Genomic DNA, 57671 nt, shown 5'->3' with positions numbered 1-57671 from the left:
CGGATCAGCACCTTCGCCTGTTCGACGCGCCGGTGCAGCAGGTACTGGTGTGGCGACCGCCCCGTCGCAGTGCGAAAGGCGCGCGAGAAGTGGCGGATGCCCAGGCCGGCCGCATCGGCCAGTTCCTGCAGCGAGAGGGGTTCGGCGAAACGGGCCTCGATGCAGTCGATCGCACGGTCGCGCGCCTGCGCGGACAGGCCGTTGGAGCGCCGGACCGCCGGCGCCGACAGGTGCGCCACCAGCGCGGCGATCAGCGAATCGCCCACCAGCGACCCGGCCGGGCTGCCCTGCGCCAGATCGGCCAGCAGCGCGTCGAAGATCAACTCGAGAACGGGCGAGTGCGACGGCGTCTCGTGCCCGAGGCCGGCCAGCGGACGATCGTGGCCGAGCACCGTCGCCGCACGATCGGGGGCGATGAAGAGGAACTGCGAGCGACCGCCGGTGCGCCAATGGAAACGCTGCTCATCGCCTGGGCGCCATACCGAGAAACCGACCGGCATCTCCTGCCACGCGCGCCGTCCCAGCGTGCGACGTGCCTCGCGATGCAGGCTGCGCTGCAGGCAGTAGCGCTCGTGCCCGTGGTCGACGATGCCTTCCGGCGCCCCGAGGATGTCGGTGAAGTAGGCGCCTTGCCAGCCCACCCGCGCGCTGTCGAGCAGGAAGCTCGGCATGACGGAGACCGAATACAGGCCTTGCGGACCGGGAAGCGGAGCGATGGACATGGTGTCACCTGCGGTGCCCCGATGGTAGGAACGGGCGTGGCCCGCCGCATCGGTGGAAGCCCCGCTTTGGCCTGCGTCCGGATTCGACAAGGACGGCCGGTTTCGCCAAGACCCGTCGCGGGGCGGCCCCTAGATTCGCCAACTGCGTCCTCCGACGCGATCCGGCCGACGACAAGAGCCCCGAGGAGCAGTTCCATGACCACCGAAGCCCGCCCTGCGCAACGTCTGCGCCTGTTGATGATCGGCCTGCTGATCGTCGTGTGCGGCACGCTGCTCGCACACTTCGTGCAGACGGCCGGCGGCGTCCGCATCCAGGACGTGCGCTTCACCGGCAGCAACGGCACGCCGATGAGCGCCCACCTCTACGTGCCGCCGGGCGCGAGTGCGAAGACACCCGCACCGGGCGTGCTTGCGGTGCACGGCTACTTCAATTCGCGCGAGGCGCAAAGCGGGTTCGCGATCGAGTTCGCGCGGCGCGGCTACGTCGTGCTCGCCCTCGACCAGACCGGCCATGGCTACAGCGCGCCGCCCGCGTTCGCGAATGCGTTCGGCGGCATCGACGGGCTGAAGTACCTGCGCAGCCTGGACATCGTCGACAAGGACAACATCGGTCTCGAAGGCCACAGCATGGGCGGCTGGACGGTCGTGAACGCCGCCCAGGCGATGCCCGACGCCTACAAGGCGCTCGTGCTCCAAGGCTCGAGCACCGGCAAGCCCTTCGCGCCCGAGGGCTCGCCCGACTTCCCGCGCAACCTGGCGGTGGTGTTCAGCCGGTACGACGAGTTCCCCGGGATCATGTGGCAGGTCCCGACGGCAGCCGCGGTCAGCGGCAGCAGGAAACTGCAGGCGGTGTTCGGAACCGACGCGCCGATCGAACCCGGCCGGGTGTACGGCGCGATCGAGGCCGGCACGGCACGTGTGCTCCACACGCCCGCCATCACGCACCCGATGGACCACATCTCGCCGACCGCGATCGGCCACAGCATCGACTGGTTCCAGCGCACGCTGCGCGGCGGCACGCCGCGGCCGGCCGACGACCAGACCTGGTACTGGAAGGAAACGGGCACCTTCGTCGCGCTGATCGGTCTGGTCGTGTTCGTGCTCGGTGTGGTCGATGCGCTGCTGCGCGTGCCGGCCTTTGCCGGACTGCGGAGCGATGCACCCGCGGCCGGCGCGGCAGTGCGCAATGCGCGCTGGTGGGGCACGCTGGTCTTCGGGGCGCTGGTGCCGGCGCTGACCTACCTGCCGCTGTGCCGCCTGGGCGGCACGCTGCTGCCGGCATCCCCGTGGCTGCCGCAGCTGTTCTCCAACGAGATCGCGTTCTGGGCCTTGTGCAACGCGCTGATCGTTTTCGCCGTCACGCGGCTCGGCGGATCGGCGGCCGGCACGCTGCTGCGCCAGCCGCTGCGCGCGCTGGGCCTCGCGGCAGCGACCTTCGCACTCGCCTACGCGCTGGTGGCGACGGTCCAGTTCCTCTTCAACCTCGACTTCCGGATCTGGTTCATGGCGCTCAAGCCGATGAGCCGCTGGCAGGCGACGGCATTCCCGGTCTACCTGCTGGTCTTCGCCGTGTTCTTCACGGTCGCGCTCCGGTCGCTGCACACCGCGCTCACGCCGGCAGTCGCGGGCGCCGGGGCGCAGTACCTCGTGTCCATCGGCGCGCTGGCGGGCGGCTTTGTCGCCTTCGTCTGCGTTCAGTACGGTCTGATGCTGGCGATGAACCGCATGGTCGAGTTCCACATGTTCGACCCGCTGCGCACCATCATCGCGATCAACTTCCTGCCGCTGATGAGCTTCGTGGCGATCGTCTCCACGTTCGTGTGGCGGCGCACCGGCCACCACCTGCCCGGCGCGCTGATCAGCGCGGCGTTCGTCGCCTGGTACATGGTGGTCGGGCAGGCGACGCAGGCGGCCTGATCTCGCTCGCACCGAGGTTCGACCCGACGGATCCACCCACACAACACACAGGAGACAGACATGAACAAGAGCACGAGCCTCACGCTCGTGGTGGTGAGCAGCCTGGTCGCCGCATGCGGCGGCGACAGCGATACGCCGGCCACCCTCGCGTGCACCGACCTCACGACAGCCAAGCTCAACATCGCGAACCTGCAGGTCGCCAGCGCGGTCGAGATTGCGGCCTCGGGCGCATTGCCGGCGCACTGCAAGGTGAACGGCGCGCTGAACTCGCGCACCGGCATCGACGGCAAGCCCTACGCGATCGGCTTCGAGCTGCGCACGCCGCTGCCGGCGGCCTGGAACGGCAAGTTCTTCTTCCAGGGCGGCGGCGGCACCAACGGCTTCATCGTCCCGGCCACCGGCAACTTGCTCAACGCGCCATCGGGTACCGCGCTGGAGCGCGGCTACGCGGTCGCCAGCACCGACGGCGGCCACGACACGGGCCAATCGGACGTCTCGTTCGGCATCGACCCGCAGGCGCGCAGCGACTACGGCTACAACGCCGTCGGCCAGGTGACCACGGTGGCCAAGAGGATCGTGCAGGCGCGCTACGGCCGGTTGCCTGCGCGCTCTTACCTGCTCGGCTGCTCGAACGGCGGACGTGACGCGATGGTCGCGAGCGCACGGTTCGCCGACCAGTTCGACGGCTACGTCGCCGCCAATCCCGGCTTCAACCTGCCGAAGGCCGCCATCGCCGAGCAATGGGACACGCAGCAGTTCATGTCGGCCGCGACGGCGGGCCAGCTGCCCAAGGATGCGTTCCCCGTCACTGCGATCAACCTCGTCGCGCAGAGAGTCCTCGCGAAGTGCGATGCGCTGGACGGCGTGGCCGATGGCATGGTCAACGACCGGGCCGCGTGCCAGGCCGCGTTCAGCATCGCGAACGACGTGCCGACCTGCAGCGGCACGCCCGATGCGAGCTGCCTGAGCGCCGCCCAGAAGACCGCGCTGCAGAACGTCTTCGGCGGCGCGCGCGACAGCGCGAACCGCAGCCTGTATGCGAGCTGGCCGCTGGATCCGGGCGTGTCGGGCCAGAACTGGCGCTTCTGGAAACTCGACGCGGGCTTCGCACCGCTGCCGTTCAACACGCTGATCGGCGCAGGGGCGATGGGCTACATCTTCTCCACGCCGCCCGACGCGCCCAGCCTTGCGGACGGCGGCCTCGGCTACCAGCTCGGTTTCAGCATGGACACCGCGGCGGCGAAGATCAGCGCGACCACGGCGACCTACAAGGAGTCGGCGCTCGAGTTCATGACACCCCCGAACCCGACCCAGCTGACGACGCTGAAAGCGCGCGGCAAGCTGATCGTCGTGCACGGCACCGCGGACCCTGTGTTCTCGCCGAACGACACGATCGCCTGGTACGACGCGCTGAAGGCCGCGGACGCCGGTGCATCCGACTATGCGCGGCTGTTCCTCGTGCCTGGCATGAACCACTGCGCCGGCGGGCCGGCCACGGATCGCTTCGACATGCTGGCCGCGCTGGAGAACTGGGTCGAGAAGGGCACCGCCCCCGATGCCGTGCGCGCCACCGTGAACGCAGCCGACCCGGACGTCGTCGCCGCCGGCTGGCCGGCCACGCGCAGCCGGCCGCTGTGCGCCTACCCGAAGCAGGCCATGCTCAAGAACGGTGGGACCGACACCGAAGAGGCTGCCAGCTTCGAATGTCGCTGACGCGGAAGCGATCGGTCAGCTGCCCGACACCCGGTAGTCGTCGTGGCAGGCCTTGCAGGTGCGCGTGAGCTTGCCGTACTGCGCACGCACCGCCGCCGCGTCACCCGCGGCGGCCAGGCGGGCCAGCTCGTTCGCTTCGGTGCTGAAGGCCGCGGCGTATTCGCGCACCTTCGAGCCGTCGGCAAACAGCGCCGGCTTCACCGTGGTGTCTCGCCAGCCCTTGCCGGTTTCGGTGCCGGGCACGAACAGCGAGCCGAGGCCCGAGTTGGCCAGCGCCGCGATGGTGTTGGCGGCCTTCACCACCTCCTCCTTGTTGTAGCTGCCGTCGAGCGAGGCCTTGATGCGGCCGGAGTTCCAGCCGATCACCTGGTAGGCGGACTGGCGCCACTTGATCAGCTGCTCCGGTTTGGGAGCCTGTTGGGCCCAGGTGAGCATGGAGGTGGCCATGGAGGCAGCCAGCACCGTGAATGCAAGCGCAGGTGCGGCGAGCTTCTTCTTCAGCATGGGTTTCATCATGGGTGGGTGGGGAATCTCGGTGTGCTTCATTTCGCGCGGCCGCCGAAGCCGGATGTCAACGCGGTGATGCGCCAGGCAGAGCCGCGGCCCACGGCATAGAGCGTGCGCTTGTCGGTGCCGGCGAAGGCGATGTTCTGCGGCGCCTTGGGCAGCGGCACGATGCCGAGCGCGGCGCCCTTCTCGTCGAACACCTGGATGCCTGCGGTGGAGGCCACGTACAGGCGGCCCAGAGCATCCACCGCCAGGCCGTCGGCGCCGCTGCTCGGGCCGTTGCCGGTCTGTCGCAGGCCTTCGAGCCTGGCGAAGTTGCGGCGCGGACCCACGGTGCCATCGGCGGCGATGTCGAAGGCCAGCACGTGTTCGCCGGCGGTGTTGGCCACGTAGAGCACCTTCTCGTCCGGGCTGAGGGTGACGCCGTTGGGCCGCTCGATGTCGGCGGCCAGGCGTTGCAACGCGCCGGCGGGCGTGATGCGGTAGACCGCCGGCCTGGCCACGTTGGCTGGCGCGGGCTGATCGGGGCGGCGTTGAGTACCCGAGTCGGTGAAGTACACCGTGCCGTCCTTCGCCACCACCAGGTCGTTGGGGCGCCCGAACGGCAGGCCTTCGAACTGGTCGGCCAGCACACGGGCGCGCGAGGCCGGATAGACGATGCCCACGCGCGGCTGCAGCACCTGCACTGCGTAGAGGTCGCCGTTGGCGGTGAAGCCCAGGCCGTTGGAGCCGTTGCTGTCGTCCAGGAAGGTGGAGGTGCTGCCGTCGGCCGCGATGCGCGTGATGCGGTTGGCCGGCGTCTCGGTGAAGATGAGGCTGCCGTCGGCCAGGGCCACCGGGCCCTCGGTGCCGCTGAAGCCTTCCTTGACGAGCTCGATCGGTGTGCCGGCCGAGAACACGCCGGGGATGCCAGGCGTGAACGTGGCGGCCGGCTTGTCCTGTGCGAAGGCCGCCGCGGCTGTGAGGGCGAGGGCGAGGGCGGGCGCGCAGGCGCCGAAGCTGCTTTTCTTGGGAGTTTTCATAGGGGTGGTGAGTCGATTCAGGGTTTGCGGGTGGCGGCCAGCTTGCGCACGGCCTCGAGGGCCTGCTGCACGTTGAGTTCGGGGGCCACGCCGCCGATGGTCTGCGCGATGCGGCCATCGGGCGTGACGATGAAGGTGGTGCGTTCCGCGCGGCCGTGGTCGATGTCTCGCCCGCGCGTGTCCTTGCGGCCGGCAGGCGCCTCGGTGACCTGGAGGTCGTAGGCCTTCGCGATGGCACCGCCTGCGTCGGAGGCCACGGGCAGCTTGCCGGCGCAGTACAGCGGGTCGGCCGAGAACTCGTTGAGCCGCGCGATGCTGTCGAGCGATACGCCGACGATGGAGGCACCCGCGGCCGCGAACCTGTCGGCGTTTTCGGCAAAGCTGTGCGCCTGGATGTTGCAGCCGCCGGTGAAGGCCGAAGGGTAGAAGTACACGACCACCGGGCCCTTGCGCAGGGCGTCCTTCAGCGTGTAGGTGAATGCCTTGCCGGCCAACGAGGCCTGGGCCTTGAAGTCGGGGGCGGCGTCGCCTTCCTTCAGTGCGGCGGCCGCAGGCCAGGCAGCGGCTGCGGCAAGCAGCGTGGCGAGGGTCAGGTGTCTTGTGTTTCTCGGCATGTCGGCCATGTCGTGTTGCCTCTTCGGAATGATCAGAGCCTGCCGGTGAGCACCACGCTCACCGTGCGCGGGATCGCGGGTGTGTAGCTGTTCCAGGTCCGGCCGCGCGGCGTGTCGTCGTCGAACAGGTTGGTGACGACCAGGCTCACGTCGAAGCCCTTGTTGCGCCGGCCCAGCCCGACGGCCCAGTCCACCAGCACGTTCTTCCCGATCCACGAGTAGCTCGACAGCGAGTTGTCGGAATGGAAGCCGCTGGTGGCCGCCACGTTGGCGCTGGTGTGGAACTCCTTGTCGTCGAACACCGGGTAGCGGTAGTCGGCGCCGACGTTGAAGGTGTATTTCGGCGCGCCGGCCAGCGGCTGGCCCGAGATGTCGCGGTACGGCGAGGCGCCGGCATAGCCGTTCTCCACCGGCTGCGCGGCGTTGGGAAATTTCTTGTAGACCGCGCGGTTGTAGGCCCCCGAAAAGCGCAGCGTGAGGTTGCGGATGCCCGCGTACACGCCGTCGATCTCCAGCCCTGAGGCCTGCACCTTCGGCACGTTGCCGGTGGCCGAGGTGTAGGTGAGCACGCCGCTTTGTTCGGTGGTGTATTCGTCGAGGATGCGTACCGACTGCTGGTAGTCCTTGATGCGGGTGAGGAACACGTCCGCGTTGAGGATCAGCGACTTGTCGAGCAGCGCCGACTTGAAGCCGACTTCGAACGACGTGGTCTTTTCAGCCTTCACCGGCGTGGAGCGGCCGTTGACGAACTGCGAGATGCCGGCCTTCTCGCCGTATTGCAGCGAGGCGTAGGCGGTGAGGTCCGGGGTGATCTTGTAGCTCGGACTCAGCACGAAGGCCGGCTGCGTTTCCTGGTAGGGCTGCGCCTCGGTCTGGTTGAACAGCACGCCGATCTGTGCCGCGCGAATCGCCTTCGCATCGGCCACCTGCCGCCGCTGTGCGTCGCTGAGGCTGTTGTAGGCCTCGCCCGGTGTCGCGGTGGGGGCCACGCCGAAGTAGCGCTGCGCCACCTGGTCGGCCAGGCTCAGCTGTGCGGCGGTGTTGCCGGCCGCCAGGGCTCCCACGGCGTCGGAAGCAAAGCCGCCGAGGCTCACGTTGCCGACGACCACCGGGTTCAACTCGGGCGCGTTGCCTTGGCTGCGGATGGCGGAGCGGCCCGAATTGCGGCGGTCTTCGCGGGTGAGGCGCAGGCCGGTGGTCAGCGTGAGCGGCTCGCTCAGGTGCCAGTTGGCCTGCCCGAAGCCGGCCAGACTGTCGTTGCGGATGTCCTGCACGCCGGCCGGCGAGTTGAAGGACATGCTCAGGTTGGCCAGCGAGTTGAGCATCAGCAGGCGGCCAGCCGCGTCGGCGTCGAGCCGACCGTATTGCGCGTTGCTGGCGAACCATGCACCGGCGTCGTTGCCCCAGACGCGCTGGTACTCGGCCTTGTTGTGGACGCGAATGAAATACAGCCCGCCCTGGTAGTCGACGAAGCCGCCCAGCGGCGAGGTGATGCGCAGCTCCTGGCTGAACTGCTTGTAGTCGTTCCAGAAGCCGCCGGAGTTGCGGCTCACGTCGAACGGCGTGCCTTCGTCGTTGACTGCGTTGAAGTGGTAGTCCTTGTAGGCGGTGATGGAGGTCAGCGTGTGGCCGTCGGCGAGCTTCCAGTTCAGCTCGGCGGCCGCGCCACGGCTGCCGGTGACCAGCGGGCGGGCGCCGTCGTTGTTCACCGAGCGGCCGTCGGCGCCGCCGTAGAGGTAGTCGCCCACGGTGAAGCCTGTGTTCTGAGTGAACCAGCGGCGTGCGAGGCGGACCTCGTTGGTGACCGACGTGTTCGGCGTGCCGTTGGAGTAGGTGCTCGGCGTGGGCGTGTTGATGGTGCGGCCGTTGGTGGCCTCGCCTGCCCGCGGCTGCAGGTCCACCGCGATGCGCGCATTGAAGTCCGGCGTCGGCGTGAGGAGGAACTGCACGCGGCCCGACACCCGGTCGGTGTTGGTGTAGGTGACGTCCCGGTTGTAGCTGTTGACCACGTCGCCGCGCTGCTTGCTCACCGAGAACGTGCCTCGCCAGGCCAGCAGGTCGTCGATCACCGGGCCGCCGGCGGCCAGCGTGCCGGTGAAGCCGTCGCGGTCGCGAAAGGCCAGCGAATAGTCGGCCGACGGCGTGAACGACGGCCGGCGCGTGGTGATGTTCACGACGCCCATGCTGGTGTTCTTGCCCAGCAGCGTGCCCTGCGGACCACGGGTCACTTCCACCGCCTCGATGTCGGTGAAGTCGAAGCTGGAGGTGAGCGCGTTGTAGGCGAAGTTCACGCCGTCGACGATGGTGCCCACGCTGGGGTCCTGCGCCTCGGTCTGGCCGATCTTGCCGATGCCGCGGATCGAGAGGCTGCTGGTGCGCTGGTTGCCCTGGTTCCACGACACGTTGCCCAGCCGCCTGGTGATGGAGCCGATGTCGTAGGCATCGAGCCGCGACAGCTCGTTGCCGGTGACCACCGAGATCGACAGCGGCACGTCCTGCAGCTTCTCGATGCGGTTGCGGCTGCGCACGACCACGGCATCCAGCGCAGGGGCCGCCTGTTCCAGCGGGGCCTCGGCCTGCCCGGCCGGTGCCGAGGCCGGTGCCTCGGGCTGCACCTGGGCCCGGGCGGCCGCAGCGCAGAGCAGGGCGATGCCGGCCACGATGGCGGATGCGGCAGGCGGCTGGAATTGCGGGCGGGGGCGGCGTTGCACCTTTCGTCGAAGGCCTCGGGTGTGGGTCACAGGGTCTCTCACTCTCTCTGTCTGGGTTGTCGTGCGGATGGAACGAACGCATGAATGGCGAGCCGTTCGCAATGCAGAGCCCATGCCCGCGGCTAGCAGCAATGCTTCTAAGCACATGCGTCGCGCGCAGCGCAAGGGCGCACGAGAGATGAAGGGCTTGCTGGAGCGATGTGAAGAAGGCACGAGAGGACATGCGCGATGTGCTGCGCTGCTGCTGGAGTTGCAGCAGGCAGTCGACGCACCGCTGTCGCAGCGGCAGCAGCGGTGCTGCTTGTGCGCCTGCTGCTGCGTTTCGCCGCGCGATCGGGACTGGCACGGATGCTGCACCTGCAGGCCTGGCAAGAACCAGACGACTCATCCATGAACCGACGACTCCTTCATCGCATCTCGCTGCTCGCAGCACTGGCCGCGCTCGGCGCGGGCGCCACGCATGCATGGGCGCAGCAGGCACCCGCCGCGGCCGCAACCCAGCCCTGGAAGTACAAGACCCAGCGTCTCGGTCGTGCCGAGGTCGATGCGCTGCTTGCGCAGCCGGACAAGCTGCTCGTGCTCGACGTGCGCCGCCCCGACGAACTCGTCAGGTACGGCAGCTTCCCGGTCTTCCTGAGCGTGCAGAACCGCGACCTCGAGAAGCACCTGGCCTACCTGCCGAAGGACCGCACCATCCTCACCGTGTCGAACCATGCCAACCGCGCCGGCGCGGCCGGCGACCTGCTGGCCGCCAGGGGCTTCAAGGTGGCGGGCGCCACCGGTTCGGAAGACTACGAACAGGAGGGTGGCAAGGCGGTGGTCCACATCCAGCCGCCCGCGCCCCGCGCGGCAGCCTCCGCGGCGCCGTGACGATGCGTTGCCTTCGCGGCGGTCGTGGCGGCGCAGCGATGCAGTCGGTCAGCGCTGTGTCGCCAGGTGACCCGCCAACGACTTGATGTCGGCGTCGCTCAGGTGACGTGCCGCTTCCTTCATCGCAGCATCGTTCCTGCGCCAGCCGCTTCGCCATTGCAGCAGCTGCTGCTCGAGGTAGTGCGAGCCCTGGCCGCCGATGATGGGCACCAGCGGGCCGGCAGCGGTGGCGCTGCCGCCATCGTCGCCATGGCAGCTCACGCAGGCCGGGATGCCGCGCGCGGCATCGCCTTGCGCGTACAGCATGCGGCCGGCTGCGAAGTCGGTCCTTGCGTCTGGCCCCTGCATTCGCGGCAGCGACGCGAACCAGGCCACGATGTCGCGCAGATCCGTCTCCTCGACGTTGCGCACTGCCACGAGCATGAGGTCGTCCTTGCGTGCGCCGCTCTTGAAGTCGCGCAGCTGCTTGAGCAGGTACTCGGGGCGCTGCCCGGCCAGCTTGGGAACACGCGCTTCGGTGGCGCTGGCGCCGGCATGGGTCACGCCCTGGCCCTCGGCGCCGTGGCATTCGACACATCGTTCGGCGTCGGCCTTCTGCCGGCCGGCCTCCGCATCGCCGCGGGGCGTGGACGTTGCGGCCGCCGGGTGCGAGATAGCGCGCTGCCTGTTCGCCTGCGCGAGGGCACTCTCGGACGCGAAGGCCAGCAGCACTGCGGCGCCGGCCATCGCCCTTGCCAGGCCATGGAGTCGCCTCACGCTCACTCCTTCTTGTAGAAGGTGTGGCAGGTGCGGCAGGTGCGCGACAGGTCGGTCGCCGCGTCGGTCGCGGCACTGAAGTCGCCGGACGACACCGCGCTGACGATCCGTGTGGCGAGGCTGCGGCTCTTCTTCGAGAGCTCCACCGCGTTGGCGGCATCGCCGCGTTGGGTGAAATGGGTCTCGACCTCGGCAAACAGGCCGTCGAGGTCCTTGGCGTCGGCGATGGCCGCCTTGCCGTCGTGCAGCGCGATGTTGGAGGCGAGGCTCCTGTTGCTGTCCTCGATGTTCTGCATGAGTTCCATGCCGAGTTCGGCGGCACCCCGCGCGGCACCGGCCGCAACCATGAGAGTGGCTATCGTGATGACCTTGCGCATCGATTGAAGCGAGTGCCTGCTGTGTTGGTACTGGAATGCATTCACCGCGGAAACGCGGTGAAGCGTTTCGAATCAGGTGGCCAGCAGTTCCTTGACCACCTTGCCGTACACCACCGTCGGCCGCTCGGAGCGGCCGTTGTTGAGGTAGGTCGTCTTCAGGTGGTCCAGCCCCAGCAGGTGCAGCACGGTGGCATGCAGGTCGTAGGTGTCGACCGCGGTGTCCTTGTCGGCCACCTGCAGGCCGATCTCGTCGGTGCCGCCATGGGTGTAGCCCGCCTTGATGCCGCCGCCGGCCACCCATTGGGTGTAGCCCCAGGGGTTGTGGTCGCGGCCGGAGCCGCTTTCGCCCCACGGCGTGCGGCTGAACTCCGAAGTCCACACCACCAGCGTGCTTTCGAGCAGGCCGCGCGACTTCAGGTCTGCCAGCAGCCCGGCGATGGGCTGGTCGACCATCCTGGCCATGAGGCCGTGGTTGTCGTCGAGCTCGTTGTGCGCGTCCCAGCTGCGGCGGTCGTTGTCGGACACGCCTTCGGGGTGGCCGGACACCACCTGCACGAAACGCACGCCGCGTTCCACCAGGCGGCGCGCGCGCAGCAGCACGCGGCCGTAGCTTTCGCTGGTCTTGTCGTCCAGCCCGTAAAGCTTCTTGGTGGCGTCGGTCTCTTTGCTCAGATCCACCGCGTCGGGCGCGGAGGCCTGCATCTGCTCGGCCAGTTCATAGGCCTTCACGCGGGCGCGCAGCTCGGTGTCGCTGGGGTACTTGGCGGCACCCAGCTGGTTGAGGTGCTTCAGCAGGTCGAGCTGGGCGCGCTGCTGGCCTTCGGTGCGCAGCTCGGGCCGCTCGAGGTAGAGGATGGGCGACTCGCCCGGGCGGAACGCCGTGCCCTGGTACACCGCGGGCAGGAAGCCCGAGTTCCAGTTCTGCGAGCCGGCGCTGGGCTCGCGGTCGCTGTTGTAGAGCACCACGTAGGGCGGCAGCTTCGGGTTGGCCGAGCCGAGCGCATAGCTCACCCAGGCGCCCAGCGACGGCCGGCCCGGGTTCAGGTCGCCGGTGTTGAGCTTGAGGATCGAGATGTCGTGGGTGGCGCCCACCGTGACGCTGGACTTGATGAAGGCCAGCTTGTCGGCATGCTGGGCGAGGTTGGGCAGCAGGTTCGAGAACCAGGCGCCGCTTTCGCCGTGCTGCTTCCAGGTGCGGGTGTTCGACACCCACAGCTTGTTGACACCGCCCTGCGTGCTGGTCTTGATGCCCTTCATGAAGGACGCCGGAACGCCCTGGCCGGCGAGCCTCACCAGCTCGGGCTTGTAGTCGTAGAGGTCGAGCGTGCTGGGGGCGCCGTTCTGATGCAGCCAGATGACTGATTTGATCCTGGCCGGAAAGTGCGGCCGCCTGGGCGCGAGCGGGTCCACCAGGTCGGCGGCAGTGGCGACCGAGAACATGCCCAGGCCGGGCACCAGCCCCGACAGCGCGACGCCGACGCCGCCTTGTGCCGCAGCGTTGAGGAAGGCGCGGCGCGAATGATGGTGATGATCGTGATGGCTCATGAGGTTGTCCTTGGGTGTTCGTCAGAAGCGGTAGGCGAAGTCGTTGGAGTTGGCGACCGTGTGAACCAGGTCCACGAAGGCCGCCGCGCGCAGCGGGTTGGCTGGCGCGGCGCCGGCCTTCACGCCGGTGGGCACGGCCACCTCGAACTTGCCGTTCGAGGCCGGGTTCACCACCTTGGCGGCGATGGTCTTCTCCTGCTGGTTGAGGAAGCCCTTCAGCGCCGTCTTCTCGGCGGCCGTGGGCTTGCGTGCGAACAGCACTTCGTACAGGCGGTCGAGCTGGGCCGATTCATCCTTGCCCGCTTCGTTGATCACGCGGCCGGCCAGGGCCTGCGACCAGGCGAAGGTGATGTCGCTGTTGAACAGCGTGAGGGCCTGCAGCGGCGTGGTGGTCACGTCGCGCCTGTGGTGCGGCTGCGCCGGATTGGCGGGGTCGAAGTTCACCGTGAGCGGGTAGGGGACGCTGCGGCGCACGAAGGTGTAGAGGCTGCGGCGGCGCGTTTCCTCCTCGTTGCGTGGGGCCTGCCACAGGTTGCCGGCGTTGAGCTGCGCCGGCACCGGCGGAAAGACCGCCGGGCCGCCCACCTTGTCGACCAGCTGGCCCGAGGCGTAGAGCAGCGAGTCGCGGAGCTCTTCGGCCTCCAGGCGCTTGCGCGGGTACACGGCGAGCAGCTTGTTGTCGGGGTCCACCTTCAGCACGTCGGCACGTTCGGCCGACGACTGGCGGTAGGTGCTGGACAGCAGGATCTCGCGGTGCAGCTTCTTCACGCTCCAGCCGTTGCCGGTGAAGCTGGCGGCCAGGTGGTCGAGCAGCTCGGGGTGCGTGGGCCTGGTGCCGGCGCGGCCGAAGTCCTGCACGGTGCTCACGATGCCTTTGTCGAAGTACTGGCTCCACACGCGGTTGACGTACACGCGCGCGGTCAGCGGGTTCTGGTTGCTGGTGAGCCAATGGGCGAGCGCAGTGCGGCGGCCAGAGGTCCTGGCGCCGGGCTCGACCTTGGGCTGCGTGCCGCCCGCCAGCCACAACGCCGGGATGCCGGGCTGCACTTCTTCAGTGGGCTTTTCGTGGATGCCGCCAAAGCGCACGAAGGTCGGCGGCACTTCACGCCCCAGCTCGGTGGCGGCGGTGAAGTTGCTGGTCGCGCCGCTGGCCTTGGGCCGCTGGCTGTCGAACTTGTTCAGCTCGGCCGTGAGCTTCTGGTATTCCTTCCACTTCTCGACGAGCTCGGGGCTGTGCGCCGGGAAGGTCGGGTCTTCGGCCGCGAGGCGCAGGTAGGCCTGGGCCGCCTGCTGGTCGGTGCTCACATGCTTGTGGCGCCAGTTGACCCAGCGGTCGAGCGCGGTCCATTCGGCCTCGGGCTTGAACAGCGATTCGCGCGTGTCGGTGAGGTAGCGCTCCTTCTGGTACTTGATGCCCGCTTCCGTCACCGTGGCGAGGATCGCGCGCTGCTGGTCGCGGATCGACTTGGTGGCCGCCTGGTAGGCGGCCTGCGCCTTCTCGTAATCGGGGTCGATCGCTTCCTTCACCGCCAGCGGCACGCGCTCGTCGAACGCGGTGTTGGCAAAAAAGGCCTGCAGCTGGAAGTATTCCTTCTGGCTCACGCGGTCGGCCTTGTGGTTGTGGCAGCGCGCGCAGCCGATGGTGGAGGCCAGCAGCGCTTCACCCACCAGGTCGGTCATGTCGGTTTCGATCTGGTACTTGCGCTGCACCATGTCGCGCGAGTTGCTGTTGTCCGGGTAGCCGGCCAGGAAGCCGGTGGCGATGCGCGCCTCCTGGCTGTCGGGCCAGAGCTCGTCGCCGGCGATCTGTTCCTTGATGAAGCGGTCGAACGGCTTGTCCCGGTTGAACGCGTCGATCACGTAGTCGCGGTAGCGGTAGTTGTTGGGCCGCGTGTTGTCGTTCTGGAAGCCCGAGCTGTCGGCATAGCGCGCAAGGTCGAGCCAGCGGCGCGCCTGGCGCTCGCCGAAGCGGTGGGACGCCAGCAGCCGGTCCACCAGCTTCTCGTGCGCGTTGGGCGACTTGTCGTTGACGAAGGCATGCACTTCCTCGGGCGTGGGCAGCAGGCCCCAGGCGTCGAGCGTGGCGCGGCGGATGTAGGCCGCACGGTCGGCATCGGGCGAGGGCTTCAGGCCCTTGGCTTCGAGCTGCGCGAGCACGAAGCTGTCGATGGGCGAGCGCACCCATTGCTTCTGCTTCACGGCAGGTGCTGCGGGCGCCTTCACCGGCTGGTAGGGCGACCAGGCCCGGGCAGCGGCCGGCTGGGCAACAGCGCCCTGGCCCTCGGCCGCGGCTGCGGCTGCGGCCGCAGCCGCCAGGCCGAGCCAGATGGCGAGATGGAAGTTCTTCTTCATGGACGGACCCCTGTCAGGTGAGGTTGCTGTCACGCCTTGTCTGTTGCGTGCACGCCCGTCCTTTCGCAAGCCCTGCGCCAGCGCCCCGGGTCGCCTTGCGCCAGGTGCAGCGCGGCCAAGCCCTTGATGCGCCGACTTATTTCCTGGGCGCGCTTGCTCATTCGGAATTCGAGTTGCTGCATTGCGAGCAAACGCGGCGCGGCATGTTGCGAAGCGCGCATCGCGGCTCGGCAACAGCGGAGGCCGCAGCTTCACCCTCGTGCGGCATCAGCAGCTGCCGCAGGAGGCGGTGCGTCTCAGGAGGTGGTGAGCCCCAGCGGCCTGCTGGTGCTGAAGACGGATTCCCCGTCTTCCTGGATGCCGGCCACGGCGCGGCTGCGGCCCTGGCGCTTGGCTTCGTAGAGCGCCTCGTCGGCACGCCGCAGCGCCTGCGAGAGCGACTCGCCCGGCAGTGCCTGCACCGCGCCGAAGCTCAGGCTCAGGGCCGGGTAGGGCTGGTGGCGGCATTCGTCTTCGATCTGCGCGACCATGCGGTCGGCCACGTGCAGCGCCGCGTTCACGTCGGTCTCGGGCAGCAGCACCACGAACTCGTCGCCACCCAGGCGGCCCACCACGTCACCGGTGCGCAGCAGCTGCCGCGCACAGCGGGCCACCAGCCGCAGGGCGTCGTCCCCGGCGGCATGGCCGTGGGAGTCGTTGACCTGCTTGAAGTGGTCGATGTCGAACAGCATCAGCGAGGCGGAGCCGGGCGCGCTCATCGCGAGGGCCTGCGAAGCGAGTTCCTCGAAGTGGCGGCGGTTGGGTACCTCGGTGAGCATGTCCATGTCGGCCAGCACGCGCAGCTGGCGCTGCGATTCGCGCAGGTTGTCGCCGGTGCGTTCGTAGGTGAGCACGAGCGCGAGGTACAGCAGGCACAGCGTGGTGAGCACCATGGGCAGCACCATGCCGGGCGTGGCGGGCTGGGGCGTGATGGCGCCGGACCACACCAGCGCCAGGTGCACTGCCTGCACCGAGGCGTTCACCAGCAGCAGAAGCCGCAGCGCCTGCAGCGTCGGACGCCGCGAGCGCGCCGGCAGCCGGCCCAGCACCCAGGCCGCATAGCCGAAGGCGAGCGCCATGCCGAACGAAAACGCGGTGACGCGCGGCAGCAGCGTGCCAGGGCCCGCCCAGGCGATCAGCCAGGCGGCCGTGACGACGGCCAGCAGCAGCAGGTCGGTGCGGGCCGAGCCGGGCAGGGCGCTGCGGGCGTGGAAGCGCCGCAAGCCGACCAGCAGCGTGATCGGCCATTGCAGCAGCAGCGCGATCGACAGCGGCAGCACCGCGGGCCAGGCGTCGCGCGCCAGCTGCAGGCCGACACCGACGCTGCCCATCCACTGGGCGGCGGTCCACCACCAGAAGCCGCGGTAGATGTGCTGCGTGCAGCCGAACAGGGTCATGATGCCCGCGACCACCAGCATCACGACCGCGCTCACGCCCATCAGCGTGGGCAGGTGCAGGTCGGCAAGCGGGGGCATGGCAGCAGGCGGAATGAATGGAAGGGGTGGCTCGGCGAAGTGAGGCGCATTCTCCCCAGTGCACCTGCCGGCTTCACTCCCCCAAAAGGCGGCCTCGGCCACGCATCCTGGGGGGGGCCGGGAGGCTGCGCCGATTCGTTACCATCGGCGCCCTCTGGATCAATGCTCCCGCAGGAGAGACGACATGGCGATGGATGTAGTGGACTTCGAGATCAAGGGCTCCGAGATGCAGTTCGTGGAGGTCGAGCTCGACCCGGGCGAGGCGGCCATCGGCGAAGCCGGCAGCATGATGTTCATGGACGCCGGCATCGACATGGACTCGGTGTTCGGCGACGGCTCCAAGAACCAGGGCGGCTTCTTCGGCAAGCTGCTGGGCGCCGGCAAGCGCCTGATCACCGGCGAGTCGCTGTTCACCACCGTCTACACCAACGCCGGCCAGGGCAAGAAGCGGGTGGCCTTCGCGGCGCCCTACCCCGGCAAGATCCTGCCGATGGACCTCCGGCAACTGGGCGGCATGCTGCTGTGCCAGAAGGACGCCTTCCTGTGCGCGGCGCGCGGCGTGAGCCTGGGCATCGCCTTCCAGCAGAAGCTGTCGGTCGGCTTCTTCGGCGGCGAGGGCTTCATCATGCAGAAGCTCGAGGGCGACGGCCTGGCCTTCGTGCATGCGGGCGGCACCGTGGTCAAGCGCGAGCTGCAGCCCGGCCAGACGCTGCTGGTGGACACCGGCTGCGTGGTGGCCTACACGCCCAACGTCAATTTCGAGATCCAGTACGTCGGCAAGATCAAGACCGCGCTGTTCGGCGGCGAGGGCCTGTTCTTCGCCAAGTTGACCGGCCCGGGCACGGTATGGCTGCAAAGCTTGCCGTTCTCGCGGCTGGCTTCGCGCGTGTTTGCCGCGGCGCCCCAGATGGGCGGCTCGCGTGAGGAAGGCTCGGTGCTCGGCGGCTTCGGCGCCGGTGGCCTGCTGGGCGGCGTGCTCGGCGGCGACGACGAGTGATGCTGCTGCGGCGGCATTGATGCCCATGCTGACCCCCTGAGGCTCGCTTGCCGCAGCGCGGCAAGCGGCATGCCTGTCAGGGGAGCGGCCCGGCCGTCGCCGACGGCCGAGGGGCTGATCTGCCTAGCCGGTGTTGCGCAGGCCTGCGGCCACGCCGTTGATCGAGATGTGGATGCCGCGCTGGACCCGCTCGTTCACCGTGCCGTGCTCCTTCTGCTCACGGTAGCGCCGCATCAGCTCGACCTGCAGGTGGTTCAGCGGGTCGAGGTAGGGAAAGCGGTGCTCGATCGAGCGAGCCAGCGTCGGGTTCGACGCCAGGCGCTGCTTTTCGCCGGTGATGAGCGACAGCGCCGCGTTCGTGCGCTGCCATTCGTCCTGGATGGCGTTGAAGATCTTCTTCGCGGTGCGCTTGTCTTCCACCAGCTCGACATAGCGGGTGGCCAGGGCCAGGTCGCTCTTGGCCAGCACCATGTCCATGTTCGACAGCAGCGTGCGGAAGAACGGCCACTGCCGGTGCATGCGCTGCAGCAGCGCGAGCCGCTCCTTCCTGTCCTTCTGCTGGGCGCCCAGGTAGCGCTCGATGGCCGAGCCGAAGCCGTACCAGCCCGGCAGCGCCACGCGGCACTGGCCCCATGAGAAGCCCCAGGGGATGGCCCGCAGGTCCTCGATGGCCCGGGTGGCCTTGCGCGAGGCCGGCCGCGAGCCGATGTTCAGCTCGGCGATCTCGCGGATCGGGGTGGCAGCGAAGAAGTAGTCGGTGAAGCCCGGGGTTTCGTAGACCAGCCGGCGGTAGGCCGACATGCTGGCGTTCGAGATCTCGTTGGCCGCCTCAAGGAACGCCTTCGGCGCGCTCTTGGTGGGGTGCAGCAGCGTGGCCTCCAGCGTGGCTGCCACCAGCGTCTCGAGGTTGCGCCGGCCGATCTCGGGGTTGGCGTACTTGGAGGCGATGACCTCGCCCTGCTCGGTGAGGCGGATCTGGCCGTTCACCGTGCCCGGCGGCTGGGCCAGGATGGCCTGGTAGCTCGGGCCGCCGCCGCGGCCCACCGTGCCGCCGCGACCGTGGAACAGGCGCAAGGTGACGTCGTGGCCGTTCTTCAGCTCGCCGAACAGCTCCACCAGCGCGATCTCGGCGCGATAGAGCTCCCAGTTGCTGGTGAAGAAGCCGCCGTCCTTGTTGCTGTCGCTGTAGCCGAGCATGATGTCCTGCTCGCCGCCGGAACGCTTCACGAGGTCGAGCACGCCCGGCACCGCATAGAACTCGCGCATGATGGGCGCGGCATTGCGCAGGTCGCCGATCGTCTCGAACAGCGGCACCACGATCAGGTCGGCGGTGGCGCCTTCGGCGAGCGTGCCGCGCACAAGGCCGGCTTCCTTCTGCAGCAGCAGCACCTCGAGCAGGTCGCTCACGGTTTCGGTGTGGCTGATGATGTAGTGGCGGATCGCCTGCCGGCCGTAGCGCGCGCGCATCTCGCGCGCCGCCTCGAAGATCGCCAGCTCGCCCTCGGCATGCTCGCTGTAGGCGGCGCCGCGCACCTTGAGCGGCCGTGCATCGTTGAGCAGCTTCACCAGCAGTTCGACCTTGGCCGCCTCGTCGAGCGCCGCATAGTCGGGCTGCAGCTTGGCCGTGGCCAGCAGCTCGGCGATCACGGCCTCGTGCTTGTCGGAGCTCTGGCGCAGGTCCACCGTGGCCAGGTGGAAGCCGAACACCTGCACCGCGCGGATCAGCGGGCGCAGGCGCACGTCGGCCAGCGCCGCGCCGAAGTGCGACAGCAGCGAAGACTCGATCACCCGCAGGTCGGCCAGCAGCTCGTCGGGCGAGGCGTAGGGCGTCGACGGCGCCACCGCATGGCGCAGCGCCTCGGTGCCGGTGAGTGCCTGCAGCGTGCCGGCCAGGCGGGCGTACATGCCGATCAGCGCGCGGCGGTAGGGCTCGTCCTTGCGGTGCTCGTTGGTGTCGGGCGAGCGCTCGGCCAGTGCCTTCATCTCGGGCGTCACTTCCACAAGCATGGCCGAGATCGACAGTTCCGCGCCCAGCTCGTGCACTTCGGTGAGGTAGAAGCGCAGCGCGGTTTCGCTCTGCTGCTGCAGCGCGAAGGCGAGCGTCTGCGCAGTGACGTTCGGGTTGCCGTCGCGGTCGCCGCCGATCCAGTTGCCCATGCGGAAGAACGGCGCCACCTCGAAGCCCGGCAGCGAACGTTCGATCTCGCGGTACATGCGCGGGATCTGCCGCAGGAAGGTGGCGTGGTAGTACGACAGCGCGTTCTCGATCTCGTTGGCCACCGTCAGCTTGGTGTAGCGCAGCATGCGGGTCTGCCACAGCTGCGTGACGCGTGCGCGCAGCAGCGCCTCGTTGTCCTCGCGCTCGCGGTCGGTGACCAGGCCGTCGCGCTGGTGGATCAGCTCGGCGATGGCGCGCTCGGCATCGAGGATGGACTTGCGCTGCACTTCGGTGGGGTGCGCGGTCAGCACCGGCGAGATGTAGGCGTTGGCTAGCGTCCTGGCGATGTCGGCGGCGCGGATGTCCTTTTCGGCCAGGCGCTCGAAGCACATCGGCAGCGAACCTTCCTGCATGTGGCCCTGGTGCTCGTGGTGCTCGCGGCGCCGCACGTGGTGGCGATCCTCGGCGATGTTGGCCAGGTGCGAGAAGTAGCTGAAGGCGCGGATCACCGACACCGTCTGGTCGCCCGAGAGGTTCTTCAGCAGGCGGTCGAGCGTCTTGCCGGCGCTGGCGTCGCGCTTGAGCCGATAGGCCACCGACAGCTGGCGGATGCGCTCGATGAGGTCGAAGGCCTCGCGGCCTTCCTGCTCGCGGATCACATCGCCCAGGATGCGGCCGAGCAGCCGGATGTCCTCGATCAAGGGGCGGTTCTTCTCGGCGGCGTCGTTGCCGGCGCGCGATGCGCGAGCGGACTTGACGGCAGGGGAGGAGGCGGCGGAGGAGCGAGCGGCACGCGGCATGGATCCCTCAGGCGATGTAACTTTGTTTCACCGGCAATGGTAACAGCGGTGCTTCGCACGGCTGTGCGCTGCCGGTTCGCGAGGCTGCGCGCGGAGGGCCTGCTGCTAGCATCGCCGCATGCCTGAAACCCTTGCCCCCTGGATCATTGCCACGCGCGAGAGCCGGCTCGCCCTGTGGCAGGCCGAGCATGTGCGCGCGCTATTGCGCGAGCGGCATGCGCGCCCGGTCGAACTGCTGGGCATGACCACCCGCGGCGACCAGATCCTCGACCGCACCTTGTCCAAGGTCGGCGGCAAGGGGCTGTTCGTGAAGGAGCTCGAGGTGGCGCTCGAGGAGCGCCGCGCCCACCTCGCGGTGCATTCGCTGAAGGACGTGCCGATGGAGCTGCCGCAGGGTTTCGTGCTCGCGGCGGTGCTGGAGCGCGAGGACCCGCGCGATGCCTTCGTGTCGAACCACCATGCCCGGCTCGACGAGCTGCCGCAGGGGGCGAAGGTGGGCACCTCCAGCCTGCGCCGCGTGGTGCAGCTGCGGGCGCTGCGCCCTGACCTGCAGATCGAGCCGCTGCGCGGCAACCTCGATACGCGCCTGCGCAAGCTCGACGAAGGCCGGTACGACGCCATCGTGCTGGCGGCTGCAGGGCTCAAGCGGCTGGGCCTGGCGCCGCGCATCCGCGACCTGTTCGACCCGGCCGAGATGATTCCGGCGGCGGGCCAGGGCGCGCTGGGCATCGAGACCCGCACCGAAGAGAACGAGCTGCGCGAGGCGCTCGCTCCGTTGACCGACATGCCCACCTGGCTCGCAGCGCATGCCGAGCGGGCCGTGTCGCGTGCCCTGGGAGGCAGCTGCAGCATGCCGCTGGCCGCCTATGCCTCGTGGGACGGCGACCAGCTGGTGCTGCATGCCGCGCTGGGCCATCCGGAAGACGCGCGGCAGCCGCTCATCAAGGCGCAGGCCAGGGCCGCCGTCGGCGACGACACGAAGGCCGCCGAGGCGCTGGGCCTGCAGGCGGCACAGCTGCTGCGCGACGCGGGAGGCGCGGCCCTGCTCGCGAGCCTGTGAGCGAGCCGATGCGTGTGCTGGTGACCCGCCCGCAGGCCCAGGCGGCCTCGTGGGTGCAGCGCCTGCGCGAGCGAGGCATCGATGCGCATGCGCTGCCATTGATCGGCATTGCGCCGGCTGCCGATGCCGCCGCGGTGCAGTCGGCCTGGCAGGCGCTGCCGGGCTATCGGCTGGTCATGTTCGTGAGCCCGAATGCCGCGCAGCAGTTTCTGGCCTCGCAGCCACCGGGCGCGGCCTGGCCGGCCGGCGTGCGCGCCGCCTCGCCGGGCCCCGGCACCACCGAGGCGCTGCTGGAGGGCGGCATGCCGGCCGACGCGGTGGTGGCGCCGCCGGCCGATGCGCCGCAGTTCGACTCCGAGGCCCTGTGGCAGGTGCTGGAGCACGAGGACTGGCACGGCGCGCACGTGCTCATCGTGCGGGGCGGCGACGGTGCCGCGGGCAGCGGCCGCGAATGGCTGGCCGACACGCTGCGCGTGCGCGGCGCGCTGGTCGACTTCGTGGCGGCCTACTCGCGCACTGCGCCGGCGTGGGACGCCGCGGCGGATGCCCTGCTGCGCCGCGCGGTGCTGTCGCCGGCCGAACACCTGTGGCTGTTCAGCAGTTCCGAGGCCATCGGCCACCTGCAGGCCCGCCTGGCCGAGCTGCAGCTGGGGCCGCCCGGGACCGCGTGGTCGGCCTGCTGCACGCATGAGCGGATCGCGCAGAGCGCGCGGGCGGCGGGGTTCGGCCGGGTGCTCTCGTCTGCGCCGCCGTTCGACGACGTGCTGGCCTGCGTAGCCTCGGCGGCGAAGGACCCGTCGATACAATCGATCGACGCTGCCCCCTCCGTGTTGCTGCCCGCTTCCCCCGTGACCGACATCGACCCTCCTGCCGTCGCCGCTGCTGCCGTTGCCGATCCATCGCCGTCGGGCGTGCGCCCTGCCGCCGCGCGCAAGGCCGCCTGGGTATTGCCGGCGGCCGCTCTGGCGCTGCTGGCGGTGGCGGCCAGCTTGTGGATGGCCTGGTCGGCGCAGCAGCGCGTGCACAGCCTCGAGCAGGAGCTCGTGCGCCGCCAGCAGGACAGCCAGGGCGAGGCCACCGAGGCGCGGGTGCTCGCCAAGCAGGCGCAGGACGTCTCTCGCGAGACCGCCGCGAAGGCCGCGCTGCTCGAGGCGCGTGTGGCCGAAGTGGCGTTGCAGCGCGGCCAGCTCGAAGAACTGATCCAGTCGCTGTCACGCTCGCGCGACGAGAACCTGGTGGTCGACATCGAGGCCGGCTTGCGCGTGGCCTTGCAGCAGACCGCCATCACCGGCAGCGCCGAGCCGCTGGTCGCGGCGCTCAAGTCCGCCGACGAGCGCCTCGTGCGGGTCAACCAGCCGCGCCTGGAAGGCGTGCGCCGTGCCATTGCCCGCGACCTCGATCGCGTCAAGGCGGTGGGCGTGGCCGACATCTCCACGCTGGTCATCAAGCTCGACGAGGTGGTGCGCCTCGTCGACGAGCTGCCGCTGCTGAGCAGCGCGAGCGAGGTCGACACGAAGTCCGCGAATCCGGCGCTGGCGAGGGCGCAGCGCGCCGCCGGCGTGCGCGGTGGCGCGTCGGCACCGGCCGCGCCGGCCTCGTCTGCCGCCGGCTGGCGCGAGCAGCTGCAGCAATGGTGGTTGCCTGCCTGGAACGAGCTGCGCTCGCTGGTGCGCGTGACGCGCATCGACGCGCCCGACGCCATGCTCATGGCGCCCGAGCAGGGCTTCTTCCTGCGCGAGAACCTCAAGCTCAAGCTGCTGAACGCGCGGCTGGCGCTGCTCAGCCGCCAGTTCGACACCACGCAGTCCGACGTTCAGGCAGCGCTTGCGGCGCTGAACCGCTACTTCGACGGCAGTTCCCGCAAGACCACCGTGGCCGCCGAGCTGCTGCGCCAGGTGTCCGCGCAGAGCCGCCAGGGCGGCGTGCCGCGCCCCGACGACACGCTGGCGGCGCTGGCCGCCGCCGCGGCAGGCCGCTGATGCGTACCGTCGTCTGGCTGCTGCTGCTGGCCGCCGTGGCCGTGGTCGCCGCCGCCACGCTCGGCACCAACGACGGCCTCGTCTCGGTGTACTGGACGCCATGGCGCATCGACTTCTCGCTCAACCTGTTCCTGGTCGGACTGGTGGCCGCGTGCTTCGCCGTGTATTCGGTGGTGCGCACCCTCAACGCGCTGATCGGGCTGCCGCAGCGTGCGCGCGAATGGCGCGTGGCCCGGCGCGATCGCACGGCCCAGGCCGCGCTGCGCGAGGCGCTGGCGCTGTACTTCGGCGGCCGCTACACGCGGGCACACAAGGCGGCACAGCGTGCGGTGGCCATCCAGGCCGACACGCCGGAGCTGTCGCAGGACCATGACTTCGCCGCGCTCGGCCACCTGCTGTCGGCCGGCAGCCTGCACAGGCTGCAGGACCGCACCCGTCGCGACGAACACCTCGACCGCGCGCTCGAGCTGTCACGCCGCCTGGCCGTCGGCGTGCGGCCGACCGAGGAAGGCGCGCGCCTGCTGGCGGCCGAGTGGGCCCTCGACGACCGCGACGCGGGCCGGGCCCTCGAAGGCCTGAGCGAGCTGCCGCCCGGCGTGGCGCGCCGCACCCATGCACTGCGGCTCAAGCTGCAGGCCGCCCGTGTGGCCGACCAGCCGCTCGAAGCCCTGAAGACCGCCCGCCTGCTGGCCAAGCACCAGGGCTTTTCGCCGGTGGCGGCGCAGGGGCTGCTGCGATCGCTCGCCTGTCAGGCCCTCGAATCGGCCCGCGACGCCGACCAGCTGCGGCGCACCTGGATGCAGTTCGACGCGGTGGATCGCCGCGACCCGCACGTGGCCGCGCGTGCCGCCACCCATGCCAGCAAGCTCGGCGCTCCCGAGACCGGCCGCGCCTGGCTGCGCCCGTTCTGGGAACGCCTCAGCGCCGCGAGCGCCGACGACCGCGCCGTGCTGGCGGCTGCGCTGGTCGCATCGATCCGAGGCCTCACCGCCGACTGGCTGCCGGTGCTCGAAGCTGCGGTGCAGGCCTTTCCGCGCGAACCGGCAATCGCCCACGCCGTAGGCCGTGCGCTGGCCGAGCGCGAACTGTGGGGCAAGGCCCGGCGCCTGCTCGAATTTGCGGCCGAAGCGCCCACGCTCGACGGAGCGCAGCGCCGCCACGCCTGGCGGGTGCTGGCCGGGATGGCCGAGAAGGAAGACGACGCCGAACGCGCAGCGGCCTGCTACCGCGCGGCCGCCTTGATCGACTAATTCTTGGCGGCGCGCCAAACCGTGTTATAGTCTCGGGCTCAACGCGGCTGTAGCTCAGTTGGATAGAGTACTTGGCTACGAACCAAGGGGTCGTGGGTTCGAATCCTGCCAGCCGCGCCATAAAACGCTAGTCAGATCAACGGGTTAGATGCTTCGGCACCTAACCCGCTTTTCTTTTCTGCGCGACTTTTGCGCGACTCCTGCCTGACCTACGTTTTTATCCGTTGACCACGCGCAGGAGCGTGGTGCGGTCGCGCGTCTCGTTCGCCTTGTTGGCTACCTCCACCAGGCGCGCGATGGTGGCGGTGGCGTAATGCTGCGGCATGCCGGCGATGGCATGCCCCAACAACAAGGCGCGGTCTTCTTCTGCCACGCCGGCGTCCCGCAGTCGCTGGCCGAAGGTGTGACGCAGGTCGTGCACGCGGACGCGTTCGAGTCCGGCGGCTCGCCTGGCCTTCTGGAACCCGTTGTTGTTGATCGTCTCGATCGGCCGGTACGGCATGGCCGGCTCCTCGTCGACGTTCTTCACGCGTTCCCGACGCCAGACGAACACGAACTCATCGTGCTGCCCGCGGCACTCTTCGACGATCCGCCACGCGACATCATTCAGGACCAGGACGTGAGGACGACCTGACTTGAAATCCGCCGCAGGGACGACGAAGACACTGCGCTTCAACTCCGGCACCTTGCGCTCCCACGCCCACTGCAGCTTGCACACGTTCTCGTCGCGCGCGCCGCAGTTGACTGCGAAGAGCACCATGCGCTGCAGATGCGCTGGCAGGTGCTTCAACAACGCTGCCTGCTCCGACCAGGTGATCGGATAGGGCAGCCTTCTCTGCGCGCGCTCGTCGAGCATTTCGATCAGCGGCGGAGTCGATAGCCATGGCTTTCCGTCGGTCCGCCAGACACGCGCCGCACGGTTCAGCACAGTGCGCACGACCTCCAGGCTGTGGTTGATCGTGGACGCCTTCACCCCGTCAGCCACGCGCTTCTTCTTGAAGCCCTCCAGGGCGTCGTTGCAGACATCCCGAAGCGGCAGCCTGCCGATGTGCGGCAGCAGCAGGTTCACGTGGCCGGCGACGAGATCCAGCGTCCGGATCTCTCGCTGCTTGCACTCCGTCAGGTACTTCTGTGCAGCAGCTGCGAACAGCTGCTCATCGCCCTTTCGAAGTTCGTCTTCGCGCCTGGCATCGACTTCGGCCTGCCGCGCCCTGAGCCACGTCTCGGCGTCGTCCTGGCTGACGCGTCCGAGGCGGGCAAAGATGCGCTCGCCCTTGTACTCCTTGTTGACCGTTCGCTTGTTCGATCGATCGCAGAGGATGCCTGGTGTCCGAGTTCGCATGGAACTGCTCCTTTCGTCGTGTTGCGACTCGGGCGCCCTCGCGCACGAATATACGCGTCGACCCATTCGTCGAGTTCAAGGCGGTCGAAGGCGATGCAGCGGCCGCCGATCGGGATCTCGGTCAGCGCCGGCCGGATCTCGGCGTCGAAGCGGTTGCGGTCGACGCCGAGGTAGCCGGGTGCGTCACGGTGGCGGATCAGGCGGGGCTGCATGGCGCGCCGCCTTCATCGTTGCCGCCGTCTTCGCCACCGTTCTTCTTGCCGGCCAGCACGCTGTGGCGCGAGCCGATGTAGAACGCCGCCGCACGCTCACGGGCATGACCTAACAGGCGAGCGACGCGGTAGCGCGCATCCGCCATCACCTCCGCCGGAACGTCGCCGCCACGAACCGGCGAAGGCACGCCGGCGTCCTCTTCGAACTTGTCGTTCGCCACCTGGTGGCGCAGACCGTGCGCGACAACGCCGAGATCCTTCCGGCTGATGCCATGCCGCCGGATCACGTAGTAGAAGCGGTGCTGGTTCTGCTTGGCTGTCCTGTCGGGCCGGCCGACGTAGCCGCCTGGCGGCACGAGGGATTTGAGCCGTGCGAGCAGCTCGCGTTGCGCGTCCGTCGTCACGGGCACATCCCGCGGCCGCCCACCCTTCGTGCCCTGCTGGAACCGAACGAAGGTGTCGCACTCGGGGTGCGCCGCAGCGTCGGCGGGCATGGCTTGCTCCCGCGTCCTTTCTGCGTCATGCGGACGGAAATGCCGAGCCTCTTTCGGGCGCATGCCGAAGCGGTGGCACAGCTCCAGTTGCAGCCCAACCCACTTGTCTAACTCCGCCACCTTCTGGATCGTCGCCTCGATGTCAACGCCCTTCGCGGACCAGCTCTTGTCCTCCGTGGCAACCTGGTGCCGGTTGGCATGCGGTGAGTCCGGGCCGACGTAGAACGCCGGCTCGCGCACCATGCCGTTCTTGCCGAGCCATTCGGCGAAGGTGCGGATGAAGCTGAGGTAGTTGTGGATCGTGGCGGTGGCCAGGCCACGCTCGACCCAACGCTCGACCATGACCTCGACATGCCGGCCTCGCAACTGACGCGGCTCGACCTTGAAGCGCGTCTCGCGGCGCAGTTCGATGAAGAAGCTGAAGTAGAAGCGGCGGCGATCCTCCATGGTCTTGATCGAGACGCCCTTGTCCTTGGTGCTGTGCTTCGCGTTGTGAAGTTTGATCAGCGACATGAGCACGGCCTTCCAGTTCTTGGTGCCGTAGGGCAGGGACGCCAGGATCTCCTCCGGCGTCGCTGGGGTTCGCCGTCCTGCCAAACCGGCGGCTGCGTTGAATCGGTCGGGCTCGGGACGGTCATTGACTCTCGAAGACATGCGGTTCTCCGTGTTGCAGTTGGGCCGCTTGAGTCAGGGCGGCTCGGTGTTGGCGCGGTGGCGGCAGCCGCGTCGTGCGCCATGGACGCGGCCGGTGGAGATCGAGCATTCACACGGCGACGGATCTCCGGCGTCGTCGCGTGCTTCCAGGTGACGGCGCACTGAGGCCGTCTCGCGGTCGTAAAAAATCAGTCCCCTGGATCCGTGCAGTGCGTTTCCGCGTTGCATGGCCAGGCGCACTTCGGGAGTGCGCCGCGCGACCTCGATGGGTCGCGCTCGATGAGTGGGGCGCATCAGGAATCCCGCTGCCACCACCGGAAGGCCTCCCTGCGAACGGGAGGGGCGGGAGTCACGTCCTCGGTCGACGCTGCGTGCTCGATGACGAGCACACCATGCGCGACGGCCTCATGGGCGATCGACGTGACGCGGGAGTTGTTCTCGGGGCCGTACTCGGAGAGCACGGCCGAACGCTTCAAGGCCTCTCGAAGAAGCCCCTGAAGCAGTGCGCCGATCGGGTCGACGCTTGCGTATGGGTCATCTGCCGCTCTTTGGCGGGCAGCTCGACTGGCGTCGAGCGATGCTTGTGCAGGTCACGACTGCGAACGCCGGCTCATGGTTGCCGGAACACCAGCCTGCAGTGGATTCGACATCCGGCGGCAGGCGCGCACGACTCGGAGCGAAGTTGACAGCGAGCTGTGGGGCCTCGTCAAGAGGGGCCGTCGAACTGTCGCATGTGCATTTGGCAGACGTCTGCCAGATGTGCTGGGCCTGAAGGCAAGAAAGTCCGTGGTCGAGCCGTCGATGCGGCCCGCGCCGCCGGAATCGCCCTTCCTGGATGCCGCCGCGGAGGGCAACGCGGTCACGTCTTGCACGTTCCAAGTCTTGTGCTAGCAAGCGATAGCAGTCCGTGCCTTCCCGATCAGCGAGACGGCCCTCGCAGTTGACAGGCCAGCTTCATGCCTCCAGTTTTTCGGACGCTGGTCACCCGCCGACGATGAGGCCCTTGAGAGGACCTGATACCGCTGCCGGGCGCAGGACCAGGCGGCGACAGGTCCTCCTGGGAGGACCGCAGGAGGACCTTGCGAGCCCCCGGCGGGGCGGCGGGCGGCGAATCGAGGCAGTACATCCCCGGGGTAAGGCACTGGCTGGATGGGTTACCCTTGCAAACCGCTAGCGTTTTTCACACAGGAGTTCCGCCGTGGCTGTCACGAAGACCGAGGTGGTCAGCGCCCGAGTGCCCCCCGATGTCAAGGCCGCGCTGTCCGCCGCCGCGGAGGTCGAGAGGCGCAGTGTTGCGTCCATGCTGGAGGTCATGGTCCTCAGCTACTGCCGTGATCACGGCATCGCCCCCGCGCCGGTCAAGGCGACCGGCCGACGCCATGCCGCAGCATCTCGCAAGTAACGCTTGCCTCCGCCCCCCAAACTGCCAATGCTCGGCGACAAGCCATCGAACTTCGAACACCTCAAGGTGCACGACCAGCAGCTCGTGCGCCTCGGGATGCTCGCCGAGCGCTACTTTGCTGATGATCCGAACACTTGTCTTCTAAAGCTTCGCCAGCTGGCGGAGCTGCTCGCGCAGCTCGCAGCGTCCAACGTGGGCGTGTTTGCGTCGCCTGACGAAAAGCAAGTCGATCTCGTCCGGCGACTGCAGGACCAGGGCATCGTTCCACGCGAAGTTGGGACCTTGTTCACCGAGGTGCGCAAGGCAGGCAACGACGCGAACCATCGCCTGGGCGGCGACCATCGCACAGCGTTGCTGGGCCTGCGGCTCACCTGGCAACTCGGCGTGTGGTTCCATCGGACCTTCAAGGATCCGGCGTTCAAGTCAGGCCCGTTCCAACCACCGGCCCCTCCGGCCAACGAAAGTGCGGAACTCAAGGCTGAGCTTGACGCACTCCGCGCCGAGTTGGCTCAGCATCGCGCCGCGCATCACGATGCGGCGCAGGTGCTCGATCAGGCTCAGGCACAGATCAAGCGTGCCGAGGATGACCGGGCCTTCTGGGAAACCATGGCCGCCGAGGCCGAATCGGCAAAGGCCGAATTGCTACAGCGGCTGGAGGTACTCCAGGCCCAGGCTGCATCCGAGCCGCCGCAAGTCATCGCCAAGTTCGTGGCAGCGGCGAATTCGGCGGCCGCTGTCATCCAGATCAGCGAAGGCGACACACGCAAGCTCATCGACGAACAGCTTGCCGCCGCGGGCTGGACGGTCGATTCGGCTCAGCTCACGTTCGCCAAGGAGGCCCGACCACAACGCGGTCAGAACCTCGCCATCGCTGAATGGCCCACCGAGACGGGGCCTGCCGACTATGCGTTGTTCATCGGCCTCACGCCGGTGGCCATCGTGGAGGCCAAGCGCAAGAACATCGACGTGTCGGCCGCATTGCAGCAGGCCAAGCGCTACAGCCGCGGCTTCCGGGCATCACCCGAGGTCGAGTTGCCCGCCGGCAACTTCGGCACGAACGCAGAGTTTCGAGTCCCCTTCGTCTTCTCGTCGAACGGTCGCCCGTACCTGCGACAGCTGGCCGAGAAAAGCGGGGTGTGGTTCTGCGATCTGCGTCGCCCCGAGAACCTGGGCCACGCGCTCGACGGCTGGTACACGCCGGAAGGGCTGAACGCCCTGCTGCAGCGTGACGACGACCGCGCGCACGCCGAACTCGCCAATGCGCCGTTCGACTACGGCTTCCCGCTGCGGCCTTACCAGCAGAAGGCCATCCTTGCCACCGAAGCCAGCATCCAAGAGGGTCAGCGCGCCATCCTGCTCGCCATGGCCACCGGCACCGGCAAGACCAAGACCTGCATTGCCCTCATCTACCGCTCGCTCAAGGCCAAGCGCTTCCGCCGCATCCTGTTCCTGGTGGATCGCTCGGCCCTGGGCGAACAGGCCGCGAATGCGTTCAAGGACACGCGGATGGAACGGCTGCAGACCTTCGCCGACATCTTCGGCATCAAGGAACTGGACGACCAGCTGCCCGACGCCGACACCGCCGTCCACCTGGCCACAGTGCAAGGGATGGTGCAACGGGTGCTGTACTCCGCCGAAGGCGAGGCGCCACCGCCCATCGACCAGTACGACTGCATCGTCGTCGACGAATGCCACCGCGGCTACCTGTTGGACCGCGAGTTGTCGGACACCGAACTCAGCTTCCGCGGCTACGACGACTACGTCTCCAAGTACCGGCGCGTGTTGGACTACTTCGACGCGGTGAAGATTGGGCTCACCGCGACACCAGCTCTGCACACCACTCAGATCTTCGGCGCACCTGTATTCACGTATGGGTACCGCGAGGCTGTCGTCGATGGCTACTTGGTGGACTATGAGCCGCCGATTCAGGTGCACACCCAGTTGTCCACTCAGGGCATCGCCTGGAAAGCCGGCGAAGAAGTCAAGGTTTACAACACCGGCCGCCAGCAGATCGACCTGTTCAAGGCGCCGGACGAGATCAAGCTCAAGGTCGACGACTTCAACCGCAAGGTCATCACTCGACCCTTCAACGAGGTGGTATGCAACTACCTGTCCCAGGAGCTGGATCCGGCATCGCGCCGCAAGACTTTGATCTTCTGCGTCAGTGACAGCCATGCCGACATGGTGGTGGACCTGCTCAAGCGGTCCTTCACCGACCAGTACGGCTCTGTGGAAGACGACGCAGTCATCAAGATCACAGGCGCAGCCGATAAGCCGCTGCAGCTCATTCGCCGGTTCAAGAACGAACGTTTGCCCAACGTGGCCGTGACCGTGGACCTCCTGACCACGGGGGTGGACGTGCCCGAAATCTGCAACCTGGTTTTCCTGCGCCAGGTGAACAGCCGCATTCTGTTCGACCAGATGTTGGGCCGCGCCACGCGCCTGTGCGACTTTGGCGGCACGGACGTGAAGGACTCGTTCCGCGTGTTCGACGCCGTGCGCATCTTCGAAGCCATCGGCGACATGACGGCCATGAAGCCCGTGGTCGTGAATCCGAAGATCAGCTTCACCCAACTGGCCCGCGAACTGGCGACGCTGAAGGACGAATCCGCCACCGAGCTGGCGCGTGACCAGTTCCTCGCCAAGCTGCAGCGCAAGAAGCGCCACCTGTCTGACCAGCACCGGCAAGACCTCGAAGCCAAGGCCGGCATGCCCGTGCAGGCCTTCGTCCAGAAGCTGAAGGCCATGTCCCTGGCTGAAGTGGCCGCATGGTTCGTGCAAAACCCGGAACTCGGCGAGCTACTGGACCGCCGCAGCGACGGCCCTGAGCGCGAGATGTACGTGTCGGAACATGCCGACAGCTTCGAACGCGCCGAGCGCGGCTACGGCAAGGCCGAGAAGCCCGACGACTACCTCCGCGCGTTCAGTGAATTCATCAAGGCCCAAGGCAACCAGATTCCGGCCCTGGTGACCGTGCTGACCCGACCGCGCGAGCTGACCCGCGCCCAGCTGCGCGAGCTGGTGCTGGCCCTGGACCGTGCCGGCTTCACCGAAACCAACCTGGCCTCGGCCTGGCGCGAGCTGACCAACCAGGACATCGCCGCGCGCATCGTGGGCTACATCCGCCAGGCCGCCATCGGCGACGCGCTGGTGCCCTATGCCGAGAGGGTGGACCGCGCGCTGCAACACCTTCTGGCGCATCCACCTGGCGGCAAACCTTGGAGCACGCCGCAGCGTGACTGGCTCAAGCGCATCGCTGCCCAGACCAAGGCCAACGTACTGGTGGACCGCGCCGCGCTCGACGACCCCGATCTCATCTTCAAGCGCGAAGGCGGCGGCTTCAACCGCCTCGACAAGGTCTTCAACGGCCAGCTCCAGCCCGTGTTGGAGGCCTTCAATGACGCGCTGTGGGCACCGCCGCCCGAATCTGCCAACCGCTGACTTTTCCTGACTCTGCTACCCATGAACCACACTGCCGCACTCGACATCGGCGCCAAGCTCTGGTCGCTGTGCCATGTACTGCGCGATGACGGCGTCACCTACCACCAGTACCTGAGCGAACTCACCTACCTGTTGTTCCTGAAGATGATGAAGGAGACCGGTCAGGAAGACCGACTGAAGGTGTGGAAGCGGCCCAAGAAGTCCGAGCCGCCGGTCGAGCAACCTGGCACCCGCTGGGACGACCTGCTCAACGCCTCGGCACCCGAGCGGCTGGACCTCTACAAGGAGATGCTGCTCGACTACGGCCTGCACGGCCGCGGCGCGGTGCAGGAGATCTACGCCAACGCCAACACCTTCATCACCAAGCCCGCCACGCTGAGCAAGCTGGTCACCGACATCGACGGGCTGGACTGGTACAGCGTCGATCGCGACGACCTGGGCAACCTGTACGAAGACCTGCTGGAACGCAACGCTGGCGAAAAGAAGAGTGGCGCCGGCCAGTACTTCACCCCGCGTGCGCTGATCGACAGCATCGTCGCGGTGATGAAGCCGCAGCTGGGCGACGTGATTCAGGATCCGGCTGCCGGCACCTGTGGTTTCCTGATCGCGGCCAACAACTACCTGCGCCGGCACAACGACTTCGACAGCCTCAAGGACGCCGATCAGCGCCGCTACGCCAAGGAGACTTTCTTCGGCATGGAGCTGGTGCAGGACACGCACCGCCTGGCGCTGATGAACATGCTGCTGCACGGCATCGAAGGCGGCGTGATCTATGGCGACACGCTCAGCGATGACCACAACAAGCTGCCGAATGCCACGCTGATCCTCTCGAACCCACCCTTTGGCACGAAGAAAGGCGGCGGCTTGCCTACGCGCGGCGACCTGACCTTCGAGACAGCCAACAAGCAGTTCGCCTTCCTGCAGCACATCTACCGTGCGCTGAAGCCTGGCGGCCGGGCCGCCGTGGTGCTGCCCGACAATGTGCTGTTCGAGAGCAACATCGGCACCGAGATTCGGCGCGACCTGATGGACAAGTGCAACCTGCACACCATCCTGCGCCTGCCCACCGGCATCTTCTACGCCCAGGGCGTGAAGACCAACGTGCTGTTCTTCACCCGCGGCGATACGGACAAGGCCAACACCAAGGAAGTGTGGGTGTACGACATGCGGGCCAACATGCCCGCCTTCGGCAAGCGCACGCCCTTCACGCGCGACTACTTCCGCACCGCGCCTGACGCACCGGCGAGCCAGTCGCGCGACAAGTTCGAAGACGTGTTCGGAAGCGACCCCTGCGGCGGGCCCGCCGCAATGGCTGCACGCCAGGACACCGGCACCACGGGCCGCTGGCGCCGCTTCACCCGCGAGCAGATCGCGCAACGCGGCGACAACCTGGACATCAGCTGGCTCAAGGACGACACCGCGGAAACTGCCGACGCCCAGCGCGACGACCCCGCCGTGGTGGCCCGGCTGCTGCAGCGCGAGCTGGGCGACGCCATGGCCGAGCTGCGGGCCTTGCTGGAAGAGCTGGGCGAAGACCCCGACGCAGCGCTGGACGACCTGCCGTTGGAAGAGCCCCAGCCCGACGAGGCCAAGGCATGAAGGAATTGATGGCCACCCCGGCCGGCACCCCGCCGGAGAGCCTGCACGCCGAGCTGCGCGCGCTGATCGCCGCCAGCCGCCAGCGGCTGGCCGGCGCGGTGAACGCTGAGCTGACCCGGCTGTACTGGACGGTCGGCCAGCGCCTGGCGTCCGAAGTGCTGGGTGGTGAGCGCGCGCAGTATGGCGGCCAGATCATGGCCAGGCTCGGGCAACGCCTGGCTGAAGAATTCGGGCGCGGGTTCGAGGCCAAGAACCTGCGCCGCATGGTGCAGTTCGCCCAGGCCTTCCCCGACCCGGAGAAAGTCGCATCACTGATGCGCCAATTGAGCTGGACGCACTTCCTGCAGCTCATCCCCCTCAAGACCGAGGCCGCACGCTGGTTCTACGCGCAGCAATGCGTGGAAGCACGCTGGAGCGTGCGCGAGTTGCACCGCCAGATCGAACGCAAGGCCTACGAGCGCAGCGAGATTGCCAATGCCCAGGCCCCGGGGCTGCCGTCATCCGCCGACACGACGCCTGCCCAGGTCTTCAAAGACCCGTACTTCCTGGACTTCCTGGGCTTGCGCCAAGGCCATGACGAGGCCGACCTCGAAGCCGCCATCCTGCGCCAGCTGGAAGCCTTCATCCTGGAACTGGGGCGCGGGTTTGCCTTCGTCGAGCGGCAGAAGCGCCTGGTGATCGACGGCGAGGACTTCTACCTCGACCTGCTGTTCTTCCACCGCCGGCTGCGCCGCCTGGTGGCCATCGAACTCAAGCTCGGCCGCTTCAAGGCCGCGCACAAGGGCCAGATGGAGCTGTACCTCAAATGGCTGGACAAGCACGAACGCCAGGCCGGCGAAGAAGCGCCCATCGGCCTGATCCTGTGTGCCGAATCCAGCCGCGAGCAGGTGGAGCTGCTGCAGATGCACAAGGACGGTATCACCGTTGCGGAGTATTGGACGGAGCTGCCGCCGAAGGCGGAACTGGAGCGGCAGTTGCATGCGGCGTTGGTGGAGGCGCGGGAGCGGTTGGCGCGGCGGGGGGTGTTGTTGGAGGGACGGGAAGATGAGTGACTGGCCCTCGACCTGGGAGACGACCACCATTGGCGCTGTGATCGAACTCAATCCAAAGACTACCGACCTGGCTGATACAACGCTTGTCGGATTTGTCCCCATGGCGTTGCTCGGGAAATCGTATTTGGATGGCTTTGCGTTTCAGCCAAGGCCTTGGGCAGAGGTCAAGCGAGGCTACAGCCACTTCTGCGACGGTGATGTGCTGCTGGCGAAGATCACACCGTGTTTCGAGAACGGTAAGGCTGGTCTGGCGCGCGGGTTGCCGAACCGAATGGGCGCCGGTAGCACCGAATACTTTGTCTGTCGGCCTCGAACTGGCGTGATCGATGCGCGCTACCTACTCGCGTTCCTGAAGACTGAAGAATTCGTGCGCGAGGGCGCGACGCACATGACGGGGTCAGTGGGGCATAAGCGAGTGCCCAAGGAATATTTGAGCGAGCGCGTTCTGCCGCTGCCGCCATTGAAAGAGCAAACCCGCATCGCCGACCAACTCAACACCCTGCTGGCCCGCATCCAAGCCTGCAATGACCGCCTGGATGCCATTCCGGCGTTGCTCAAGCGGTTTCGGCAGGCTGTCTTGGATGCTGCTACTTTTGGAGTACTTACAGAAGAATGGCGAGACCGACAAGTTGGCCTGCCTCCCGCAGTGGAGTTGCGTCACGCAATCGAAGCGGATCACGTGACCGCTGGCGGTCACGAGCGAGGTAATGCGTCAGATCCTACAGAGGAGGCGCATGATCTATCGATCGACCAACTTCCAGAGGGATGGACGATCAGCAGGTTGCGCGACTGCTGCCGTCCAGGTCGCCCGATTACCTATGGAATTCTGAAACCCGGGCCTGAGCTTTCCGAAGGCGTTCCGTATATCCGCGTCGCAGATTTCCCTGGCAATAGGTTGAACTTGGATTCCATAAAGAGGACTGCTTCAGAAATCGACCTCCAGTACAAACGTGCTCGGTTGATGAGCGGAGATCTCTTGCTATCAATTCGAGGCAGTGTAGGCCGGCTGATTGTGATCCCGCCCGAACTCGAAGGGGCAAACATCACACAGGACACGGCGCGACTTTCAATTACCAGTCGGTTGAACGCGCGGTATGTGTACTACGCGTTGTTGTCTCCAGACGCACAGAGACGTATGACGAAGGCTGTCCGTGGTGTCGCCGTCCGCGGCATCAACATCGGCGACGTGCGCGCGCTCCAGATACCTTTGCCTTCCCTGCCAGAGCAAGAGGAGATCGTGCGGCAAGTGGACCGCTTGTTCTTGCTGGCAGGTCAAATCGAAGCCCACTGGAACGCGATGCGTCGTCATGCTCAGCGATTGGCCCCGCAGTTGCTGTCGAAGGCCTTTCGCGGTGAGCTGGTGCAGCAAGACCCGAATGACGAACCCGCCAGCGTTCTACTCCAGCGCCTCGCCAAGACACCGACCGCTGCAGTAAAGGCGCCACGTGGCCGGCCTCGAAGCAAGCAAGCGAACCCGTCCGCCCCGCTGCCAACCACGCAGCCCGATTGGGCCGCGCTGCCCTCAGGCGCATGGGCCGCAAGCGCGCAGCCCGACGAGCACGCGACGACCGCGCTGCTCATCGCCGTGCTGAAAGCCTGGAGCGAACCCATGCCTCAGGACCAAGCGCGCCTGGCAGCCATGCTGTGCCTTCAGCCACGCCTCTTCACCGCTGTGCTGCCTACCAACGAATCGGCATCTTGGCGCCGTCTGGTGGGTGCCGAAGCGGAGCCATTGCCGGCGTCTGTGGCCACCTTGCAGCCCTCGGTCAACACCCATTGGCGCCGAGCCCTTTCCGGCCTGCGGGCCCGTGGCGACCTGGTGGCGTCCGGTTCCGGCCCGCAGGACACCTGGGCCCTGGGCCCCGGAGCGGATCGCGTGGACACCGCCGGCTGGCCCGGTGGCCGCGCCGGCTGGGTGGTGGCGTATCTGCGAGCCCATGGCGCCGAGGCGGTCTTGCCCTTGCTGCCCGCGGCGGCCGGGGACTTTGTCCATGCCCGCGCAGCCTGATCTGTTCGGCCCCGCACCGCTGGCCATCACGCTGCCGCCTGGCGGCGAAATGCCGGCGCTGTGGGTGCGCCGGCTCACCCTTTGGAAGGAGCCCAGCGAGGCCGTGCGCAACATCGAACTGCGGCCGGGCCTGAACTTCATCTGGTCGCCTGACCCAGCCGACATGGGTAGCCGGAACGAGTCGGGCGAGTTGGGGCACGGTGCCGGCAAGACGCTGTTCTGCCGCCTGCTGCGCTATTGCCTGGGGGAGGATCGTTTTGCCCCGGATCCGCAGCGGCTCAGCATCAGCGCCGCCTTCTTGAACGGCTGGGTGTCGGCCGAGGTGATGTTGAAAGGCACGCCCTGGGCGGTGCTGCGGCCCCTAGGGGTGGGGCGGGGGCACTTCGCGGTCGAAGGGGTTTCGCCAGAGCAGCTGTTTGACCGCCTGACTGAGCCCACTGGCATGGCGCCCTTGCTCGACGCCATCGAGCGGCAGGTGCTCACGGCCCGGGTCGCGGGCCTGATGCCGGTGGATCACCGGCATGACGCGTGGCGGGTGGCGCTGGCTTGGTTGACGCGGGACCAGGAGTGCCGCTTCGATCACGTGCTCGATTGGCGTGCGGCAGAGTCCGATTCGGATTCGCCGACCCGGTCCATGTCCCGCAGCCGCCTGCAAGACGCGATGCGGGTGCTGATCGCCGCCATTTCGCCGGAAGAGATCGAACTGCAAGCTGCTGCCAATGCGCAATCAGAGGCGCACAAGGCCAAGCTCGGCGAGGTGGGGCGTTGGCAATGGGCCTGCGGACAATTGCATGCCGACGTGTTGCGCGCCGTGGGGTTGTCGGCAACGTCGGTTCCCGACGGGCGCCTGGGCCTTGAAGTGCTACGCCAGGCGGCCCGTCAGAAGCTGGCGCAGGCCGCGAAGGTCGACCCGGCCGTGGACGTGTCGAACTTGGACGATCTGCGCCAGCGTACTCGCGAGGCGGCACAACAAGTGGCCGAACTCGAGAAGCAGTGGGCCGTGCTGAACAGCAGCCTGCCCTTGCATGAATTGCTGTTGCGGCAACTCCGCGCCGAGTTGCCCGGCGCTTCGGCGCGCGTGCGGGATGCCGAAGTGCCGGCCTGTCCCGTGTGTGAAGTGCCAATCGATCGAGCACTGGCGCAAGGGTGCCAGCTGTCGCGCGAATTGCCGGACCTGGCCGCCCTGCGTGAACGACACGAGGCGCTGAAACGGCAGATCGACGACAAGCAGGCAGTGATCGACGAGGTGCGGCAGCAGGTCGATGCGGTGGGTCGGCAATTGCCATCGGCGCGCTCCGAGCGCGACGCCCTGCGGCAAGCCTTGTCGCGGGCGGAAAGCGTGAGCGACACCCGATCGTCGGCCTGGCGCCGAGGCAGAAAGAACCTGGACGACATCGAACGCCTGGAACGCGATTGGGCCGCCTGGGAACTGGCACAGACCCAGGCCGCGCAGCTGCAGGAACAGATCGATGCCAAGCGTGAAAGCTTGGTGGCCTTCCGCGATCAGCAAGCCACGGTCTTTGCGCGCCTGTCCACCTGCTTCGATGCGGTGATCCGGGCGGCCGTCGGACCGACCGCTTCGGGCCGGGTCAGCTTGGACGGCAACGGCTTGAAGCTGGTCATCCAGTGGGGCGGCGAGCGGTCCACCGCTGCAATCGAATCATTGAAAGTGATCGCCTTCGACCTGGCCGTGATGTGCATGAGCATGGAAGGCGCGACCCGCCTGCCCGCGTTCCTGTTGCACGACAGCCCTCGCGAAGCCGATTTGGGACTCAGCGTTTATCACCGCTTGTTTGACGTGGTGCGCGGACTGGAAGGGGCATCCTCGTCGGCCTTCCAATACATCGTGACCACCACAACTCCGCCGCCACCGGAGTTGCAGAAGTCACCCTGGCTACGCCTGGAACTGCGCGGCGCACCGCACGATGAACGGCTTCTGCGCTGCGACCTGCCATGAGCGACATCAAACTCTTCCGCCTCCAATCCGGCCGGGCCGTCGAACTGCAAGGCGACGCCTCCGACCTAGAGAAGCCGTTGCAGACGCTGATCGAGGCCAATCTCGACACGCTGCTTGGCATCCGCTTCTTGGCCACCGAGTACTCCACCGGCAAGACCCACGCGGGACGCATCGACTCGTTGGGTCTCGACGAGAACAACTGCCCGGTGATCCTGGAATACAAGCGCTCGGTCGGCGAGAACGTCATCAACCAGGGCCTGTTCTACCTGGACTGGTTGATGGACCACCAAGCCGAGTTCAAGCTGCTGGTGATGGACAAGCTGGGCAAGCCGGCGGCCGATGCCATCGACTGGACAGCACCGCGACTGGTGTGCATCGCGGCCGACTTCACCAAGTACGACGGCCATGCGGTGCAGCAGATCAACCGAAACATCGAGCTGATCCGATATCGACGGTTTGGCGAGGAACTGCTACTGCTGGAGTTGGCCAACGCAACCAGCGCGAATAGTGGCCGCGCTTCGGTAACCAAGCCGGCGAAGTTGCCGAAGTCGCCACTTACCGAGCCCGTTGCGACAAAGGCCGGCGCTGGGGATCGGTCGTTTGCCGAATGGCTTCCCTTGCTGCCGCCCCACTTGGGCGAGTTGATGTCATCCCTTGAGGGCCACGTTCTGTCGCTGGGCGACGACGTGCAACGCAAGGAGCTGAAGCTGTACGTGGCCTTCAAGCGCTTGAAGAACTTTGCCACGGTCGTTCCGCAGAAGGCCCGGCTGCTTCTGTACCTGCATGTCGATCCCGACCAACTGCTCCCGCTGCCGCCAAACGGACGGGATGTCAGGCAACAAGGGCATTGGGGTACCGGCAACTTGGAGCTGGCCTTGGCCTCTCAGGCAGACCTGGACGCGGCGAAACCGTTGATCCTAATGGCGTATGAGGGCCGGTCGGCGCTTGGGCCGTAGCCAACACGCAACCAACGTCGCCGCAGGAGCGGGACAGACCTCCAATGAAAGCCCGAGACACCAAACCAACCTGGACGGACCTCAAAGCCAAGCTCGCCGGTTTCGACAGAGACGGCTTGATCAACCTCGTGCACGATCTGTACGCCACCAGCAAGGACAACCAAGCTTTCCTGCACGCCCGTTTTGCGCTCGGCGACGACGTGCTCAAGCCGTACAAGGCGACCATCGATCGCTGGCTGTGGCCGGATGTATTCAAGAACCAGGACACGTCCGTAGCGAAGGCCAAGAAAGCCCTCGCGGACTACAAGAAGGCCGTCGGTCAGCCAGAAGGGTTGGCCGAGTTGATGGTCTTCTACTGCGAACGCGCCTCGGGCTTCAGCAACGATGTTGGCCTTCAGGATGAAGGGTACTTCGACGCCCTGGTGCGGATGTTCGAGCAGGCGCTGAAGGCCTGCGGTGCGCTGCCGGAGGATCGCGGGCAGGAGCTGCTGGTGCGCCTGGATGCCGTGCGTCGGCTCAGCCACAACTTCGGGTACGGCGTCGGCGATGAGATGGACGATATGCTCGCTGGGGTCGGATTCGATGCCGGGTCGAGATGATCTCGCCGCGTTGCAGGGCGAGAACGCCCGGCTGATTGCGCTGCTCGAATCGCACGGCATCGATTGGCGTTTGCCGCGGCCAGAGCCGATGCCGACGCCCGAGCCGTCGAGGCTGTCCACCGACGAAAAGGTCGCGTTGTTCCGTCGGCTGTTTCGCGGGCGGACTGATGTCTACCCTATACGCTGGGAGAGCAAGTCGACCAGCAAATCAGGCTACACGCCCGCCTGTGCCAACGAGTGGCGGGCAGGCGTATGCGAGAAGCCGCGCATCAAGTGCAGCGATTGCGGCAACCGATTGTTGGTGCCCCTGTCCGACGCGGTGATTTACGACCATCTGGCCGGCGAGCACACGGTCGGCGTTTATCCCTTGCTGGAGGACGACAGCTGCTTCTTCCTGGCCGTCGACTTCGACGAGGCGCAGTGGCGCGACGATGCGCGGGCGTTCATGCAGTCGTGCGAGGAACTGGGCGTGCCTGCGGCGCTGGAAGTCTCGCGTTCCGGGAACGGTGCTCATGCCTGGCTGTTCTTCGCCCATCGCATTTCGGCTCGCGATGCCCGCCGCCTTGGCACGGCCATCATCAGTCACACCTGCGCACGCACGCGGCAGCTCAAGCTGACCTCGTACGACCGGCTGTTCCCGAACCAGGACACGATGCCGAAGGGAGGCTTTGGCAACTTGATTGCCCTGCCGTTGCAGAAAGGGCCGCGCGAGAAGGGCTGCAGCGTGTTCGTCGATGCCGATCTGCGGCCCCGTCTTGATCAGTGGGCGTTTCTTGCTGCCATTCGGCCGATGGATGCGCATGACATCGAGCCGACCATCCTGCGTGCCACGGGCGGTGGCCATCCGTTGGACGTCACCTTCATCGAGGACGAAGAGCTGGCCACGCCTTGGAAGCGCGCGAGCACATCGACCGGAAAGTTGCCGGGGCCGATGCCGAAGTCGCTGAGCGTGACATTGGCGAACCTGGTCTATTTCGAGAAGGCGCAACTGCCGCAGGCACTGGCCAACCGCCTCATCCGGCTAGCTGCGTTCCAGAACCCCGAGTTCTACAAGGCCCAGGCGATGCGCATGTCGGTGTGGGACAAGCCACGCATCATTGGCTGTGCCGAGAACTTCCCGAAGCACATCGCGCTACCGCGCGGATGCCTCGATGCGGCATTGGACTTGATGCGTAAGAACGGCATCGCCGCCAGTGTTTGCGACGAGCGCTTCGGCGGTGAGGCGCTCGAAGTGGCATTCGTAGGCAATCTGCGCGCCGACCAGGAAGCGGCTGTTGCAGCGATGTTGCCGCACCATGCCGGCGTGTTGTGCGCACCCACGGCCTTCGGCAAAACGGTTACGGCCGCCGCGATGATCGCGCGCCGGGGCGTCAACACACTGGTGCTGGTGCACCGAACCGAACTGCTGAAGCAATGGCAAGAGCGTCTGCAGGTGTTCCTCGGCCTCGAGAAGGGTGTGGTCGGTGCCATCGGTGGCGGCAAAGCGAAGCCCACCGGCAAGGTGGACATCGCGGTCATGCAGGCGATTTCGCGCCGGGGTGAAGTGGACCAGATGGTCGAGAACTACGGCCAAGTGATTGTCGATGAGTGCCACCACGTTGGCGCTGCGTCTTTCGACGCCATTCTGAAGCGCACGAAGGCGAGGTATGTGCTTGGACTGACAGCGACGCCCGTCCGCCGCGACGGGCAGCAGCCGATCATCTTCATGCAGTGCGGGCCCATCCGGCACACGGCGGCCAGGCCTGCCGGCGCGCCGCACGACATGGAAGTGCTACCGCGCTCCCGCTTCTCTAGGATTGATCTACCGCCGGACACTCGCATTCAGGATGTGTTTCGACATCTGGCGAACGACCAGGCGCGAACTGAAACCATTGCTACAGAAGTCAAGGACGCTTTTGAGCAAGGCCGAAAGGTGCTGGTGCTGACGGAGCGCACGGAACACTTGGACGCGATCAAGGCTGTCTTCGACGGACACAGTCCCGCGCCGTTCGTGCTGCATGGCCGGATGTCGAAGAAGCAGCGCGCAATGCTGGTGGCTGAGTTGGACGCGTTGCCGCCGGACGCACCGCGCATCCTGTTGTCCACCGGCAAGCTGGTCGGCGAAGGCTTCGATCACCCACCGCTTGACACCCTCGTACTCGCCATGCCGGTTTCGTGGAAGGGCACGTTGCAGCAGTACGCGGGGCGCCTGCACCGGGAGCACGCAAGCAAGACCAACGTGCGGATCATTGACTTCGTGGACACCGGCCACGTGACGCTCTTGCGGATGTGGGACAAGCGGCAGCGCGGCTACCGGGCCATGGGGTATCGGATGATGACGGACCCGCGGGCCTCCTCTTTCCCGGAACCAGAGTTGCAGTCAGTGCTTCATGACTGATAAAGGACGTTATCAATCATGACCCTCGCACTCCGACATGTTCGACCTCGTTCGCCCCGACACGCTCGCTCCCGCCCTGCCGTCGCTCTACGCACCTGACGTCGCATCCCGGCGCCGCACCGTCGAGTTCTTCACCGCACACATCCGGAACGCGAACACCCGCAAGGCATACGCGCAGGCCGGGGCGGACTTCTCGCGCTGGTGCGGCCGTCATCGCATCGTCGACGTGCGTTCGGTCGAGCCCGTGCACGTCGCCGCCTACATCGAGCAGCTGAGCCTGGCGCCACAGACCGTGAAGCAGCGGCTCGCCGCGCTGCGCGCCCTGTTCGACTGGCTCGTGGTCGGGCAGGTGCTGCCGGTCAACCCGGCGGCGTCGGTGCGCGGCCCGAGGCACTCGGTCAAGGTCGGCAAGACGCCGGTGCTGTCGGCGCAGGAGGTTCGCGATCTCATCGCCGCGATCGAGACCGACACCGTCATCGGCCTGCGCGATCGGGCGATCATCGGCGTGATGGTCTACACGTTCGCTCGCGTCGGCGCGGTGACGCGCATGCAGCTGGAGGACGTGTATGTGCAGCGGCGGCGCCTGTGGGTCCGTCTTCACGAGAAGGGCGGCAAGCTCCACGACATGCCTTGCCATCACAACCTGGAGGATTGGCTCCATGACTACATCGATGGCGCCGATCTGGCCGGTGTGACCGGCATCCTCTTTCGCTCTGCGAAGGGGCCGACCGCCACCCTGTCGGACCGGCCGATGTCGCAGGCCGACGTGTACCGGATGGTCGGGCGCCGTGCGAACGCGGCCGGCATCGAGACCCTCATCGGCTGCCACAGTTTCCGAGCCACGGGCATAACCGAGTACCTGCGCAACGGCGGCAAGCTGGAGATCGCGCAGCAGATGGCCAACCACGAGTCGGCTCGGACGACGGGCCTGTATGACCGTCGCGGCGACCAAGTCAAGCTGGACGAAGTCGAACGGATCGCGATCTGACATGCCTTGACGACGGCAGGTCGTCCTGCATGGTTCGGCGTGACGCTGTCACTGCCAACCGCCATGCAAGATTCCGAAGTGTTCACCGGCCGGGTCCTGGAGATCCGCCGTTTTGTCGTGCCGCTTGAGCCCTACGCGCCTACCGACAACCGAGAGCGGTGGGATCTGTGGGTCAAGGCCGCGGACGGTTCCGAACGGCAGTTCGTGATCACGAGTCGATCGATGCCGGCGCGGCGGGGACATCGTGTCGCGCTGGCGCTGGATGGACCCGAGCCGGTGGGCATCGTGAACCTGACAACTGGCGGTCGCCTGAACTTCGCCCGATCGAGCCCATCCGCGCTGTTCCAGCCCAGGGATGTAATCGGCCCCGTCGCGCTCCTGTTCGTGTCGGTGTTCATCGCCGCGGCGAACGACGCATCGGGCGTGTTCCTGCTGACGGTGCCGCTGGCGATCCTCTACATCCCGCTGCTGATGATGGCCCGCGGGATGACGAACGCCGCCACGAGCACACGCGCCGAAGCTATCCTCGATCGGATCGAACGGGAACTCGGCGGACCGTCGGACTGCGGTCGTTGAACACCCAAAAGCTGGAGCGCTTGATGCTGCGAGGAACTTCCACGCTGCGACTGACCCGCCGCGAACTCGCTCGCTGGACGAAGATCACTGGCTTCACGCCGGGCGAGGTTCGCAGCGAAGCAGACCTCGCGCGCTTCGCTTTGCGGTGCAAGCGGCACTTCTGGGGAACCAGCGAGGACACGCGCTTCCTGCACTTCCTGATCAACGAAGAGCTGCAGCGCAACCTGTCCGGTTTGCCGATCGACACTTCCGGGGTACCTCCGGGGTGGAGCACCCACGGGGAAGCGCGTCGTGACTGACAGCGACAAGCCTGTGCAATTGACCGTCGTGCCAGGCGACCGCGAAGCGCTCGAACGCGAGCTGCTTTGGAACATCGCGCTGGACGGCAACCTTGTGCGCCGGGCGCAGCTCTACCGCATGCTCACGCCGGCCGCCAATACCGAACTGGTGGTCGCACCTGCGGTCGATCCGGACCGCGAACAGCCGCCCGAGTGAGCCAACCAGCACGCGCTGCGCGACCTGTAAAACACACCAAGGGGTCGTGCCTCGGTTGCGCGACTTTTGCGCGACTTTCCCCAGCTCTCCTGGGCATTTCTGTGCGACTCGCGCAGTGAGGGCGCCGCTAAGTCGTTGATTTCACTGGCCCCTTTCGATTTTCGGCAGCCTACGAACCAAGGGGTCGTGGGTTCGAATCCTGCCAGCCGCGCCAGAACATCGTTCTAGAACAACGGGTTAGCTCCAGAAGGGCTAGCCCGTTTTTCTTTGCCCGGGTGCTTTTCGCGGGACTCGCGTCCCGCACGGGCCGCAATAACAGGGCGTTATTGATCTCTCCGGAAACGCAATTGGCCAGACGCTGGACCTGTTCCTAGGATGGCGGCAGACAGGAGAGAGCATGACCCGACCCATTGGCCAGCACTTGATCGGCGGCACTCGAAGTGCCGCCGGCAGCGTGGTGCTTCGCAGCTTCGACGCCTTCACGGGCGAGCCGCTGCCACGCGCCTACCTGGAAGCGACCGAGGAGGAGGTCAACGCGGCCGCTGCCGCGGCGATGAACGCGTTCCCGGCGTACCGTGCGTTGCCGGCGTCGCGGCGCGCAGAATTCCTGGAGGCCATTGCGGTTGAAGTCGACGCGCTGGATGACGACTTCGTCGCGACCGTCTGTCGCGAGACAGCCTTGCCCGCGGGCCGCATCCAGGGCGAGCGACTGCGCACCAGTGCCCAGATGCGCTTGTTCGCGACCGTGCTGCGCCGGGGAGACTTTCATGGCGCCAGGATCGATCTCCCGCTGCCGCAGCGCGCGCCGACGCCTCGTGCAGACATCCGCCAGTACCGCATCGGGGTCGGCCCGGTGGCAGTGTTCGGCGCCAGCAACTTTCCATTGGCCTTCTCCACGGCCGGCGGCGACACGGCTGCCGCCCTCGCCGCCGGGTGTCCGGTGGTGTTCAAGGCGCATATGGGCCACATGATGACTGCGGAAGCGGTGGCCGAAGCCATCCTGCGCGCGGCAGCGCGGACCGGCATGCCAGGCGGTGTGTTCAACATGGTCTATGGCGGCAGCGTCGGCGCCTGGCTGGTGAAACATCCGGCCATCCAGGCGGTGGGCTTCACCGGGTCGCTGCGCGGCGGCCGCGCGCTGTGCGACATGGCCGCGATGCGGCCGCAGCCCATCCCGGTCTTTGCCGAGATGAGCAGCATCAACCCCGTCGTGCTGTTGCCCGAGGCCTTGCAGGTGCGCGGTGCCCAGGTGGCTGACGAACTGGCCGCCTCGGTGCTGTTGGGCGCAGGCCAGTTCTGCACCAACCCCGGGCTGGTGATCGGCATGCGCTCGTCCGGCTTCGACACCTTCGTGCGGCGCTTGTGCCAGAGCATGGACAAGGCCGCGCCGCAGACCATGCTGAATGCCGGTGGATTGGCGCATTACGGGCAGGGTGTGCAGGCGATGCTGGCGCACCCGGGCGTGGTGCGGCTGGCCGGTGGCGAGCAAGTCGGGGCGCAGGCCAGGGCGCAGGTCTTCAAGGCCGACGCGGGCCTGCTGTTGCAGGGCGACCCGCTGCTGCAGGAGGAAATCTTCGGCCCGGCCACTGTCGTCGTCGAGGTGGCCGACCGGGATGAACTTGCGCGTGCGCTGCAGGCGTTGCGTGGCCAGCTGACGGCAACGCTGATAGGCGAACCCGACGAACTCATGGCGGCGGCGGACATCATTGAACTGCTGCAAGACAAGGTCGGCCGACTGCTGCTGAACGGCTACCCGACCGGCGTCGAGGTCTGCGATGCGATGGTGCACGGCGGACCGTATCCCGCCACGTCGGACGCGCGCGGAACTTCGGTTGGCACCCTGGCGATCGATCGCTTCCTGCGGCCGGTGTGTTTCCAGAACTTCCCGGATGCGCTGCTGCCCGATGCGCTGAAGAACGGCAACCCGCTGGGCATCGAGCGCCTGGTCAACGGCGAGAAGACCCGCGATCCCGTGGCTTAGGACCGGGCAGCGGGCGTGACCTTGGCGGCCGAAGCCGGTTCGGTCTCGTGGCGCGCCATGTTGCGGATCACTCCATGAAAGCCAGCCCGGCCGTGGCGCCACTCCTTCGACGGCGGGGGCTTGTCGGCACGATCACGCAGCATCCAGCCGGTTGTCGATGTGGTTCGCATCGGCCGCATGGACCGAGCCGAACTGCGCCACCAGGTTCAGGCCCTTGAAGCCCTGGGCCGCCACGCGTTCGTAGGAGCGCAGCGAATACGGCTGCAGCGATGCCGGGTCGGCCCACTCGCCCTCCACGGCCGCATGCATGGCCGCAACGGTTTCATGCGCGGCAGAGGGGGCTGCACCTTGTCGTTGCGCCAGCAAGGCGGCGGAGCGATACGCATCCACCCGTTCGGCAGCGCTCGGGCTGATGGTGGAGCGGAAGGCATAGGTGTGGGTGGGCGTGGCCTGGCGGGTCACTTCGTCGAGAAAGCCCTGCAGCTTGGTGTGCTCGGTGCCTGCATCGCGCTCGGTGCCGGGCGAGGCAAGGCGGGCGCGCACCCATTCCCCGCGGCGGCGCTCCACGTGGGCGAGGAAGCCGTCGAGGTTCTGGAACTCGGTCTCGTGGAAGGAGATGGGGTGCAGCCGGCCGTCCTGGTACACCACTTCGCGGCGGTCGCTGCTGCCGGCGACCAGCACATCGGCACTCCCGCCCACGAGGGTGGTGTCGGTGTTGCCGGAGTTCAGGTTCACCGGACCGGCATCGACGCTCGGACCGGCTGAGATGCGCGCCCCCACGGCGCCGCGCAGGCTCCACCCCGCGATGTGCCGCTGCACCTGCATGCTGCCGGAGTCGTCTTCGTAGTGGCGGATGACCCCGCGCTGCACCTCGAGCGCGCCGCCCGCATTCACGCCGGCCCGCATGCCCGCGGCCTGCACCGCGGCAACCCCTTCCACCGAAAAGCCGTGGCGCTTGCGCTCGTCGCCCGCGAGGCCGATGCGGTTGACGGTGAGGCCGGGGAATTCCTGCAGCAGCTGCTTCAGCAGGTCTTGCGGCGGGTTGCCGGCGGCGGTGGTGCCGTCGAGCAGACGATCGACCAGCCGCGAGAACTCGGTGCGCAACTCGCTCACCGGCCGCCCGATGCGCGGCAGCCGCAGCGTCACGCCCTTGAGCCCGGCCGACTCGCTGGCATAGGCGGTGACGTCGACGTTGGCACCGGCTCGCGCGATGCCGAGGTGGGGCCCGACGAAGGCGCCCGCGCCCAGCTGCGTTGCGCGCTGCCGTTGCGTGGCGACCATGATCTCCATGTCGTACGGCGGCATCGCGATCTCGAACACGGCCTGCCGGCCCCATTGCTTGCGCGCATCCACGCGCCCGCGCAGCAGGAAGCCGCTCACCAGCCCCGAGACGGCCGCCGACAGATGCCGCAGGCCCACGCCCAGGACACCGCCGCTCGAAAGCCGCAGCCGGGAAGAACCTTCGATGTTCTGCACGATGTGCTTGAGGCTCTTGCGCAGCGCTTCGCGATCGACCTGCTGCAGGCGTGTGTCGTGCCCTTGCACCTCGACGCGCGCGCGTTGCAGCCCGGCCGCCGCGGCATCGGCCCAGCCTTCGGGTTGCGCTGCGTGCGTCTTCAGCGCGTCGGCCAGCCAGGCTTCCAGCTGCTCCATGCGCAGCGGTGCCCCGACCAGCGTCCGCAGCTGGGGCTGCTGCTTCAGGTGCTCCACGAGCCCTGGCTGGGCCGCCCCTGCCGGGCGGCCGCCCGCCGTGGCCAGCATGCCCGCCAGCCGGGTGGCGACGTCGTGCACGGCGGCAGCATCGAACATGCGGCCGTCCAGCGGGCGGTCCGGCGTGGCGAGGCAATGGTCGAGCACTGCCGCGCGCAGCAGCTCAACGGGCACCTGGCCCGGCCCACTGCTGCGGGCAGTGGGTGCCAGCGCGACGAGCTGGTCCCGCAGCTGCGATGCCGCGCCGCGCAATGCCGCATCGAAGGCCTTGCGGTGCCTGGCGACCGCGGGCCCGCGGTCTACCTGCTGCGTGCCGTAGCGCAACGCACGGAAGGCGGACTTGCCCTTCATCGGGTTGCGCAGCGCACCCCACCTGTCGTTGGTGGCGCGGCCGATCCACCGGCCCATCTTCATGAGGCGCGACTGGACGGCGGCGAAATCCGAGCCGGGGCCGGTGTCGAAGAGATCGTTGCGCACGGCGTTGAGCGCCCAGTCGTCAGGGCGCGCGGCTTGCACCTCACCCGCCAGGCGCGCCGCGGCGCAGGCCAGTGCTTCGTCGAGCAGCGTGGCGGGCGCGCCCAGGCCGGCGATCAATTCGGCCGGACGGGCGATGGCCGATACGTTGCGATCGGCCATCGCCGACACGGTTTTCATCAGCAGCACGAAGTCGCGCTCCTGCGCGGGCGCGACGGGCTGGCCCATGACGGTTTGCAGCACACGCATGCCGCTCGGCGTGGTGGCCATGTCCAGAACCGCACGCCAGGCGTCCTGCTGTGCCTGGCTCGGCGATGCGGGCATTCCCTCGCCGCGTAGATGCCATGCGTCGGTGATGTCGCCCACCGGGTCGAGCTGGCGCAGCGCGCCGATCGCCGCCGAGGCGCGCACGGCGTCGGCACCGGTGGCCAGCGCCAGTGACTGCGCGAGCAGCACGGCGGGCGCCCCGGGCAGGCCGACGGGGGCGGCCGGCGACATGCCGGGCATCAAGGCCTGCAGCGCCTCCTGCAGCGGCAGCCGCGAGAGGCTCACCTGCGGGACGCCCGGAAACTGCTGCTCGACGAGGTCGTGCAGGCCCGTGGCGCCCTGCACCATGGCTGCGACGAGCGGGTGCTGCGCCGCCGTGCAGGCGTCCGCCGAATCGACCTGGGTTCTCCTCAGGGCGCTGTCGGAGCGCGCCGGGCTGGGCGTCATCGGCGCCACGGGGCTGGCCATGCCCGCTGGAGCAGGCGACTCGCCGCCTGCGGTGGCGGCCAGCGGCTGCCTTGGCGCCATCTCGGTGGCCGCGGCGGCGGCGGGCGACGCGGCGCGCGCCGGCAGGTTGGGCCGCACGCTCATGTCGGCCTTGTTGGCGCTTTGCTGGTGTTGCGAGTTCGGGGTCTCGACCGTGTACCGGTTCAGACCCGTCATGTGGCGAATGCGATCGAGCATGCAGGCACTTCCTTTTGGCCGGGATCATTCGGCTCGCCTTGGCACGCTCATCCGCGGCCCACGAAGCAGCGGCGCCTCAGCCGAAAGAGGCCTTGCGTCGTTTGCGCATCCGCATATCTGTTTTTCGCATGCTCGATGGCGGCGCCGGGCAGCCTGTGCTGCGACCCGAAAAGCCACTGAGGCGCCTGCTGAGGAATGCGGATAACGATGGGCGAATCGCTTCCTTTCGTGCGGCAAGGGCGGGGCGTAGGCTGAAACGCCTCATTCATGCATCGGCTACGTCGCCCAATGAACATCGTCGGCATCTCCGGCAGTCCGTCACTGCGCTCGCGTTCGCACTGGCTGCTTCAGTTGACCCAGACCCGCCTCGAAGGCTTGGCGCGCGTGAACGACCTGATTGCCGTTCGCACGTTGGACTCCGCAGCATTGCTGAGCGCGGACGCTCGCGCAGCCTCCGTTCGCCAGGCGGTGGAGCGCGTCGCGGCGGCGGATCTGGTGGTCGTCGCCACGCCCATCTACAAGGCGGCGTACAGCGGCCTGCTGAAGCTGTTCCTCGACCTGCTGCCGCAGGACACGCTGCGCGGCAAGACGGTGCTGCCGCTGGCCACCGGCGGCAGCCTGGCGCACCTGCTGGCGCTCGACTACGCGCTCAAGCCGGTGCTCTCTGCGCTCGGCGCGCGCGACATCCTCGACGGCGTGTTCGCCACCGACCAGCAGCTCGCCTCGCATGATGAGTCGGGTGGCTACGTCCCCGACGCGGCCCTGCTCGAGAGACTGGATCGCGCATTGCAGCCGCTGCTTGACGCGAAAGGTGCGGCGCTCGGGCGCGCCCTGCAGCCTTACTGACCGAATGCCGTGTGCCCGTCCCCTGTCCCCCTGTCCCAAGGAGCGCGTTGATGCCGTTCATGTTCATGGCTTCCTTCTCCGATGGCCGCCGCAGATGGTTCGCGCGCGCCTGCACCGCGATCGTCACGGTCCTCGCGGCAGCCACAGCCCTGCCCGCGCTCGCGCAGGGCAAGCCCGAGCTGCTGCGCATCGGCTACCAGAAGGCCGCGAGCCTGTTCGTGCTGCAGAAGTCGCTCGGCACGCTCGAGAAGAAGCTGGCGCCGCTGGGCGTCCAGGTGAAGTGGGTGGAATTCCCCGCCGGCCCGCAGCTGCTCGAGGGGCTGAACGTCGGTTCGATCGATGTCGGCTACGTCGGCGAAGCGCCGCCGATCTTCGCGCAGGCCGCCGGCGCGCAGTTCGTCTACATCGGCCACGACCCGGCGTCGCCGCAGGCTGAGGCGCTGGTGGTGCCCAAGGACTCGCCGATCAAGTCGGTCGCCGACTTGAAGGGCAGGAAGGTCGCGCTGAACAAGGGCAGCAACGTGCACTACCTGCTCGTGCGCCTGCTCGAGAAGCACGGCCTGAAGTACGCCGACGTCCAGCCGGTCTTCCTGCCGCCGGCCGATGCGCGCGCCGCCTTCGAGCGTGGTGCGGTCGATGCCTGGGCGATCTGGGATCCGTTCCTCGCCGCCGCCGAGAAGCAGATCGGCGCGCGCGTGCTGGCCGACGGCCGCGGCGTGGTCAACAACTACCTCTACTACCTGGGCGAGCGCAGCTACGCCGAGAAGTACCCGCAGGTCATCAAGGCTCTGTTCGACGACCTGCGCGAGCAGGGCCGCTGGCTGGGCGCGAACCCGCGCGCGGCCGCCGAGAAGATCGCGCCGCTGCAGGGGCTGGACGTGGCGGTGGTCGAGCAGAGCTTGCGCCATTACCCGGTCGACGTGGTGCCGGTGACGCCCGCCATCGCAGCCGAGCAGCAGAAGATTGCCGATGCCTTCCATGACCTGAAGCTGATCCCCAAGCCGATCCGCATCGTCGATGCGCTGCCGGGCGCCGCGAAGACGGCGCAGGCGAAGTGAGCAGGGTGCCGCGATGAAGATCCTCTGGTTCATCCCCACCCATGGCGACTCGCGCTATCTCGGCACGAGCAAGGGCGCGCGCGCCGCGACCTTCGACTACTTCAAGCAGGTCGCCATCGCCGCCGACAGCCTCGGCTACGAAGGTGTGCTGATCCCGACCGGCCGCTCCTGCGAGGACTCATGGGTGCTGGCGGCGAGCCTGATCGATGCGACGCGCCGGCTCAAGTTCCTGGTCGCGCTGCGGCCCGGCCTGGTGCAGCCCTCGCAGTCGGCACGCATGGCCGCGACGCTGGACCGCCTGTCGGGCGGGCGGCTGCTGGTCAACCTCGTCACCGGCGGCGACGCCGAGGAACTGGCCGGCGACGGCCAGTTCCTCGGCCATACCCAGCGCTACGAAGAGTCCGCCGAGTTCATTCGCATCTGGCGCGAGGTGCTGCAACGCAGCCACGGCGGCGAGCCTTACGACTTCGAGGGCAAGCACCTGCGCGTGCAGGGCGCCAAGCTGCTGTACCCGCCGGTCAGCCAGCCATACCCGCCGATCTTCTTTGGCGGCTCGTCGGAGCCGGCGCATGAACTCGCTGCCGAGCATGTCGACACCTACCTGACCTGGGGCGAGCCATCCGAGGCGGTGGCCGCGAAGATCGCCGACGTGCGCCAGCGCGCGGCGAAGCACGGCCGCACGCTCACCTTCGGCATCCGGTTGCACGTGATCGTGCGCGAGACAGAGGACGAAGCCTGGCGCGCGGCTGCCGAGCTGGTCTGCGGGCTCGACGAGGCGACCGTCGCCGCCGCCCAGGCCAAGTTCGCGCAGATGGACTCGGTGGGCCAGCGCCGCATGGCCGAGCTGCACCGCGGCAGGTTCAACAAGGCCAATGTGCGAGAGGGGCTGGAGATCTCGCCCAACCTGTGGGCCGGCGTCGGCCTCGTGCGCGGCGGCGCGGGCACTGCCCTTGTCGGGAATCCGCAGCAGGTGGCCGAGCGCATCAAGGAGTACGCCGCGCTGGGGTTGGATCACTTCGTGCTCAGCGGCTACCCGCACCTCGAGGAGGCGCACCGCTTTGCCGAGCTCGTGTTCCCGCTGCTGCCGCTGGACGTGCAGCAGAAGCTGCCCGGCCGCACGGTGACCGGGCCGTTCGGCGAGATCGTCGCCAACAGCTACGTGCCCAGGGCCGCAGCGAGCTGAGCACCATGGCCTCCATTCGCGCCGTCGATCACGTGCAGCTGCCGATCCCGCTCGGTGGCGAGGCGAAGGCCCGCGCCTTCTACGAACAGGCCCTCGGGCTGGTCGAGGTCCGAGATCCGCGGCTCGACCGGCCGGGCACGCTGCGCTTCTCGGTGGGGTGGCAGCGGCTGGATCTCACCGAGGGCCACTACACCGGCGTGGCGCCGCAGGCGCATCTCGCGCTGCAGGTCGCGGACGTGCAGCAAGTCGCCTCGCGGCTGCGCCGGGGCGGCTATCCGGTCGACGATGCGCCGCTCATCAGGCAGCGGCGCCTGTACGTCGAGGACCCGTTCGGCAACCGGCTCGAACTGCTGGAACCCGACTCGACCGTGGAGACCTTTCGTGTCTCGCTCGACCGCCTGGCGATCTGAGTTGTTGCGCCGCACGTTGCCGTGGTGCGTGCCGGTTCTCCTGCTGCTCGGCTGGGAGATCGCCTCCAGGGCCGGGTGGCTGTCCAGCCGCGTGCTGCCCGAGCCCTGGGCCGTGGCCGCCGCGTTCTGGACGCTGCTCGCCTCCGGCGAGCTGTGGCACCACGTGGCCGTGAGCAGCGGCCGCGCGCTCGCCGGGCTGGTGGTGGGCGGCGGGCTCGGGCTGCTGCTGGGTCTGCTGACCGGCACCTTCCGCCTCTTCGAAACGCTGCTCGACACCACCTTGCAGATGGTGCGCAACATCCCGGCCCTGGCGCTCATCCCGCTGGTGATCCTGTGGTTCGGCATCGACGAGAGCGCAAAGCTGTTCCTCGTCGCGGTCGGCGTGTTCTTTCCGATCTACCTCAACACCTTCCACGGCATCCGATCGGTGGACGAGGGCCTCATCGAGATGGCGCGCAGCTATGGCCTGTCGGGCTGGGCGCTGTACCGCCACGTCATCCTGCCCGGCGCGCTGCCGTCGGTGCTGGTGGGCCTGCGCTTCTCGCTCGGGCTGATGTGGGTGCTGCTGATCGTCGCCGAGACGATCTCGGCGCAGGCCGGCATCGGCTACCTGACGATGAACGCCCGCGAGTTCCTGCAGACCGACGTGGTGCTCGTGGGCATCCTGCTCTACGCGCTGTTGGGCAAGCTCGCCGACGTGCTGGCCAAGGGCCTGGAGCGCTGGTGGCTGCGCTGGCACCCGGGTTACCAGGCGAACGCAGCGACCTGAGCCTGGGAACACGCATGAGCATGAGCATGACCGAGATCGACGCCGCCAGCCTGCGCTACCAGGGTCTGCCCGAGGCCGTGCGCTTCTTCCGCGCGCAACTCGACGAGCCGGTGTGGCAGGGCACGCCCTTGCCGGCCGGCATCGCGGTGGACGCGCGCGGCCTGGCAAAACGCTTCGGCGAACGCCGTGTGCTCGACGGCGTGGACCTGCACATCGCGCCGGGTGAGTTCGTCGCCATCGTCGGCCGCAGCGGCTGCGGCAAGAGCACGCTGCTGCGGCTGGTCGCGGCGCTCGAGCGCGCCTCGGCCGGTGAACTGACGCTCGACGGCGAGCCGCTCGCGAAGCACCGGGAGGACATCCGCATCATGTTCCAGGACGCGCGCCTGCTGCCCTGGAAGCGCGTGATCGACAACATCGCGCTCGGGCTGGAAGGTGCCGATGCGCCGGCGCGGGCGCGCGAGGCACTGGAGAAGGTCGGCCTGGCCGACCGGGCGAACGACTGGCCTGCAGTGCTCTCGGGCGGGCAGCGCCAGCGCGTCGCGCTCGCACGCGCACTGGTGCACCGCCCGCGGCTGCTGCTGCTCGACGAGCCGCTGGGCGCATTGGACGCGCTGACGCGCATCGAGATGCAGCAGCTGATCGAGAGCCTGTGGCAGCAGCACGGCTTCACTGCGCTGCTGGTCACACACGACGTGGCCGAGGCCGTTGCGCTGGCCGATCGCGTCGTGCTGATCGAGGACCATGTCATCTCGCTCGACGAACGCATTGCGCTGGCACGCCCGCGTTCGCGCGGCGACGCCACCTTTGCGGCGATCGAGGAGCGGGTGCTGCAGCGCGTGCTGCGCGAGCCGGCATGCGACGACGCGACGGCGCAGGAGGCGATGTCGCTGCCGAAGTCGATGGCGCGATGGCGCTGGGCGATCTGACCGACGCGAACGACCCGGCCTCGCGGTCTCTCGGACTTGCGAGCGGGCCAGGGGGTGTGACGTTCATGATCGACCCTGCCAGGGCACGAGGCGGCGCTGCAACGCGCGAAGTCCGAGTTCGAGCGTGAACGCGACCAGTGCGATCACCGCGATGCCGAGCACGACGATGTCGGTGTTGAGGAACTGCGCCGCCGACTGCACCATGAAGCCCAGCCCGCGCGTCGCGGCCACCAGTTCGGCGGCCACCAGCGTCGACCAGCCCACGCCCAGGCCGACGCGGATGCCGGTCAGGATGTCCGGCAGGGCGCTCGGCAGCACGACATGACGCAGCAGCTGGGCGCGCGAGGCTCCGAACGACAACGCGGCACGCAGCCGGCTCTGCTCGACCGAACGCACCCCGGTCGCGGTGGCGATGACGACCGGCGCGAAGATCGCCAGCGCGATCAGCAGCACCTTGGACAGCTCGCCGATGCCGAACCAGATGACGATCAGCGGCAGGTAGGCCAGCGGCGGCACCGGCCGGTAGAACTCGACCAGCGGATCGAACAGGCCGCGTGCGAGCGGCGACAGTCCCATCCACAGGCCGAGCGGGATGGCGGTGGCCAGCGCCAGCAGCAGTGCCAGCGCCACGCGGGCAAGGCTGGCGGCGGCATGCTGCGACAGCGTCGCGTCCATGAAGCCCTCGGTCGCCAGCGTGACGAACTTCGCCGCCACCGCCGAAGGCGGCGGCAGGAACAGCGGCGCGATCCAGCCGGCAGCCGTCACCGCGGTCCACGCGGCGAGCAGGACGAGCACGGTGGCACTGCCCAGCCAGAACGCGTGCCGGCGGTGCGCAATGCGCCGCGGGCGGGCTGCTGCCGTCTGCGGCGGGCTCAGCGTGATCCGCGAGGCTGCTGCCATCACTCAGGCCGTGGCGTCCTCGAAGGCCAGCACCGCACCGAGCACACGCTCGCGCGCGGCGACGAACTCGGGCAGCGACTTGAGCCGCCGCGCGGGCTCGCCCGCGGCGAAGCGGTGCGCGAAGCCAAGCGACAGCTGTTCGACGATGCGCGCCGGACGTGGCGAGAGCAGCACCAGGTCCGTCGCGAGGAACACGGCCTCTTCCACGCCGTGGGTCACCAGCACGATGGTCTTGCCGGTGGCCGCCCAAACCTGCAGCAGCAGCTCCTGCATGCGCTCGCGGGTCAGCGCGTCCAGTGCACCGAACGGTTCATCCATCAGCAGCACTTCAGGGTCGGCCGCCAGCGCACGTGCGATGCCCACGCGCTGGCGCATGCCGCCCGAGAGTTCCCAGACGGCGCGCCCGGCCTGGTCCCGCAGGCCGACGAGGCCGAGGAAGTGGCGTGCGCGCTCCTCGCGTTCTCGACGCGGCAGGCCCCGCAGACGCAAGGGCAGGGCGACGTTGCCGAGCACGTCGAGCCAGGGCAGCAGCGCGTCATCCTGGAACACGACGCCGCGGTCCGCGCCCGGGCCGGCGATGGGTCGCCCCGACACGCAGGCGCGGCCTGAGCGCAGCGGCAGGAAGCCGGCGATCAGGTTGAGCAGGCTGGACTTGCCGCAGCCGGACGGACCGAGCAGCACGGTGATGCTGCCGTCGGGGACCGTCAGGGACAAGGTGTCCAGCACCGTGGTCGGGTCGGCGGTGTTGCCGTAGCCCGCCACCACGCGTTCCAGCTCGACCACGGTGCGGACCCCGATCAGTTCTTCGCAGCGACCTGCTGCTGCGGGCCCCTGGCAGCCGCCAGCACGAAGCGCGGTGTCACGTAGGGGTTGTAGTCGGCCAGCAGCTTGTCGACCTTGCCCTGTTCCTTGAGGAACTTCGAGGTCTCGGACACGGCCTTGACGGTGGTGCCCGACAGCAAGGTTGCCTGCTCGGCCAGCGTCGGGAACTTGCTGCCCGCCAGCAGCTCGGGAATCTCCTGCGGCCTGGCCCCGGTGAGTCTGGCAATCTTCTCGACGTTGGCGGCGTTGCCGGCGAAGGCCTTCACATCCTTGCGGTAGGCCGCATAGGCCTCGCCGGTGACGCGCACGAAGGCAGTGATGAAGTCCGGGTTCTTCTGCGCGAAGTCGCGCCGCACGATCCAGGCATCGAAGGTCGGCGCGCCCCACCTGGCCACCTGCGACGAGTCGGTCAGCACCTTGCCGCCGCTCCTGATCTGGCCGAGCGCCGGATCCCACACATAGGCCGCGTCGATGTCGCCGCGCTGCCAGGCGGCCGCGATCTCGGTCGGGCGCAGGTTGAGGATCGAGACCTTCTTCGCATCCACACCCCAGTGCTTCAGCGCAGCGAGCAGGCTGTAGTGCGTGGTCGAAACGAAGGGCACCGCGACCTTCTTGCCGACCAGGT

At 68.0% G+C, this 57671-nt stretch carries 45 protein-coding genes and 1 tRNA gene (2 of these 46 cut by a window edge); 28 read left to right on the top strand and 18 right to left on the bottom strand.

Annotation, left to right across the window (positions count from 1 at the left end):
* Positions 1-671 carry the 5' portion of an AraC family transcriptional regulator gene (locus E8D38_RS04615; RefSeq protein ID WP_181178928.1) on the bottom strand. It extends 124 nt beyond the left edge of the window, so the window shows 671 of its 795 coding nt (coding positions 1-671); its start codon is at positions 669-671; its stop codon lies beyond the left edge, outside the window.
* A 246-nt stretch (positions 672-917) separates the two neighbouring features.
* Between E8D38_RS04615 and E8D38_RS04610 the strand changes: the two genes are divergently transcribed.
* Together E8D38_RS04610 and E8D38_RS04605 are read left to right on the top strand one after the other, a co-directional pair.
* Positions 918-2639, top strand: coding sequence for an alpha/beta hydrolase family protein (locus E8D38_RS04610; RefSeq protein ID WP_219851647.1), 1722 nt, complete (start codon positions 918-920; stop codon positions 2637-2639).
* Positions 2640-2699: 60 nt separating this feature from the next.
* Positions 2700-4352: a tannase/feruloyl esterase family alpha/beta hydrolase gene (locus tag E8D38_RS04605; RefSeq protein ID WP_140626557.1), complete on the top strand. Its 1653-nt coding sequence runs from the start codon at positions 2700-2702 to the stop codon at positions 4350-4352.
* 15 nt (positions 4353-4367) lie between these two features.
* On the opposite strand, the gene E8D38_RS04600 is transcribed toward E8D38_RS04605, so the two are convergent.
* Genes E8D38_RS04600 through E8D38_RS04585 form a run of 4 tightly spaced genes read right to left on the bottom strand, consistent with a single transcriptional unit; the run spans position 4368 to position 9206 of the window.
* Entirely contained in the window at positions 4368-4856 is a 489-nt protein-coding gene (locus E8D38_RS04600; RefSeq protein ID WP_246099358.1) for a c-type cytochrome, read from the bottom strand.
* A gap of 38 nt (positions 4857-4894) precedes the next feature.
* Positions 4895-5881, bottom strand: coding sequence for an SMP-30/gluconolactonase/LRE family protein (locus E8D38_RS04595; protein ID WP_140626556.1), 987 nt, complete (start codon positions 5879-5881; stop codon positions 4895-4897).
* 17 nt (positions 5882-5898) lie between these two features.
* Complete coding sequence (locus E8D38_RS04590) at positions 5899-6495, bottom strand: peroxiredoxin (RefSeq protein ID WP_140626555.1); 597 nt, start codon at positions 6493-6495, stop codon at positions 5899-5901.
* A 32-nt stretch (positions 6496-6527) separates the two neighbouring features.
* Positions 6528-9206, bottom strand: coding sequence for a TonB-dependent receptor (locus E8D38_RS04585; protein ID WP_181178927.1), 2679 nt, complete (start codon positions 9204-9206; stop codon positions 6528-6530).
* 390 nt (positions 9207-9596) lie between these two features.
* Between E8D38_RS04585 and E8D38_RS04580 the strand changes: the two genes are divergently transcribed.
* Entirely contained in the window at positions 9597-10076 is a 480-nt protein-coding gene (locus E8D38_RS04580) for a rhodanese-like domain-containing protein (protein WP_246099357.1), read from the top strand.
* A 48-nt stretch (positions 10077-10124) separates the two neighbouring features.
* On the opposite strand, the gene E8D38_RS04575 is transcribed toward E8D38_RS04580, so the two are convergent.
* The 5 genes from E8D38_RS04575 to E8D38_RS04555 all read right to left on the bottom strand — a co-directional run bounded on the left by E8D38_RS04575 (position 10125) and on the right by E8D38_RS04555 (position 16620).
* Positions 10125-10832, bottom strand: a complete 708-nt coding sequence (locus E8D38_RS04575) for a c-type cytochrome (protein ID WP_140626553.1) — start codon at positions 10830-10832, stop codon at positions 10125-10127.
* 2 nt (positions 10833-10834) lie between these two features.
* Positions 10835-11137: a hypothetical protein gene (locus tag E8D38_RS04570; protein WP_246099356.1), complete on the bottom strand. Its 303-nt coding sequence runs from the start codon at positions 11135-11137 to the stop codon at positions 10835-10837.
* Between the two features lie 144 nt (positions 11138-11281).
* Entirely contained in the window at positions 11282-12754 is a 1473-nt protein-coding gene (locus tag E8D38_RS04565; protein ID WP_140626551.1) for a DUF1501 domain-containing protein, read from the bottom strand.
* Positions 12755-12775: 21 nt separating this feature from the next.
* Positions 12776-15106, bottom strand: coding sequence for a DUF1549 and DUF1553 domain-containing protein (locus E8D38_RS04560; RefSeq protein WP_140626550.1), 2331 nt, complete (start codon positions 15104-15106; stop codon positions 12776-12778).
* Between the two features lie 296 nt (positions 15107-15402).
* Entirely contained in the window at positions 15403-16620 is a 1218-nt protein-coding gene (locus E8D38_RS04555; RefSeq protein WP_140626549.1) for a GGDEF domain-containing protein, read from the bottom strand.
* A 184-nt stretch (positions 16621-16804) separates the two neighbouring features.
* Between E8D38_RS04555 and E8D38_RS04550 the strand changes: the two genes are divergently transcribed.
* Positions 16805-17617: a TIGR00266 family protein gene (locus E8D38_RS04550; protein WP_140626548.1), complete on the top strand. Its 813-nt coding sequence runs from the start codon at positions 16805-16807 to the stop codon at positions 17615-17617.
* A gap of 123 nt (positions 17618-17740) precedes the next feature.
* Here the strand turns inward: E8D38_RS04550 and ppc are convergent, their stop codons facing one another.
* Entirely contained in the window at positions 17741-20575 is a 2835-nt protein-coding gene (gene ppc, locus E8D38_RS04545; protein ID WP_140626547.1) for a phosphoenolpyruvate carboxylase, read from the bottom strand.
* A gap of 118 nt (positions 20576-20693) precedes the next feature.
* On the opposite strand from ppc, the gene hemC reads away from it, so the two are divergent.
* From hemC to E8D38_RS04525, 4 genes are all read left to right on the top strand, one after another.
* Positions 20694-21635 (top strand): hydroxymethylbilane synthase, encoded by a 942-nt coding sequence (gene hemC, locus E8D38_RS04540; RefSeq protein ID WP_140626546.1) that lies wholly within the window; start codon positions 20694-20696, stop codon positions 21633-21635.
* A gap of 8 nt (positions 21636-21643) precedes the next feature.
* Positions 21644-23614 carry a fused uroporphyrinogen-III synthase HemD/membrane protein HemX gene (hemDX, locus tag E8D38_RS04535; protein WP_181178926.1) on the top strand — a complete coding sequence of 657 codons (1971 nt, stop codon included), beginning with the start codon at positions 21644-21646 and terminating at the stop codon, positions 23612-23614.
* Positions 23614-24864: a heme biosynthesis HemY N-terminal domain-containing protein gene (locus tag E8D38_RS04530; RefSeq protein WP_140626545.1), complete on the top strand. Its 1251-nt coding sequence runs from the start codon at positions 23614-23616 to the stop codon at positions 24862-24864. Before hemDX ends, E8D38_RS04530 begins: the two co-directional genes overlap by 1 nt.
* Before the next feature lie 43 nt (positions 24865-24907).
* A tRNA-Arg gene (locus tag E8D38_RS04525) sits at positions 24908-24984 on the top strand.
* 97 nt (positions 24985-25081) lie between these two features.
* On the opposite strand, the gene E8D38_RS28785 is transcribed toward E8D38_RS04525, so the two are convergent.
* The 3 genes from E8D38_RS28785 to E8D38_RS04510 form a co-directional block, all read right to left on the bottom strand.
* A complete protein-coding gene (locus E8D38_RS28785; RefSeq protein WP_181178925.1) occupies positions 25082-26206 on the bottom strand; it encodes a tyrosine-type recombinase/integrase in 1125 nt (374 codons plus the stop codon).
* 196 nt (positions 26207-26402) lie between these two features.
* Positions 26403-27566: a phage integrase N-terminal domain-containing protein gene (locus E8D38_RS04515; protein ID WP_140626543.1), complete on the bottom strand. Its 1164-nt coding sequence runs from the start codon at positions 27564-27566 to the stop codon at positions 26403-26405.
* 293 nt (positions 27567-27859) lie between these two features.
* The gene (locus E8D38_RS04510; RefSeq protein ID WP_140626542.1) at positions 27860-28042 is read right to left on the bottom strand and encodes a hypothetical protein; all 183 of its coding nucleotides are present in this window, start codon (positions 28040-28042) and stop codon (positions 27860-27862) included.
* 722 nt (positions 28043-28764) lie between these two features.
* Between E8D38_RS04510 and E8D38_RS04505 the strand changes: the two genes are divergently transcribed.
* The 14 genes from E8D38_RS04505 (at position 28765) to E8D38_RS04440 (ending at position 46997) form a co-directional block, all read left to right on the top strand.
* The gene (locus E8D38_RS04505; RefSeq protein ID WP_140626541.1) at positions 28765-28968 is read left to right on the top strand and encodes a hypothetical protein; all 204 of its coding nucleotides are present in this window, start codon (positions 28765-28767) and stop codon (positions 28966-28968) included.
* 27 nt (positions 28969-28995) lie between these two features.
* Positions 28996-32409 carry a type I restriction-modification system endonuclease gene (gene hsdR / locus E8D38_RS04500; RefSeq protein ID WP_140626540.1) on the top strand — a complete coding sequence of 1138 codons (3414 nt, stop codon included), beginning with the start codon at positions 28996-28998 and terminating at the stop codon, positions 32407-32409.
* A 21-nt stretch (positions 32410-32430) separates the two neighbouring features.
* Positions 32431-34008 carry a class I SAM-dependent DNA methyltransferase gene (locus E8D38_RS04495; protein WP_140626539.1) on the top strand — a complete coding sequence of 526 codons (1578 nt, stop codon included), beginning with the start codon at positions 32431-32433 and terminating at the stop codon, positions 34006-34008.
* Entirely contained in the window at positions 34005-35060 is a 1056-nt protein-coding gene (locus tag E8D38_RS04490) for a PDDEXK nuclease domain-containing protein (RefSeq protein WP_140626538.1), read from the top strand. Before E8D38_RS04495 ends, E8D38_RS04490 begins: the two co-directional genes overlap by 4 nt.
* Positions 35053-37068 (top strand): restriction endonuclease subunit S, encoded by a 2016-nt coding sequence (locus tag E8D38_RS04485; RefSeq protein WP_181178924.1) that lies wholly within the window; start codon positions 35053-35055, stop codon positions 37066-37068. Before E8D38_RS04490 ends, E8D38_RS04485 begins: the two co-directional genes overlap by 8 nt.
* Entirely contained in the window at positions 37052-39025 is a 1974-nt protein-coding gene (locus tag E8D38_RS04480) for a coiled-coil domain-containing protein (protein WP_140626536.1), read from the top strand. Before E8D38_RS04485 ends, E8D38_RS04480 begins: the two co-directional genes overlap by 17 nt.
* Positions 39022-39981 carry a DUF5655 domain-containing protein gene (locus E8D38_RS04475; RefSeq protein WP_140626535.1) on the top strand — a complete coding sequence of 320 codons (960 nt, stop codon included), beginning with the start codon at positions 39022-39024 and terminating at the stop codon, positions 39979-39981. Before E8D38_RS04480 ends, E8D38_RS04475 begins: the two co-directional genes overlap by 4 nt.
* A gap of 44 nt (positions 39982-40025) precedes the next feature.
* The gene (locus E8D38_RS04470) at positions 40026-40580 is read left to right on the top strand and encodes a hypothetical protein (RefSeq protein ID WP_140626534.1); all 555 of its coding nucleotides are present in this window, start codon (positions 40026-40028) and stop codon (positions 40578-40580) included.
* Complete coding sequence (locus tag E8D38_RS04465) at positions 40528-42957, top strand: TOTE conflict system archaeo-eukaryotic primase domain-containing protein (protein ID WP_342779510.1); 2430 nt, start codon at positions 40528-40530, stop codon at positions 42955-42957. The genes E8D38_RS04470 and E8D38_RS04465 overlap by 53 nt, the downstream gene beginning before the upstream one ends.
* A gap of 37 nt (positions 42958-42994) precedes the next feature.
* Complete coding sequence (locus E8D38_RS04460; protein ID WP_140626532.1) at positions 42995-43945, top strand: tyrosine-type recombinase/integrase; 951 nt, start codon at positions 42995-42997, stop codon at positions 43943-43945.
* A 39-nt stretch (positions 43946-43984) separates the two neighbouring features.
* A complete protein-coding gene (locus E8D38_RS04455; protein ID WP_181178923.1) occupies positions 43985-44521 on the top strand; it encodes a hypothetical protein in 537 nt (178 codons plus the stop codon).
* Positions 44518-44820 carry a hypothetical protein gene (locus E8D38_RS28180; RefSeq protein WP_181178922.1) on the top strand — a complete coding sequence of 101 codons (303 nt, stop codon included), beginning with the start codon at positions 44518-44520 and terminating at the stop codon, positions 44818-44820. The genes E8D38_RS04455 and E8D38_RS28180 overlap by 4 nt, the downstream gene beginning before the upstream one ends.
* Entirely contained in the window at positions 44813-45016 is a 204-nt protein-coding gene (locus tag E8D38_RS04445; RefSeq protein ID WP_140626530.1) for a hypothetical protein, read from the top strand. Before E8D38_RS28180 ends, E8D38_RS04445 begins: the two co-directional genes overlap by 8 nt.
* Before the next feature lie 397 nt (positions 45017-45413).
* Positions 45414-46997, top strand: a complete 1584-nt coding sequence (locus E8D38_RS04440; RefSeq protein ID WP_140626529.1) for an aldehyde dehydrogenase (NADP(+)) — start codon at positions 45414-45416, stop codon at positions 46995-46997.
* A gap of 132 nt (positions 46998-47129) precedes the next feature.
* Here the strand turns inward: E8D38_RS04440 and E8D38_RS04435 are convergent, their stop codons facing one another.
* On the bottom strand, positions 47130-50132 hold the full coding sequence (locus E8D38_RS04435) for a hypothetical protein (protein ID WP_140626528.1): 3003 nt from the start codon (positions 50130-50132) through the stop codon (positions 47130-47132).
* Positions 50133-50420: 288 nt separating this feature from the next.
* On the opposite strand from E8D38_RS04435, the gene ssuE reads away from it, so the two are divergent.
* Genes ssuE through E8D38_RS04405 form a run of 6 tightly spaced genes read left to right on the top strand, consistent with a single transcriptional unit; the run spans position 50421 to position 55324 of the window.
* Complete coding sequence (gene ssuE / locus E8D38_RS04430) at positions 50421-50978, top strand: NADPH-dependent FMN reductase (RefSeq protein ID WP_140626527.1); 558 nt, start codon at positions 50421-50423, stop codon at positions 50976-50978.
* A gap of 50 nt (positions 50979-51028) precedes the next feature.
* Positions 51029-52036: a sulfonate ABC transporter substrate-binding protein gene (locus E8D38_RS04425; protein ID WP_425462747.1), complete on the top strand. Its 1008-nt coding sequence runs from the start codon at positions 51029-51031 to the stop codon at positions 52034-52036.
* A 13-nt stretch (positions 52037-52049) separates the two neighbouring features.
* Positions 52050-53219 carry an FMNH2-dependent alkanesulfonate monooxygenase gene (gene ssuD / locus E8D38_RS04420; protein ID WP_140626526.1) on the top strand — a complete coding sequence of 390 codons (1170 nt, stop codon included), beginning with the start codon at positions 52050-52052 and terminating at the stop codon, positions 53217-53219.
* Between the two features lie 5 nt (positions 53220-53224).
* Positions 53225-53629, top strand: a complete 405-nt coding sequence (locus E8D38_RS28780) for a VOC family protein (protein WP_140626525.1) — start codon at positions 53225-53227, stop codon at positions 53627-53629.
* Positions 53601-54398 carry an aliphatic sulfonate ABC transporter permease SsuC gene (ssuC, locus tag E8D38_RS04410; RefSeq protein WP_246099354.1) on the top strand — a complete coding sequence of 266 codons (798 nt, stop codon included), beginning with the start codon at positions 53601-53603 and terminating at the stop codon, positions 54396-54398. Before E8D38_RS28780 ends, ssuC begins: the two co-directional genes overlap by 29 nt.
* Before the next feature lie 20 nt (positions 54399-54418).
* Positions 54419-55324 (top strand): ATP-binding cassette domain-containing protein, encoded by a 906-nt coding sequence (locus E8D38_RS04405; protein ID WP_219851655.1) that lies wholly within the window; start codon positions 54419-54421, stop codon positions 55322-55324.
* A gap of 63 nt (positions 55325-55387) precedes the next feature.
* Here E8D38_RS04405 and tauC read toward each other — a convergent pair whose 3' ends face one another.
* The 3 genes in view from tauC to tauA are tightly spaced (at most 14 nt apart) and all read right to left on the bottom strand, a layout consistent with a single transcriptional unit that may run on beyond the window.
* A complete protein-coding gene (gene tauC / locus E8D38_RS04400; protein WP_140626522.1) occupies positions 55388-56224 on the bottom strand; it encodes a taurine ABC transporter permease TauC in 837 nt (278 codons plus the stop codon).
* A gap of 3 nt (positions 56225-56227) precedes the next feature.
* On the bottom strand, positions 56228-57007 hold the full coding sequence (locus tag E8D38_RS04395) for an ATP-binding cassette domain-containing protein (protein ID WP_140626521.1): 780 nt from the start codon (positions 57005-57007) through the stop codon (positions 56228-56230).
* Between the two features lie 14 nt (positions 57008-57021).
* Positions 57022-57671 carry the 3' portion of a taurine ABC transporter substrate-binding protein gene (gene tauA, locus E8D38_RS04390; protein ID WP_140626520.1) on the bottom strand. 370 nt of this gene lie beyond the right edge of the window, so 650 of the gene's 1020 nt are visible here — the last part of the coding sequence; the start codon falls outside the window, past its right edge — the gene reads right to left on this strand; the stop codon is at positions 57022-57024.

This window comes from Methylibium rhizosphaerae, assembly GCF_006386545.1.
GTDB classification, from domain to species: domain Bacteria; phylum Pseudomonadota; class Gammaproteobacteria; order Burkholderiales; family Burkholderiaceae_C; genus Pseudorivibacter; species Pseudorivibacter rhizosphaerae.
The sequence above is the reverse complement of the archived record's forward strand: the minus strand, read 5'-3'. Positions and strand labels throughout refer to the sequence as shown.

What these genes read in the sequence shown, in the direction of transcription:
- E8D38_RS04550 (WP_140626548.1), top strand. Translation starts at nt 16,805, where the DNA reads ATGGCGATGGATGTAGTGGACTTCGAGATCAAGGGCTCCGAGATGCAG.
- E8D38_RS04595 (WP_140626556.1), bottom strand. Translation starts at nt 5,881, where the DNA reads ATGAAAACTCCCAAGAAAAGCAGCTTCGGCGCCTGCGCGCCCGCCCTC.
- E8D38_RS04530 (WP_140626545.1), top strand. Translation starts at nt 23,614, where the DNA reads ATGCGTACCGTCGTCTGGCTGCTGCTGCTGGCCGCCGTGGCCGTGGTC.
- ppc (WP_140626547.1), bottom strand. Translation starts at nt 20,575, where the DNA reads ATGCCGCGTGCCGCTCGCTCCTCCGCCGCCTCCTCCCCTGCCGTCAAG.
- hemDX (WP_181178926.1), top strand. Translation starts at nt 21,644, where the DNA reads ATGCGTGTGCTGGTGACCCGCCCGCAGGCCCAGGCGGCCTCGTGGGTG.
- E8D38_RS28785 (WP_181178925.1), bottom strand. Translation starts at nt 26,206, where the DNA reads ATGCGAACTCGGACACCAGGCATCCTCTGCGATCGATCGAACAAGCGA.
- hsdR (WP_140626540.1), top strand. Translation starts at nt 28,996, where the DNA reads ATGCTCGGCGACAAGCCATCGAACTTCGAACACCTCAAGGTGCACGAC.
- E8D38_RS04465 (WP_342779510.1), top strand. Translation starts at nt 40,528, where the DNA reads ATGAGATGGACGATATGCTCGCTGGGGTCGGATTCGATGCCGGGTCGA.
- E8D38_RS04590 (WP_140626555.1), bottom strand. Translation starts at nt 6,495, where the DNA reads ATGCCGAGAAACACAAGACACCTGACCCTCGCCACGCTGCTTGCCGCA.
- E8D38_RS04610 (WP_219851647.1), top strand. Translation starts at nt 918, where the DNA reads ATGACCACCGAAGCCCGCCCTGCGCAACGTCTGCGCCTGTTGATGATC.
- E8D38_RS04490 (WP_140626538.1), top strand. Translation starts at nt 34,005, where the DNA reads ATGAAGGAATTGATGGCCACCCCGGCCGGCACCCCGCCGGAGAGCCTG.
- tauC (WP_140626522.1), bottom strand. Translation starts at nt 56,224, where the DNA reads ATGGCAGCAGCCTCGCGGATCACGCTGAGCCCGCCGCAGACGGCAGCA.
- E8D38_RS04470 (WP_140626534.1), top strand. Translation starts at nt 40,026, where the DNA reads ATGAAAGCCCGAGACACCAAACCAACCTGGACGGACCTCAAAGCCAAG.
- E8D38_RS04580 (WP_246099357.1), top strand. Translation starts at nt 9,597, where the DNA reads ATGAACCGACGACTCCTTCATCGCATCTCGCTGCTCGCAGCACTGGCC.
- E8D38_RS04485 (WP_181178924.1), top strand. Translation starts at nt 35,053, where the DNA reads ATGAGTGACTGGCCCTCGACCTGGGAGACGACCACCATTGGCGCTGTG.
- E8D38_RS04570 (WP_246099356.1), bottom strand. Translation starts at nt 11,137, where the DNA reads ATGGAACTCATGCAGAACATCGAGGACAGCAACAGGAGCCTCGCCTCC.
- E8D38_RS04405 (WP_219851655.1), top strand. Translation starts at nt 54,419, where the DNA reads ATGAGCATGACCGAGATCGACGCCGCCAGCCTGCGCTACCAGGGTCTG.
- E8D38_RS04495 (WP_140626539.1), top strand. Translation starts at nt 32,431, where the DNA reads ATGAACCACACTGCCGCACTCGACATCGGCGCCAAGCTCTGGTCGCTG.
- E8D38_RS04605 (WP_140626557.1), top strand. Translation starts at nt 2,700, where the DNA reads ATGAACAAGAGCACGAGCCTCACGCTCGTGGTGGTGAGCAGCCTGGTC.
- ssuD (WP_140626526.1), top strand. Translation starts at nt 52,050, where the DNA reads ATGAAGATCCTCTGGTTCATCCCCACCCATGGCGACTCGCGCTATCTC.
- E8D38_RS04475 (WP_140626535.1), top strand. Translation starts at nt 39,022, where the DNA reads ATGAGCGACATCAAACTCTTCCGCCTCCAATCCGGCCGGGCCGTCGAA.
- E8D38_RS04425 (WP_425462747.1), top strand. Translation starts at nt 51,029, where the DNA reads ATGCCGTTCATGTTCATGGCTTCCTTCTCCGATGGCCGCCGCAGATGG.
- E8D38_RS28780 (WP_140626525.1), top strand. Translation starts at nt 53,225, where the DNA reads ATGGCCTCCATTCGCGCCGTCGATCACGTGCAGCTGCCGATCCCGCTC.
- E8D38_RS04515 (WP_140626543.1), bottom strand. Translation starts at nt 27,566, where the DNA reads ATGTCTTCGAGAGTCAATGACCGTCCCGAGCCCGACCGATTCAACGCA.
- ssuE (WP_140626527.1), top strand. Translation starts at nt 50,421, where the DNA reads ATGAACATCGTCGGCATCTCCGGCAGTCCGTCACTGCGCTCGCGTTCG.
- E8D38_RS04440 (WP_140626529.1), top strand. Translation starts at nt 45,414, where the DNA reads ATGACCCGACCCATTGGCCAGCACTTGATCGGCGGCACTCGAAGTGCC.
- E8D38_RS04460 (WP_140626532.1), top strand. Translation starts at nt 42,995, where the DNA reads ATGTTCGACCTCGTTCGCCCCGACACGCTCGCTCCCGCCCTGCCGTCG.
- E8D38_RS04565 (WP_140626551.1), bottom strand. Translation starts at nt 12,754, where the DNA reads ATGAGCCATCACGATCATCACCATCATTCGCGCCGCGCCTTCCTCAAC.
- E8D38_RS04600 (WP_246099358.1), bottom strand. Translation starts at nt 4,856, where the DNA reads ATGCTGAAGAAGAAGCTCGCCGCACCTGCGCTTGCATTCACGGTGCTG.
- E8D38_RS04435 (WP_140626528.1), bottom strand. Translation starts at nt 50,132, where the DNA reads ATGCTCGATCGCATTCGCCACATGACGGGTCTGAACCGGTACACGGTC.
- E8D38_RS04555 (WP_140626549.1), bottom strand. Translation starts at nt 16,620, where the DNA reads ATGCCCCCGCTTGCCGACCTGCACCTGCCCACGCTGATGGGCGTGAGC.
- E8D38_RS04480 (WP_140626536.1), top strand. Translation starts at nt 37,052, where the DNA reads ATGCCCGCGCAGCCTGATCTGTTCGGCCCCGCACCGCTGGCCATCACG.
- hemC (WP_140626546.1), top strand. Translation starts at nt 20,694, where the DNA reads ATGCCTGAAACCCTTGCCCCCTGGATCATTGCCACGCGCGAGAGCCGG.
- E8D38_RS04560 (WP_140626550.1), bottom strand. Translation starts at nt 15,106, where the DNA reads ATGAAGAAGAACTTCCATCTCGCCATCTGGCTCGGCCTGGCGGCTGCG.